Source organism: Acinetobacter sp. ME22, assembly GCF_022012315.1.
Lineage (GTDB): Bacteria > Pseudomonadota > Gammaproteobacteria > Pseudomonadales > Moraxellaceae > Acinetobacter > Acinetobacter brisouii_A.
The window spans coordinates 173,015-227,653 of the sequence record NZ_JAKLTL010000006.1; the positions used below are offsets into that span (position 1 = coordinate 173,015).

The 54,639-nt window shown below is 42.3% G+C and carries 72 protein-coding genes and 1 pseudogene (2 of these 73 only partly in view); 54 read left to right on the forward strand and 19 right to left on the reverse strand.

What is annotated here, in order from left to right:
- The 4 genes from LVY74_RS10360 to LVY74_RS10375 form a co-directional block, all read left to right on the forward strand.
- Positions 1–578, forward strand: the 3' portion of a protein-coding gene (locus LVY74_RS10360) for an HAD family hydrolase (RefSeq protein WP_237815008.1). The gene continues 73 nt to the left of window position 1, outside the view; the window shows 578 of its 651 coding nt (coding positions 74–651); the start codon falls outside the window, past its left edge; it ends in the stop codon at positions 576–578.
- A gap of 162 nt (positions 579–740) precedes the next feature.
- On the forward strand, positions 741–2,174 hold the full coding sequence (locus tag LVY74_RS10365) for a DUF2252 domain-containing protein (protein ID WP_237815009.1): 1,434 nt from the start codon (positions 741–743) through the stop codon (positions 2,172–2,174).
- A gap of 29 nt (positions 2,175–2,203) precedes the next feature.
- Complete coding sequence (locus LVY74_RS10370; RefSeq protein WP_237815010.1) at positions 2,204–2,950, forward strand: sporulation protein; 747 nt, start codon at positions 2,204–2,206, stop codon at positions 2,948–2,950.
- Positions 2,951–3,046: 96 nt separating this feature from the next.
- Positions 3,047–3,751, forward strand: a complete 705-nt coding sequence (locus LVY74_RS10375) for a hypothetical protein (protein WP_237815011.1) — start codon at positions 3,047–3,049, stop codon at positions 3,749–3,751.
- Here LVY74_RS10375 and LVY74_RS10380 read toward each other — a convergent pair.
- Positions 3,748–4,614, reverse strand: coding sequence for a LysR family transcriptional regulator (locus tag LVY74_RS10380; protein WP_237815012.1), 867 nt, complete (start codon positions 4,612–4,614; stop codon positions 3,748–3,750). The two genes, LVY74_RS10375 and LVY74_RS10380, sit on opposite strands and share 4 nt — an antisense overlap.
- A gap of 205 nt (positions 4,615–4,819) precedes the next feature.
- Positions 4,820–5,059: a DUF2061 domain-containing protein gene (locus LVY74_RS10385; protein ID WP_237815013.1), complete on the reverse strand. Its 240-nt coding sequence runs from the start codon at positions 5,057–5,059 to the stop codon at positions 4,820–4,822.
- 244 nt (positions 5,060–5,303) lie between these two features.
- On the opposite strand from LVY74_RS10385, the gene leuC reads away from it, so the two are divergent.
- The 5 genes from leuC (at position 5,304) to LVY74_RS10410 (ending at position 9,671) form a co-directional block, all read left to right on the forward strand.
- A complete protein-coding gene (leuC, locus tag LVY74_RS10390; RefSeq protein WP_237815014.1) occupies positions 5,304–6,722 on the forward strand; it encodes a 3-isopropylmalate dehydratase large subunit in 1,419 nt (472 codons plus the stop codon).
- An 11-nt stretch (positions 6,723–6,733) separates the two neighbouring features.
- Positions 6,734–7,384, forward strand: coding sequence for a 3-isopropylmalate dehydratase small subunit (leuD, locus tag LVY74_RS10395; RefSeq protein WP_111895217.1), 651 nt, complete (start codon positions 6,734–6,736; stop codon positions 7,382–7,384).
- Positions 7,385–7,487: 103 nt separating this feature from the next.
- Positions 7,488–8,060, forward strand: coding sequence for a hypothetical protein (locus tag LVY74_RS10400; protein WP_151708637.1), 573 nt, complete (start codon positions 7,488–7,490; stop codon positions 8,058–8,060).
- A 44-nt stretch (positions 8,061–8,104) separates the two neighbouring features.
- A complete protein-coding gene (gene leuB / locus LVY74_RS10405; protein WP_151776780.1) occupies positions 8,105–9,184 on the forward strand; it encodes a 3-isopropylmalate dehydrogenase in 1,080 nt (359 codons plus the stop codon).
- A 109-nt stretch (positions 9,185–9,293) separates the two neighbouring features.
- A complete protein-coding gene (locus LVY74_RS10410) occupies positions 9,294–9,671 on the forward strand; it encodes a lysozyme inhibitor LprI family protein (protein ID WP_442862794.1) in 378 nt (125 codons plus the stop codon).
- A 48-nt stretch (positions 9,672–9,719) separates the two neighbouring features.
- Here the strand turns inward: LVY74_RS10410 and infA are convergent, their stop codons facing one another.
- Entirely contained in the window at positions 9,720–9,941 is a 222-nt protein-coding gene (gene infA / locus LVY74_RS10415) for a translation initiation factor IF-1 (protein WP_004754324.1), read from the reverse strand.
- Positions 9,942–10,153: 212 nt separating this feature from the next.
- Between infA and LVY74_RS10420 the strand changes: the two genes are divergently transcribed.
- Positions 10,154–11,164, forward strand: coding sequence for an AraC family transcriptional regulator (locus LVY74_RS10420; protein WP_237815016.1), 1,011 nt, complete (start codon positions 10,154–10,156; stop codon positions 11,162–11,164).
- Between the two features lie 6 nt (positions 11,165–11,170).
- Here LVY74_RS10420 and truA read toward each other — a convergent pair whose 3' ends face one another.
- The 5 genes from truA to asd form a co-directional block, all read right to left on the reverse strand.
- Positions 11,171–11,974: a tRNA pseudouridine(38-40) synthase TruA gene (truA, locus tag LVY74_RS10425; protein ID WP_237815064.1), complete on the reverse strand. Its 804-nt coding sequence runs from the start codon at positions 11,972–11,974 to the stop codon at positions 11,171–11,173.
- 7 nt (positions 11,975–11,981) lie between these two features.
- Positions 11,982–12,944: an asparaginase domain-containing protein gene (locus tag LVY74_RS10430; RefSeq protein ID WP_237815017.1), complete on the reverse strand. Its 963-nt coding sequence runs from the start codon at positions 12,942–12,944 to the stop codon at positions 11,982–11,984.
- Positions 12,945–12,997: 53 nt separating this feature from the next.
- Positions 12,998–14,428 carry a hypothetical protein gene (locus LVY74_RS10435; RefSeq protein WP_237815018.1) on the reverse strand — a complete coding sequence of 477 codons (1,431 nt, stop codon included), beginning with the start codon at positions 14,426–14,428 and terminating at the stop codon, positions 12,998–13,000.
- Between the two features lie 49 nt (positions 14,429–14,477).
- Positions 14,478–15,788, reverse strand: coding sequence for a type IV pilus assembly protein FimV (locus LVY74_RS10440; protein WP_237815019.1), 1,311 nt, complete (start codon positions 15,786–15,788; stop codon positions 14,478–14,480).
- Between the two features lie 127 nt (positions 15,789–15,915).
- A complete protein-coding gene (gene asd / locus LVY74_RS10445; protein ID WP_237815020.1) occupies positions 15,916–17,034 on the reverse strand; it encodes an aspartate-semialdehyde dehydrogenase in 1,119 nt (372 codons plus the stop codon).
- A 189-nt stretch (positions 17,035–17,223) separates the two neighbouring features.
- Between asd and LVY74_RS10450 the strand changes: the two genes are divergently transcribed.
- Positions 17,224–18,303 (forward strand): endonuclease/exonuclease/phosphatase family protein, encoded by a 1,080-nt coding sequence (locus LVY74_RS10450; protein ID WP_237815021.1) that lies wholly within the window; start codon positions 17,224–17,226, stop codon positions 18,301–18,303.
- A gap of 328 nt (positions 18,304–18,631) precedes the next feature.
- Here LVY74_RS10450 and LVY74_RS10455 read toward each other — a convergent pair whose 3' ends face one another.
- Complete coding sequence (locus LVY74_RS10455; protein WP_237815022.1) at positions 18,632–19,732, reverse strand: glycosyltransferase family 4 protein; 1,101 nt, start codon at positions 19,730–19,732, stop codon at positions 18,632–18,634.
- Positions 19,733–19,747: 15 nt separating this feature from the next.
- Complete coding sequence (gene lpxL, locus LVY74_RS10460) at positions 19,748–20,683, reverse strand: LpxL/LpxP family Kdo(2)-lipid IV(A) lauroyl/palmitoleoyl acyltransferase (RefSeq protein ID WP_237815023.1); 936 nt, start codon at positions 20,681–20,683, stop codon at positions 19,748–19,750.
- A gap of 184 nt (positions 20,684–20,867) precedes the next feature.
- On the opposite strand from lpxL, the gene LVY74_RS10465 reads away from it, so the two are divergent.
- The 3 genes from LVY74_RS10465 to LVY74_RS10475 are packed head-to-tail and all read left to right on the forward strand — an operon-like array spanning position 20,868 to position 22,107.
- The gene (locus LVY74_RS10465) at positions 20,868–21,419 is read left to right on the forward strand and encodes an O-acetyl-ADP-ribose deacetylase (RefSeq protein WP_237815024.1); all 552 of its coding nucleotides are present in this window, start codon (positions 20,868–20,870) and stop codon (positions 21,417–21,419) included.
- 17 nt (positions 21,420–21,436) lie between these two features.
- Complete coding sequence (locus tag LVY74_RS10470) at positions 21,437–21,676, forward strand: DUF1272 domain-containing protein (RefSeq protein ID WP_237815025.1); 240 nt, start codon at positions 21,437–21,439, stop codon at positions 21,674–21,676.
- Positions 21,677–21,714: 38 nt separating this feature from the next.
- Positions 21,715–22,107 carry a cytochrome b562 gene (locus LVY74_RS10475; protein ID WP_237815026.1) on the forward strand — a complete coding sequence of 131 codons (393 nt, stop codon included), beginning with the start codon at positions 21,715–21,717 and terminating at the stop codon, positions 22,105–22,107.
- Between the two features lie 75 nt (positions 22,108–22,182).
- Here LVY74_RS10475 and LVY74_RS10480 read toward each other — a convergent pair whose 3' ends face one another.
- Positions 22,183–24,096, reverse strand: coding sequence for an ATP-binding cassette domain-containing protein (locus LVY74_RS10480; protein WP_151708652.1), 1,914 nt, complete (start codon positions 24,094–24,096; stop codon positions 22,183–22,185).
- A 35-nt stretch (positions 24,097–24,131) separates the two neighbouring features.
- Here LVY74_RS10480 and LVY74_RS10485 point away from each other — a divergent pair, with 35 nt between their 5' ends.
- The 10 genes from LVY74_RS10485 to LVY74_RS10530 all read left to right on the forward strand — a co-directional run bounded on the left by LVY74_RS10485 (position 24,132) and on the right by LVY74_RS10530 (position 31,415).
- Positions 24,132–24,374, forward strand: a complete 243-nt coding sequence (locus LVY74_RS10485) for a SlyX family protein (protein ID WP_111895234.1) — start codon at positions 24,132–24,134, stop codon at positions 24,372–24,374.
- Positions 24,375–24,439: 65 nt separating this feature from the next.
- The gene (locus tag LVY74_RS10490) at positions 24,440–24,790 is read left to right on the forward strand and encodes a PIN domain-containing protein (protein WP_237815027.1); all 351 of its coding nucleotides are present in this window, start codon (positions 24,440–24,442) and stop codon (positions 24,788–24,790) included.
- Positions 24,791–24,803: 13 nt separating this feature from the next.
- The gene (locus tag LVY74_RS10495; protein ID WP_237815028.1) at positions 24,804–25,487 is read left to right on the forward strand and encodes a PIN domain-containing protein; all 684 of its coding nucleotides are present in this window, start codon (positions 24,804–24,806) and stop codon (positions 25,485–25,487) included.
- 84 nt (positions 25,488–25,571) lie between these two features.
- Entirely contained in the window at positions 25,572–26,012 is a 441-nt protein-coding gene (locus LVY74_RS10500; RefSeq protein WP_151708655.1) for an ammonium transporter, read from the forward strand.
- A 29-nt stretch (positions 26,013–26,041) separates the two neighbouring features.
- Positions 26,042–28,687 (forward strand): type I DNA topoisomerase, encoded by a 2,646-nt coding sequence (gene topA / locus LVY74_RS10505; RefSeq protein ID WP_237815029.1) that lies wholly within the window; start codon positions 26,042–26,044, stop codon positions 28,685–28,687.
- 81 nt (positions 28,688–28,768) lie between these two features.
- A complete protein-coding gene (locus tag LVY74_RS10510) occupies positions 28,769–29,527 on the forward strand; it encodes a hypothetical protein (RefSeq protein ID WP_237815030.1) in 759 nt (252 codons plus the stop codon).
- 18 nt (positions 29,528–29,545) lie between these two features.
- On the forward strand, positions 29,546–30,115 hold the full coding sequence (locus tag LVY74_RS10515) for an HdeD family acid-resistance protein (RefSeq protein WP_237815031.1): 570 nt from the start codon (positions 29,546–29,548) through the stop codon (positions 30,113–30,115).
- A gap of 70 nt (positions 30,116–30,185) precedes the next feature.
- Positions 30,186–30,431, forward strand: a complete 246-nt coding sequence (locus LVY74_RS10520; protein WP_237815032.1) for an RNA recognition motif domain-containing protein — start codon at positions 30,186–30,188, stop codon at positions 30,429–30,431.
- A 127-nt stretch (positions 30,432–30,558) separates the two neighbouring features.
- Positions 30,559–31,062, forward strand: a complete 504-nt coding sequence (locus LVY74_RS10525) for a DUF6586 family protein (RefSeq protein WP_237815033.1) — start codon at positions 30,559–30,561, stop codon at positions 31,060–31,062.
- Between the two features lie 74 nt (positions 31,063–31,136).
- Complete coding sequence (locus tag LVY74_RS10530) at positions 31,137–31,415, forward strand: hypothetical protein (protein ID WP_151708661.1); 279 nt, start codon at positions 31,137–31,139, stop codon at positions 31,413–31,415.
- Between the two features lie 45 nt (positions 31,416–31,460).
- On the opposite strand, the gene LVY74_RS10535 is transcribed toward LVY74_RS10530, so the two are convergent.
- From LVY74_RS10535 to LVY74_RS10550, 4 genes are all read right to left on the reverse strand, one after another.
- Positions 31,461–33,170, reverse strand: a complete 1,710-nt coding sequence (locus tag LVY74_RS10535; protein ID WP_237815034.1) for a cation:proton antiporter — start codon at positions 33,168–33,170, stop codon at positions 31,461–31,463.
- A 135-nt stretch (positions 33,171–33,305) separates the two neighbouring features.
- Positions 33,306–33,461 (reverse strand): 50S ribosomal protein L33, encoded by a 156-nt coding sequence (gene rpmG / locus LVY74_RS10540; RefSeq protein WP_001205031.1) that lies wholly within the window; start codon positions 33,459–33,461, stop codon positions 33,306–33,308.
- Positions 33,462–33,473: 12 nt separating this feature from the next.
- Positions 33,474–33,710: a 50S ribosomal protein L28 gene (rpmB, locus tag LVY74_RS10545; RefSeq protein ID WP_004754274.1), complete on the reverse strand. Its 237-nt coding sequence runs from the start codon at positions 33,708–33,710 to the stop codon at positions 33,474–33,476.
- 167 nt (positions 33,711–33,877) lie between these two features.
- Entirely contained in the window at positions 33,878–35,314 is a 1,437-nt protein-coding gene (locus LVY74_RS10550; protein WP_237815035.1) for a coniferyl aldehyde dehydrogenase, read from the reverse strand.
- A gap of 120 nt (positions 35,315–35,434) precedes the next feature.
- Here LVY74_RS10550 and LVY74_RS10555 point away from each other — a divergent pair, with 120 nt between their 5' ends.
- Entirely contained in the window at positions 35,435–36,127 is a 693-nt protein-coding gene (locus tag LVY74_RS10555; RefSeq protein ID WP_237815036.1) for a TetR/AcrR family transcriptional regulator, read from the forward strand.
- Positions 36,128–36,205: 78 nt separating this feature from the next.
- Positions 36,206–37,072, forward strand: a complete 867-nt coding sequence (gene purU / locus LVY74_RS10560) for a formyltetrahydrofolate deformylase (RefSeq protein WP_151708665.1) — start codon at positions 36,206–36,208, stop codon at positions 37,070–37,072.
- Between the two features lie 44 nt (positions 37,073–37,116).
- On the opposite strand, the gene yihA is transcribed toward purU, so the two are convergent.
- The 4 genes from yihA to LVY74_RS10580 form a co-directional block, all read right to left on the reverse strand.
- The gene (yihA, locus tag LVY74_RS10565) at positions 37,117–37,938 is read right to left on the reverse strand and encodes a ribosome biogenesis GTP-binding protein YihA/YsxC (protein ID WP_237815037.1); all 822 of its coding nucleotides are present in this window, start codon (positions 37,936–37,938) and stop codon (positions 37,117–37,119) included.
- Positions 37,939–38,014: 76 nt separating this feature from the next.
- A complete protein-coding gene (locus tag LVY74_RS10570) occupies positions 38,015–38,458 on the reverse strand; it encodes an RrF2 family transcriptional regulator (protein ID WP_151776802.1) in 444 nt (147 codons plus the stop codon).
- 93 nt (positions 38,459–38,551) lie between these two features.
- Complete coding sequence (locus LVY74_RS10575; protein WP_237815038.1) at positions 38,552–39,316, reverse strand: globin domain-containing protein; 765 nt, start codon at positions 39,314–39,316, stop codon at positions 38,552–38,554.
- A 212-nt stretch (positions 39,317–39,528) separates the two neighbouring features.
- A complete protein-coding gene (locus LVY74_RS10580; protein ID WP_237815039.1) occupies positions 39,529–40,713 on the reverse strand; it encodes a PLP-dependent transferase in 1,185 nt (394 codons plus the stop codon).
- Between the two features lie 157 nt (positions 40,714–40,870).
- Between LVY74_RS10580 and LVY74_RS10585 the strand changes: the two genes are divergently transcribed.
- From LVY74_RS10585 to LVY74_RS10720, 28 genes and pseudogenes are all read left to right on the forward strand, one after another.
- The gene (locus LVY74_RS10585) at positions 40,871–41,602 is read left to right on the forward strand and encodes a type 1 glutamine amidotransferase (RefSeq protein WP_237815040.1); all 732 of its coding nucleotides are present in this window, start codon (positions 40,871–40,873) and stop codon (positions 41,600–41,602) included.
- A 364-nt stretch (positions 41,603–41,966) separates the two neighbouring features.
- Positions 41,967–42,278: a 30S ribosomal protein S10 gene (gene rpsJ, locus LVY74_RS10590; protein WP_000070912.1), complete on the forward strand. Its 312-nt coding sequence runs from the start codon at positions 41,967–41,969 to the stop codon at positions 42,276–42,278.
- 60 nt (positions 42,279–42,338) lie between these two features.
- Complete coding sequence (gene rplC, locus LVY74_RS10595; protein WP_100241842.1) at positions 42,339–42,977, forward strand: 50S ribosomal protein L3; 639 nt, start codon at positions 42,339–42,341, stop codon at positions 42,975–42,977.
- Positions 42,978–42,988: 11 nt separating this feature from the next.
- Positions 42,989–43,591, forward strand: coding sequence for a 50S ribosomal protein L4 (gene rplD, locus LVY74_RS10600; RefSeq protein ID WP_151708671.1), 603 nt, complete (start codon positions 42,989–42,991; stop codon positions 43,589–43,591).
- Entirely contained in the window at positions 43,588–43,908 is a 321-nt protein-coding gene (rplW, locus tag LVY74_RS10605; RefSeq protein WP_111895254.1) for a 50S ribosomal protein L23, read from the forward strand. Before rplD ends, rplW begins: the two co-directional genes overlap by 4 nt.
- Before the next feature lie 11 nt (positions 43,909–43,919).
- Positions 43,920–44,744, forward strand: coding sequence for a 50S ribosomal protein L2 (rplB, locus tag LVY74_RS10610; protein WP_111895255.1), 825 nt, complete (start codon positions 43,920–43,922; stop codon positions 44,742–44,744).
- A gap of 13 nt (positions 44,745–44,757) precedes the next feature.
- Positions 44,758–45,033, forward strand: coding sequence for a 30S ribosomal protein S19 (rpsS, locus tag LVY74_RS10615; RefSeq protein ID WP_004641066.1), 276 nt, complete (start codon positions 44,758–44,760; stop codon positions 45,031–45,033).
- A gap of 11 nt (positions 45,034–45,044) precedes the next feature.
- Positions 45,045–45,374: a 50S ribosomal protein L22 gene (gene rplV / locus LVY74_RS10620; RefSeq protein WP_004754247.1), complete on the forward strand. Its 330-nt coding sequence runs from the start codon at positions 45,045–45,047 to the stop codon at positions 45,372–45,374.
- A 1-nt stretch (position 45,375) separates the two neighbouring features.
- Positions 45,376–46,189, forward strand: a pseudogene (rpsC, locus tag LVY74_RS10625) (30S ribosomal protein S3); the annotation flags it as partial.
- On the forward strand, positions 46,132–46,545 hold the full coding sequence (rplP, locus tag LVY74_RS10630; RefSeq protein WP_151708673.1) for a 50S ribosomal protein L16: 414 nt from the start codon (positions 46,132–46,134) through the stop codon (positions 46,543–46,545). The pseudogene rpsC and the gene rplP, both read left to right, overlap by 58 nt.
- Entirely contained in the window at positions 46,545–46,742 is a 198-nt protein-coding gene (gene rpmC, locus LVY74_RS10635) for a 50S ribosomal protein L29 (RefSeq protein ID WP_004754241.1), read from the forward strand. Before rplP ends, rpmC begins: the two co-directional genes overlap by 1 nt.
- The gene (gene rpsQ, locus LVY74_RS10640) at positions 46,739–46,996 is read left to right on the forward strand and encodes a 30S ribosomal protein S17 (protein ID WP_111895258.1); all 258 of its coding nucleotides are present in this window, start codon (positions 46,739–46,741) and stop codon (positions 46,994–46,996) included. Before rpmC ends, rpsQ begins: the two co-directional genes overlap by 4 nt.
- 92 nt (positions 46,997–47,088) lie before the next feature.
- Positions 47,089–47,457, forward strand: a complete 369-nt coding sequence (gene rplN, locus LVY74_RS10645) for a 50S ribosomal protein L14 (RefSeq protein WP_004725701.1) — start codon at positions 47,089–47,091, stop codon at positions 47,455–47,457.
- A 9-nt stretch (positions 47,458–47,466) separates the two neighbouring features.
- Positions 47,467–47,784 (forward strand): 50S ribosomal protein L24, encoded by a 318-nt coding sequence (gene rplX / locus LVY74_RS10650; protein ID WP_111895259.1) that lies wholly within the window; start codon positions 47,467–47,469, stop codon positions 47,782–47,784.
- Positions 47,785–47,799: 15 nt separating this feature from the next.
- Positions 47,800–48,336: a 50S ribosomal protein L5 gene (gene rplE / locus LVY74_RS10655; protein ID WP_151708674.1), complete on the forward strand. Its 537-nt coding sequence runs from the start codon at positions 47,800–47,802 to the stop codon at positions 48,334–48,336.
- Between the two features lie 9 nt (positions 48,337–48,345).
- Entirely contained in the window at positions 48,346–48,651 is a 306-nt protein-coding gene (rpsN, locus tag LVY74_RS10660; protein ID WP_151708675.1) for a 30S ribosomal protein S14, read from the forward strand.
- An 11-nt stretch (positions 48,652–48,662) separates the two neighbouring features.
- The gene (gene rpsH / locus LVY74_RS10665; protein WP_111895261.1) at positions 48,663–49,058 is read left to right on the forward strand and encodes a 30S ribosomal protein S8; all 396 of its coding nucleotides are present in this window, start codon (positions 48,663–48,665) and stop codon (positions 49,056–49,058) included.
- A 13-nt stretch (positions 49,059–49,071) separates the two neighbouring features.
- Positions 49,072–49,605 carry a 50S ribosomal protein L6 gene (rplF, locus tag LVY74_RS10670; RefSeq protein ID WP_111895262.1) on the forward strand — a complete coding sequence of 178 codons (534 nt, stop codon included), beginning with the start codon at positions 49,072–49,074 and terminating at the stop codon, positions 49,603–49,605.
- Between the two features lie 14 nt (positions 49,606–49,619).
- Positions 49,620–49,970, forward strand: a complete 351-nt coding sequence (rplR, locus tag LVY74_RS10675; protein ID WP_151708676.1) for a 50S ribosomal protein L18 — start codon at positions 49,620–49,622, stop codon at positions 49,968–49,970.
- 2 nt (positions 49,971–49,972) lie between these two features.
- Positions 49,973–50,470 (forward strand): 30S ribosomal protein S5, encoded by a 498-nt coding sequence (rpsE, locus tag LVY74_RS10680; protein WP_151708677.1) that lies wholly within the window; start codon positions 49,973–49,975, stop codon positions 50,468–50,470.
- Positions 50,471–50,476: 6 nt separating this feature from the next.
- Positions 50,477–50,653, forward strand: a complete 177-nt coding sequence (gene rpmD, locus LVY74_RS10685) for a 50S ribosomal protein L30 (protein ID WP_004985357.1) — start codon at positions 50,477–50,479, stop codon at positions 50,651–50,653.
- A 3-nt stretch (positions 50,654–50,656) separates the two neighbouring features.
- Positions 50,657–51,097, forward strand: coding sequence for a 50S ribosomal protein L15 (gene rplO / locus LVY74_RS10690; protein WP_151708678.1), 441 nt, complete (start codon positions 50,657–50,659; stop codon positions 51,095–51,097).
- Between the two features lie 45 nt (positions 51,098–51,142).
- Complete coding sequence (secY, locus tag LVY74_RS10695) at positions 51,143–52,456, forward strand: preprotein translocase subunit SecY (RefSeq protein ID WP_171492547.1); 1,314 nt, start codon at positions 51,143–51,145, stop codon at positions 52,454–52,456.
- A gap of 20 nt (positions 52,457–52,476) precedes the next feature.
- Positions 52,477–52,593 carry a 50S ribosomal protein L36 gene (rpmJ, locus tag LVY74_RS10700; protein ID WP_000867907.1) on the forward strand — a complete coding sequence of 39 codons (117 nt, stop codon included), beginning with the start codon at positions 52,477–52,479 and terminating at the stop codon, positions 52,591–52,593.
- Between the two features lie 110 nt (positions 52,594–52,703).
- Positions 52,704–53,060 carry a 30S ribosomal protein S13 gene (gene rpsM, locus LVY74_RS10705; protein ID WP_045792481.1) on the forward strand — a complete coding sequence of 119 codons (357 nt, stop codon included), beginning with the start codon at positions 52,704–52,706 and terminating at the stop codon, positions 53,058–53,060.
- A 19-nt stretch (positions 53,061–53,079) separates the two neighbouring features.
- Entirely contained in the window at positions 53,080–53,466 is a 387-nt protein-coding gene (rpsK, locus tag LVY74_RS10710) for a 30S ribosomal protein S11 (protein WP_001040166.1), read from the forward strand.
- Between the two features lie 12 nt (positions 53,467–53,478).
- On the forward strand, positions 53,479–54,102 hold the full coding sequence (gene rpsD / locus LVY74_RS10715; RefSeq protein WP_111895265.1) for a 30S ribosomal protein S4: 624 nt from the start codon (positions 53,479–53,481) through the stop codon (positions 54,100–54,102).
- A gap of 18 nt (positions 54,103–54,120) precedes the next feature.
- Positions 54,121–54,639: the 5' portion of a DNA-directed RNA polymerase subunit alpha gene (locus LVY74_RS10720; protein WP_004754213.1), read on the forward strand. Its footprint extends 489 nt past the window's final position; only the first 519 of its 1,008 coding nucleotides appear in the window; the start codon lies at positions 54,121–54,123; its stop codon lies off the right edge, out of view.

The window sequence follows — 54,639 nt, forward strand, 5'->3', positions numbered from 1 at the left end:
TAGTGAATGAAGGCTTGGTTGATCCCGTGCATCATCGCCAAATGAATGATAAGTTCTATGAAGACTATAAGGCAGGAATGCTTGATCCGATTGCCTATAATGAGTTTGTATTTGAGTTTTTAACTCAACATTCAAATCAATATTTAACTGATTTACATCAATTATTTATGCAAAAAATCATTCGTCCGCAAATGCGCCAAAAAGGTTTCCATGCCATTCAAAAGCATAAAGACTTAGGACATGCGATTGTTGGGATTACTGCGACCAGTGACTTTATTACTGCGCCTATTTTTCGCGAGTTTGGAATTACTGAAATTATCGCCACCAATGCAGAAGTTAAAGATGGTTATTACACAGGTAAAGTGGCGGGTACACCTTGTTATCAGCAAGGTAAGCTGGTGCGTTTAGAACAGTGGTTGGCAGGTCGTGAAGTTGATGAGTCTTGGGCATATTCAGATTCTATCAATGATCGTTTTTTGCTTGAATATGCAACCCATGCAATTGCGGTGAATCCTGATGACCGTTTAGAACAACTTGCCAAAGAGCAGGGGTGGAAAATCCAAGACTGGTCGATTTAATGACTTCATGCTGATTTATTTTCTGCTGTATTGAACGAGATTTCAATATGCTCAGCGAGACATATCAAGCACGTGCAGATTATGTCGATTTATTTTTAAAAATCTTCACGCAGCCTCTAAATTTATTGCTATAACAACTCAGCAATAAATTTAGAGGCTGCTATGAAACAACAAAAAATTGCATTGCCAAATCAACTTTGGACGTCAGACAGTATTGATCTTACCTCGCACCGTTATCAGGGTAAATTATTGAAAAAAGCCGATGGTTTGGCTTTGGGGAAAGCACAGCGTAAAACCCATCCACGGCAAAACCTTGCGGATTTATCTCAGCGTCCCAAAAATACCAATGCATTGACGATTTATGATTGGAGTAATCAAGGGCGACTCGAACACCTCAAGCCAATTCGGGCAAAACGTATGAGTGTTTCGGCATTTACTTTTTATCGGGGAATGCCTGCATTGATGCTGTTTGATCAGGCTTGGGAGCCGCAGCATTCAGGTTTGTTTCAGCAAATTTGTGGTGACTGTCATTTGAGTAATTTTGGCGGTTTTGCCAGTCCTGAACGTAATTTACTATTTGGGATTAATGATTTTGATGAAACATTGGTTGCACCGTTTGAATGGGATCTTAAGCGGTTAGCGACCAGTTTTGTGATTGCAGCTCAAGATATTGGACTCAGTGAGCGAGCAGGTTTAAAAGCCGTAAAAATTATGCTCAACAGCTACCGTACACATCTCACTGAGCATACGAAATTGTCACCTTTACAGGTGTGGTATGAAAAAGTGGATGCGAGCACCCTGCTGAAAAGTACCGAATGTCAAAAATTACGTAAAAAACGTGCTAAACATTTGGATCGTGCAGAAAAACGCACGACACACTCCTTATTGCCTAAGTTAACTGAACAAGACCCTGAAACAGGATTTCGTCATTTTATTGATGAACCACCTTTGTTGTGGCACCCCCAAGCGGATGAACCCTTTGCCAAAGATGCGGATGAATTCTTTAAATATTATCGAGATTCATTGAAATATGATCGCCGTATTTTATTTGACCGTTATCAATTAACCGATGTTGCCATGAAAGTGGTTGGCGTTGGAAGTGTGGGAACGCGCTCAGCTATTGCGCTTTTTGAGGATGCAGACCGTGAACCTCTAATTTTACAAATGAAAGAAGCCTGTCCCTCTATTTTAAGCCCACTCTTTCTTGAGCGAGTCGCACATGAAGGTGAACGTGTTGTGCATGGGCAACAGTTAATGCAAGCCGCAAGCGATATTTTCTTGGGATTTTCTCGAATTGAACAGCAGTTTCATGTGCGTCAGTTACGCGATATGAAGATTTCAGTCGATTTACAGGATATGGATGAAGCCTATTTTCATGAATATGCAGAAAGTTGTGGTTTTGCTTTGGCTCATGCCCATGCCAAAGCAGGCAATGCTGATGTAGTGATGGGATATTTGGGTGAAGGTGATGGCATAGTTGAGACTTTACAGCGTTATGCGATGGCATCTTCTGAACGTAATTTTGAAGATTATCAACTGTTTATGAATGAAATTTCGGATGGAAAAATCGCTGTCGCGGGCGATGATGTGTTGTAAGTTTTTATTTTAAAAATTAGAGAGAAATGATGTTTAAGAAAATTTTGTCAGGACTGGGGATGCAAGGCGTGAGTGTGGAAACACGTTTGCATAACCCAAAACTTTATGCAGGTGAAACCTTGCATGGAGAAATTCGCTTTCAAGGTGGATCTTCCGATAAGGAAATTAATCGTCTGAATTTACAGTTGATGACGCTGGCTGAAGTCGAGTCAGGTGATCATGAAAGCAATCAGGCTTTGATTTTACAAGACTGGTTGGTCAATTCTCGTTTTATTTTACCTGCCAATCAAAGTCATTGTATTCCTTTTAGTCTGGCTTTGCCCCTCGAAACCCCGATTACCGAAGTTGCTTGTCGTCAGAACGCCACGCGTGTCTGGATACAGACGTATATGGATGTAGATTGGGGATTGGATGCAACAGATCGCGACTACTTAAATATTTTACCAACACCCACCATGCAGGTATTTTTACAGGCAATGCAGTATTGTGGTTTTGTGTTGGCAACTGTAGATGTGGAAAAAGGGCAAATCACAGCGCCTGCTTTTCGCTCAACGTTGGGCTGTTATCAGGAATTGGAGTTTGTTTCTGTACATCATTTTAGCGGGTTCAATGAAGTTGAAGTGTCTTTTGTCACACAAGCCGCCTGTACCCATATCATGCTTGAAATTGATCGAAAATTTCGCTCAGATCAGTTATTGACGCTGACCTTACCAAATCAGGGTCTAGTTGTTGAACAAGTGGCTCAACAGATTCGGCAAATTTTAGGCTTAGGGTAGAGGAATTGTCATCTATTTGACATCTTGCTCTTTTAAATTTGAAGCATGAGTAAAATAAAAATAAATCAGGAAGAATACGCTTCCACCATGTTTCAAATGTTTCTTAGTCTTCACCGTTATGCTGCAAAGCGGTGGCCTCGTTGGTTATTCTTTACCGCCTTTATCTTCATTAGTTGGGGATGGTGGAAAACTCCATTCTTTGTGATTTGGTGGCTACCTGTGGTTGTAGTCACAGTTGTGGTGTTTTATGGTGATTGGGCAGACCGTAAACGCAATCAACAATTACAGCAGTTGAATGAACTCAAGATTGATCGGGTAGTTTGGCAACAGTTTGAGCAGTGTTACCCTCAAGTGAGTTTTAAGCAGCACCGTCTGATTGAGCAGGGATTTAAGGATTATTGGGCACTGCATATTCTGCGTAAACAGGCATATGCCATGCCATCACATGCAGTGGATGCGTTATGGCATATCTTCTTGGAATATCCTGAATTGTATCGCCAGTTTTGTCTGCAAAGTTTGGGGCGTGTTGTCCAACATCAGCCTTACACTGCCCATACCTCACCTCAAGAGCAGCAGCAACAGTTATATGCTGCATGGCAATATAGCTGTCGTTTGCATGGGCTAAATCCTCAACATGCCACTCATCTACCGCGTTTATTTGCGATAGATCAGTTGCTGCAATGGCCACAGGGGCAGACCTTTGTTTTAGAGCAAATTCAACAGGATTATGCCCAGTATCTCAAGTCACAATCCTCATCCTCAAGCTGTAGCAGTGGTTGTAGTAGTTGTGGTGGTGATTAATGTTGTGTCTGCATCATTTGAATTAAGCTTTGCATAGCACGCGACTGGGTGCGGGCAGGATGCCAGACCAAACCCAGTTGGCGCTGCATTTTAATTTCGAGTGGTAGTCTTTTCAGGTCTTGATTAACGAGTGTTAAGGGTAGCACTGACCAGCCCAAACCAATCGAAACCAACATGCGAATCGATTCTAGAGGGTTGTTACTCATACTGACTTTGGGTTTTAAGCCTTGTTTTTCAAACTCTGCCAGCGTGATTTGACTGGTATAAGTTTTCGCAGCAGGCAACAAACTTGGATAGCTCATCAGATCTTCTAAGCTAAGCTGAGTTTTGGCAGCAAGCGGATGAAATGGTGCAGCCACAAACACCAAAGGGTCATTCCAGATCGATTGATACTTTAAGCGTTCATCCAGTTGCGGTGGTAAGGTTAAAAAAGCCAATTCCAAATCACCCGCCAAAACCTGTTCATGGGCTTGCTCTGAATCAACAAAATGTACATCTAAAGTGACATCGGGATAATGCTGAACATATTGTTTGAGATGATGCGGCAAGTGGTGCAAACCAATATGATGACTGGTACCAATTTTTAAACGACCTTGTACACTCGTATGTTGATGGCTGAGGGTGTGATGCATTTCACCTAGTTCATTTAGCCATGTTTTGACTTTGGGCAGAAGTTCATGAGCGATATGTGTGGGTTGAATCCCGCGACCTGCTGACTCAAACAGGGTAACGCCAAAATATTCTTCTAAACAGTGGATACGTTTTGTGACCGCAGGTTGGGTAATAAACAGTTGATCGGCGGCAAGCGAAATCGAGCCTGTTTCCATGACTTTAATAAAAGCTTCAAAAGCGGCTAAATTCATGTTTATTATCCATAAACTATTTTTATAGTTTTCTATTATTTAAGAATCATGTGGATTAAGCAAAATAAAATAAACCTTTTTACATATGCGTCTTGAATTTTCTGCCTAATCCCAGAATCTTTGGTTATTGCGCAGATGAATAAGCTTCAAGCTCTCTAAAAAAGCCACTGAAAAGTGGCTTTATCAGCAAGAGAAATGGGGTGAGTTATGAGGACATGATTTTTTCTTTTTGATTGAGATTATGCTTTTCCCAAAAGCGTTCGTGAATAAAGTAAGCAAATGCTTGAACAGTCGGTTCAAGTAAACTCAGGGTCATCGCTATCCAAAAGTTACCTGTTACAAAATATCCCACCAACATGGCAACCGTAATATGCATGACATAGTAGCTTAGGGTTTTTTTGAACATTCGCTGATGGGTAATCACAAAGTGTTGAATGTGTGCCATATCGAGATTCCTCTGCTCGATGCTGATCTTGAATAGAGATTAACGCTGACTTTTAAATTTGTAAAAACGAATATTTTTGTTATTTTGATTGGTAAAGTAGATGCCTATGGAGGGATGAATTTCATAATTTAATTCATTCCAAAAAGTTTATTGATTTATAAAAATGATAAATTAGATTTATGCGAAACACCGCTTATAATGAAAATAGAAGATTTAATTACCCAGTCCAATGGAGCGCGTCGACATGGCAGGCAAGACATTATATGACAAGTTGTGGGATGACCATTTGGTGAAGCAACGTGATGATGGTTCGAGTTTAATTTACATCGACCGTCACCTGTTGCATGAAGTGACTTCACCGCAAGCATTTGAAGGTTTACAACTTGCAGGTCGTCAGCCGTGGCGTTTAAGTGCCAACATTGCAACGCCTGACCATAACGTTCCAACATCGAAAAAAGAACGTGAGCAGGGCGTTGCTGGAATTGAAGATGATACGTCACGTATTCAAGTCCAAACTTTAGATGACAACTGTAAAACCTTTAACATTGTTGAGTTTGATATCAATGATGTACGTCAAGGTATTGCACATGTGGTTGGGCCAGAGCAAGGTTTAACTTTGCCAGGCATGACTGTGGTGTGTGGTGATTCACATACAGCGACGCATGGTGCATTTGGCTGTTTGGCACACGGTATCGGCACTTCAGAAGTTGAACATGTATTGGCAACCCAATGCTTGGTTCAAAAGAAAATGAAGAACATGTTGGTTCGTGTCGATGGTACATTGGGCAAAGGCGTGACCTCTAAAGACGTGGTTTTGGCGATTATCGGTAAAATCGGGACAGCCGGTGGTACAGGCCACGCGATTGAGTTCGGTGGTCAAGTCTTCCGTGACATGTCGATGGAAGGTCGTATGACGGTGTGTAACATGGCAATCGAAGCAGGCGCACGCGTTGGCTTGGTGGCTGTGGATGACAAAACTATTGAGTATGTGAAAGACCGTCCATATGCACCAAAAGGTGAAGATTGGGACAAAGCGGTTGCTTACTGGAATACTTTACATTCTGATGATGCTGCTGAATTTGACACGGTTGTAGTGTTAAACGGCGAAGAGATTGAACCACAAGTCTCTTGGGGGACATCTCCAGAAATGGTGATTGCAGTATCACAAGCGGTTCCAACGTTGGAACAGGCAAAAGATGACGTACAGCGTAAAGACTGGACTCGTGCTTACCAGTACATGGGTTTAACGGCAGGTCAGGCTTTGGCAGACATTCAGTTGGATCGCGTATTTATCGGTTCATGTACCAACTCACGTATTGAAGATATTCGTGCTGCGGCTGAAGTGGTGAAAGGTCATAAAGTAGCAACAAGCATTAAACAAGCCATGATTGTTCCGGGTTCTGGTTTGGTGAAACAGCAAGCTGAAGCAGAAGGTTTGGACAAAATTTTCATTGAAGCTGGGTTTGAATGGCGCGAGCCGGGTTGTTCAATGTGCTTGGCGATGAATGCTGACAAGTTACAACCAGGTGAGCACTGTGCATCAACCTCAAACCGTAACTTTGAAGGCCGTCAGGGCAATGGTGGGCGTACCCATTTGGTCAGCCCAGCAATGGCAGCAGCAGCGGCAATTGCAGGTCATTTCGTTGATGTTCGTACATTCTAAGGGAGTCGCAGATGAAAGCGTATACAGTTGAACAGGGTATCGTTGCACCTTTAGACCGTGCCAATGTCGATACCGACTTGATTATTCCAAAACAGTTTTTGAAATCGATTAAACGCACAGGCTTTGGCGACAACTTGTTTGATGAGCTTCGTTATTTGGATGAAGGTTATTTGGGACAAGACATTAGCAAACGTCCGAAAAACCCTGACTTCATGTTAAACCAAGCGCGTTATCAGGGTGCTTCGGTGCTGATTGCACGTAGCAACTTTGGTTGTGGTTCAAGCCGTGAACATGCACCTTGGGCGCTTGAAGAGTATGGTTTCCGTACCGTGATTGCCCCAAGTTTCGCAGACATTTTCTTCAATAACAGTTTTAAAAATGGCATGTTACCTGTCATTTTATCAGAAGAAATTGTTGATCAACTTTTCAAGGAATGTGCAGCGACTGAAGGCTATCAGTTAACGATTGATTTGGCTGCGCAAGAAGTGCGTACACCATCGGGTCAAGCATTTGCATTTGAAGTTGATCCATTCCGTAAACACTGCTTGTTAAATGGTTTGGATGATATTGGTTTGACTTTACAAGATGCGGATTTAATCCGTGAATATGAAGCCAAAACCAAACAAGCACGCCCTTGGGTTTTCCAAGAATTACAGGGCTAAGTTGTTGCACTATAAACATGGCGCGAAAGCCCAACTATTGCTAACATGTCGAATTATTTTATGTAATTCAATCTGCTGATCGGCAAAAGGTTGGGCTATTCACATGTTAAAAAACATCGGTCGCGGTGCTTTCTTGGGGTTATCTGCGGTATTGCTGAGTGCGTGTCAACATACGCAACGTGCGGTTGATACCATGGCGATCAAGTTTATTGCACCTGAACAACGACCTGCAAATGTCAAACTGTACTGTACAGGGACTGCCAATTGCGAATTTGAACGCTTTGATAATATTCAAATTGTGGATGACACAACACATTTGGTGAATTATGAAGCCATTCGAAAAGGCTATGTGCGTTTAAATAGTAAAACCACAAGCTATAACAATTCTTTATATTTGACCGTACCTGACCAGCAGCATGAAGTGGTGATTCGCTTCTATCCGATCTCGATGGATCGTGCTGAAAAAATCAGTGTGATTCACAATTTTAAGGCGAATAAAAGTTATAGCTTCAAAATGTATCGCAATCGAAGTAAACAATCAGGCAGTTTGTTGAACGTATCAGCACCAGATCCACTGTGTGTGGTGCTATTGCAAGATCAACACCCAATTCGCCGTTTTTGTAAGCCCTATAATGTGCTGACAGGATTGGGCGAATTTGTGGAACAAAAACTTTAACTGGGCAATTTGCGCCTGAGTTGTTGTGATAAATGGAACCCTTTATGTCTAAACATATTTTAATTTTAGCGGGCGATGGTATTGGCCCTGAGATTGTTGCTGCTGCGGAAACTGTTTTAAACACAGTCAATGACAAGTTTAATTTAGGTTTAACGTGGGAACATGGTTTACTCGGTGGTTCAGCGATTGATGCACATGGCGAACCCTACCCAGCAGTGACTAGCGCACAGGCACAAAAAGCCGATGCAATTTTATTGGGTGCGGTTGGCGGGCCAAAATGGGACAGTATTGAGCGCTCAATCCGTCCAGAACGTGGTTTACTTAAAATCCGTAGCGAACTTAACTTATTCGCGAACTTGCGTCCAGCGATCTTGTATCCGCAATTGGCAGATGCTTCAAGCTTGAAGCCTGAAATTGTAGCGGGTTTAGACATTCTTATCGTTCGTGAATTGACAGGCGGAATCTACTTCGGTCAGCCACGCGGGATTCGTGAACTCGAAAACGGTGAAAAACAGGGTTATAACACTGACGTTTATGCAGAGTCTGAAATTAAACGTATTGCCAAAGTTGCTTTTGAAATGGCGAACCTACGTGGTGGCAAAGTCTGTTCAGTAGACAAAGCCAACGTACTTGAAGTGACTGAACTTTGGAAGCAAACCGTAACTGCGCTTAAAGAAGAACAATATCCTGAGATTAATTTGTCACACATGTATGTGGACAATGCTGCGATGCAATTGGTGCGTGCGCCAAAACAGTTTGATGTGATTGTGACGGGCAACCTGTTTGGCGACATCTTGTCTGATGAAGCTGCGATGTTGACAGGTTCGATTGGTATGTTGCCATCGGCATCACTTGATGAAAATGGCAAAGGCATGTATGAGCCATGTCACGGTTCAGCACCAGATATCGCGGGTAAAGACTTGGCTAACCCATTAGCGACGATTCTTTCAGTGGCAATGATGCTACGTTACACTTTCCGTGAAGAAGCAGCAGCTAAAGCGATTGAAGATGCTGTGGGTCAAGTTTTAGATCAAGGTTTACGTACCGCAGATATTATGTCTGAAGGCATGGACAAAGTTGGCACTAAGGCAATGGGTGCCGCAGTGGTTGCAGCTTTAGTTTAAGTTGAACAGATTTAAAAAGCGTGATCTTTGAAGATCGCGCTTTTTTCTATTTATAAAATTTAAAATAATTCGATTTTTTATAACAAGCAACATAGAGAAAATGATGAAAATGAAACGTAAATTAGGATTAGCAGGATTACTGCTAGGTTTATCATTGAGTGCCTATGCAGATAATTGTGATCATGCCAGAAATACCTATGATGCAGTGCACTGTGATAATAAAGTCTATGTCAATGCAGACAATGAGCTGAATAAGACCTATCAGGAACTACGTAGCAAATTGAACCCTCAGCAAAAGACCATTCTCAAGCGTTCACAACTTACTTGGATTCGAGACCGTGATCAAAGCTGTTCAGGTGAATCTGATGTGGGTACGGTAATTTCTACAGGATGCCAGTTACGCAAGACTCAGGAGCGTAACTCTTGGTTACACGAGCGCTTACGTGAGTGTACAACCATTGGCTGTAAAACATCAGCATTACGCTAAGCCTAAAAAAAGCCACAATAATGTGGCTTTTTTTGCTTCTACTAATACTTAACGCGCACGGTAAGTGATGCGACCTTTGGTCAAGTCATATGGAGTCATTTCAACTTTAACATGGTCACCCGTTAAAATACGGATGTAATGCTTACGCATTTTACCTGAAATATGAGCAATCACTTCATGACCGTTTTCTAAACGAACACGGAACATGGTATTAGGAAGCGTTTCGGTGACAACGCCTTCGAACTCAATCAGTTCCTCTTTATTGGCCATAGCCTACCTAAAAGAATAAATAACAAGGCGCAAATTATAGACAAAATTCAGCAATAAAACAATATAAAGCCAAATAAAGCACGATGAAAAGCAGCAAAAGTGAACCGTGCGTCTAAACTTTTTTCGCCCAAACCCAATGCATCAGGTTGTCAGTTTGGTCAATCCTCAGTACTCTGAAAAATGGCAATGCAGGGATGAAAATAGGTGGAAATATGGGGCAGTTAACGGATGCTTCAGTCATATTGCGACTTGGCTATCAGGCACTACGTCGGGCAGGATTGTCAACAGAGCAAATTTTGACAAAGGCAGGTGTGGCAATCAGCCAACTTGAAACCAATCAACGTACCCCTGTAAGTGCTCAAAATGCTTTTTGGCTAGCTGCTGAACAGGTCAGTCATGATCCTGATATTGGTCTTCACTTAGGGGAACATTTACCTCTATATCGTGGTCAGGTCATTGAACATCTGTTTATGAGTAGTGAAAATTTTGGCGAAGGTTTACATCGGGCATTGGCTTATCAACGTTTGATTAGTGATGCTTTTCAGGCTCAACTGGTTTGTAAAGATGGGCAATGTTATTTGACCAATGGTACACAACCACATCCTAATCGATTATTGAACCGCCATTTTTCAGAATGTGCGATTTCTGGTGTGTTACGTTTTTTTAAATTTTTAACGGAAGGACAATTTCAGCCGCTGTTTATTGATTTTGATTTTCAGGAAGGTGCGGCACCTGAAGAATATTTTCGGGTTTATGAATGCCCTGTCAGTTTAGGGCAAAAAGAAACACGCTTGTATTTTGATTCAGCCATTTTAAAACATCCGCTTTGGCAGGCCGACCCTGATCTTTTGCAATTGCATGAACAGCTTGCTCATGAAAAACTACAGGAATTAGCTCGTTATGATTTAGTTAGCGAAGTTCGTCGGGCAATTGGTGCAACATTAGAACAAGGCGAAACCACGCTAGAAAGTGTCGCAGCGCAGTTACAGATTACACCGCGTCGTCTGCGTACCTTATTGAGCGATGCAGAAACCAGTTTTCAACAAATTCTCTCGGCATATCGTTGTCGATTGGCGAAAAAATTACTGGCGAATACCCATGAAAGTATTGAGAAGATTGTGTACCTGACAGGTTTTGCCGAGCCAAGTACCTTCTATCGCGCATTTAAACGCTGGACGAATGAAACACCGATTGAGTACCGCAAACGAAAACAGAGTGACTAAATCAAGTCACTCTGGCCAGTTCAGCCATTGCGGCCCCAAAGCAACTTTGGGTAAATCAAATTGCTCTGGATAATAGGCTTGAATAAAATACAAACCATCCGCAGGGGCAGTCACGCCTGCTGCTTTGCGGTCTTCTGCAGCAAACATCACATCAATATGTTCAATCGGATATTGTTCCTGACCAATTTCCAGTAAACAGCCCATGATGTTGCGCACCATGTGATGCAAGAAACCATCTGCCTGAATATCTAAAATCAGAAATGCCCCATGTTGGATAAGGCGGCAATGCTTCACATGGCGAACAGGTTGATTGGATTGGCAAGCTGCTGCACGAAAAGTTTCGAAGTTATGTGTGCCTTCAAATTTTTGTGCGGCTTCCATCATTTTTGCGACATTGAGTGTCTGATGAATATGCGTGACTTGTTTGTGTAGCAAAGCAGGGCGATGAGCTGCGTTATAGACCACATAGCGATAGCGTCGTGCAGTGGCTTTAAAGCGTGCATGGAAGTCTGTATCCATTCGCTTGATCCACTGAATCGAGATGTCTTTCGGAAGTTGACTATTGGTTCCCATAATCCAACCACGTTCAGAACGATCTGCTGGGCTGTCAAAATGTGCCACCATGTTGGTTGCATGCACACCAGCATCTGTCCGCCCTGCGCCATGTAAAATAACAGCATGGTTGGCAACTTTGCTAAGCACTCGTTCTAGGGTTTCCTGAACGCTCGCAACACCTGCTTGCTGAGTTTGCCAACCACGATAGGCTGTACCACAAAACTCAATCCCAATCGCATAACGCTGCGCTGTCATTTCTATTTCACTCATGCCAGTGTTTCAACCAGTCATTTGCTTGATCGTACTGTAAATAGAGTGCTAACAACTTGGCATACAAATCGGCATGACCTAAACAGTCAGACACTGCGATATTGGCTTCTTTGACCCATGCACTCACCGCATAGCGCTGATCAATGCCACCCGCAGTCACTTGCGTATTCAATACAGGTAAACAGTTCTTTTGTTTAAGCTGCTGGAAAATCTCAATAATTTCAGGATTGGTGACCAGATTACCTGTACCAAAACCTTGTAAAACCAAGAAGTCAGGTGCATTTTCAAGGACATGAGCCAAGTTCTTTTCAAGCTGCTCTAGGGCAATCGGCTGCATCATCCAGTTTAAAATATTCAGGTTCTGGGCACGTTCAAGCATGGTTTCAGTCACGGTCATTGCTTGAGAATGTTGTGCAATGGCTTGTGTGGAGGCAACGCCTCTAAATGCATCTAATTCAGTTGTATGGGCTTTAAGTGCGGTACGACCATGAAATAACTGATGATGGAAGGCTAAATACACACCTGCATCTACCTTGAAAATATGCTCAAGAGCAAACCATAAATTATCTCGCGCATCAGTCTCTTCACGAATGGTTGTACCATCAACAGTGAGTAATGGGAACTGACTGCCTGTAATGATCAAGTGGCATGATGCTGCCAAAATTCGTGCAAGGACTGCACTGGCATAGCTCAGGGTATCTGTGCCATGAATCACCACAAAATGCTGAAAACTTTGGCTTTGTAATTGTTGAATAAATTGTGCCAGTTTGAGCCAGTCGACTGCGGTATAGGCACTACTGTCTTTAATCACAGGTGCAGCAAAACATTCGATGCTCAAGTGATCTGGCAAATAACGATGTAGACGAGGTAAAAACTCATGTTCTGGCATTGGACTGAGAGGTTCACCTACACAGCCAAATGTCCCACCCATATAAATTAAAGCAATTTTAGACATGATAAAAATAAAAAAGCAGCCGAATTCGACTGCTTATGGTAGAACGAACTGCTTTAAGATGCTATTTGATTTAATAAATATTTAGCACGATCTAATTCATCTGAATTATATTGGATCTGCGGATCTTCCAATAATGCACGTGCTGAGCTAAATGCACCTAAACGAATATATTGCTCTGCAAGCGATAAATTAAGTTCAGTATCATTAAGTTCTGCTAACTCTGGGAACTGTTGTACAACATAATCTACAGAAGATTTTGGTGCTTCAGCAATCGCTTCTTCAACAACAGGCTCAGGAACGATTTCAGTCTGAGTTTCTTCAATGAGATCAAAACTTACAACAGACAGTGAAACTGGCTCAACTTCTACAGGTTGAGTTACTGTTTCAGTTTTAGCCTGAGCTTCTTCTAATTTATCAAAAGTAAAGGAAACTTCAGGTTGAGCAGTAGGTGGGCTAACAGGTTCAGGCTGTTTCTCAGGGACTGCAGGTTCTGTAAAGTCAAACTTGAACTCAACTACAGGTGCTTCTTCCGGCTGAGCAGCAGCAGGCTCTACTTTCTTTTCTAGGCTTTCAAGATGAAGCTGCGCAGTGGCATCATGATGTTCAGTTTTTGCAACTTCAGGAATTTGATCAGTTTCTTGACCAAAATCAATTTTTGCAGTGAATGTTTCAGGACCTTTGGTTTCGGTCGTGTGTGGTTCAATATTTAAATGGATTGGCTCAGCAATAGGCGTTGGTTCAGATTTTACTTCTGGTTTGCTGAAGCCTTCTAAATTGAACTCAAGTGGTTTGTGTTCTTCTGTTTTTTCAACAGGCGCTGCTGTTGCTGTCTGTAGCTCTGCTTGAAGCTGATCGAAAGATAATGCACTTGGCTGCTCTTGAGCTTGAGGCTTCTCAAGATCTAATCCACTTTTAAGCTGATCAAAATCAACCGCTTTCGCTTGAGGGATAGGCTTTTCAGGCTCAACTGCTTTCGCGACTTCGGGAGTCTCTTCATCAGACAATTGAACAGGGGTAAACTGAATTGAATCAGGCTTAGCTTGTTCTTTACGTTCAGCCAGACGCTGTTCAGCTTCACGAACCACATCATACAGATTGAGTGAGCGTAAATGTGACAATAATTGGTTTGTCGAAAATTGATCATTTTGATCAATGTGAATCTGTAAGAGCAGGAGATATAAGTCATGCTGACTATTATCAGCATTGAGTGCCTGATTAATTAATGCTTCCGCTGTATTGAAATTTTTCTCTTGAATCAGGTTTTCAATTTGACGACGCAATGCAGGATCAAGCTCTTTTGGTTGACTTTCAACCGTAAGAACTTCTTGAGTTTCTGTTACATCGGTACTGGTCGTGCTTGGACGTTTCGTCGCTTTCTTTTTGGGCTCGACTTTTCTTTTTGATTCTTGTTGCCCCGCACTTCGTTTTTTAACCACAATGGCTATAACGAGTAATAGAACAAATGGAATGATGTATAGCAACATTTTTTTATCCTTGCATTAGCAGCAATGTATTCAGGCTAAAAACGATTTCTCAGTGATGACTTGGCTTTTTGGCTTTTTGTTGCTGTTGCAACTGCTGCTGTAATTGCGCAAGTCGTGCATTTAATAACTGAATTTGATGGTCTTTTTGTTGCAAAGCCAAATCCAATTGAGCTACATTTTTTTGTAATGTAACGGTTTTTTGTCGAATTGTCATAACTTTTAATGATAATTCAGACGAAGTTTTTTCAGCAGTTCGACTACTGCCCCCCATTTTAGCAGAAGCCGCATCTGTATTTTCAGCAACTAAAGTCATTTCAGCTTGATCTAAACGATATTTAGTTGAATATTTGTCTGAAGATGTATTGGTTGAACGCGCAGCAGGTTTCGCTGATGTTGAGTTTGCGTGGGGTGGTGTTGCACCTAAATTAAGATTTGTTCCTGTTCTTAAGCGGTTAACATTTCCCCCCACAAAAGCATGTTCATTGAGCGCTTTAATATGATTCATGACTTCCCCAATCGGTTGATGGGTCTGTCCTGAAATCCGTGCAGCAATACTCCATAAGGAATCTTGGCGCTGTACTACATAATTGCCGTTTTGCGTATTTTTAGCTGTCGTGACAGGCTTTGATTCGACTGCTTTCTTTGGCGCAGTCGCTGGCGTTTTGTTGGCACTTGTTGTTTGAGTGGGCTGTGGTGTCGTTGCTTGTGGCTGTGGCGTCACTTGAGCTGTTTGCCCTGTTGGTGTTGGAGGGATGCTCTTGACTACGGGTACAGGTGCAACACTGATGGCTAAGGCACTCGCTGGTGTCACAGCATTGATTGGTGCTGTTGAATTTTGAGTGTAAAGCGTACTCTCGGGTAAGTTGAGCGCAATATCTTTTTCACTGACTACTTGTTTGGGAATTAATACACGCTCTTGTGTCGAAGCATTCAGGTTAGCGATTGGCGTCGTTTTATTGAGTGTTGCCGTATTGCTTGGCGTACCGTCTAAATTACGTTGAATCTGCTGTAGATGTGCGCCATCAGCATCTTGAACTTTTAAAATCAAGTTAATATTTTTATTGCTAATAGGTTGTGATGAGGTGATCACAATGACACCGCTATTATTACCTGTGCGGCGAACAAAAAAGTTTAAGCCACTCAAGTCTTGTTGGCTTGCACCCATCCGCACTAGATCGTCTGGATTGGCAAGACTAGCTTGAATGCTCGAGTTATCACTGGCATTGGCGTAAGGAATTTCTACATATAACAATTGCCCTTGAGTTGATTCAACTTGGGCAGCGTTAAAAGTTAATGCATAGCCACTTTGTGCAGCAAAACATAAAATCAGTGCTGAAGCGAGTTTGTTGTATGCAGTCATTTTCATCCACAACATGGAATTGTTGATTGTTTTGCCTATAATGTAGCGGTATGTAAATAAATTGTAAATTTGTACAATGTTAAAAAGCCGATCTTTTCAGATCGGCTTTCCACTTTGACCTTAAAAATTACGAATTTTTGTAGTCAATCAGGATACGAAGCATACGACGTAAAGGCTCTGCTGCACCCCAAAGTAGTTGGTCACCGACAGTAAATGCACCAAGGTACTCTTTACCCATGTTCAGTTTACGTAAACGACCCACAGGAACAGTCAGTGTACCTGTTACTGCAACTGGAGTTAAGTCTGTCATAGACGCTTCACGCGTATTTGGAACAACTTTTGCCCACTGGTTTGACTGACGAATCATATCTTCGATTTCATCAAGTGGAACATCTTTTTTCAATTTCAATGTCAATGCTTGAGAATGGCAGCGCATAGCACCAATACGAACACAGTGACCATCAATTGGAACGATTTGTGAATTGCCCAAGATTTTGTTGGTTTCAGCTTGACCTTTCCACTCTTCTTTTGATTGACCATTTTCGAGTTGTTTATCGATATATGGAATCAGCGAGCCTGCTAATGGCACACCAAAGTTTGCAGAAGGAAAGCCTTCGCCACGTTGCAAGTCAGCAATTTTAGAATCAATGTCCAAAATGGCAGATTTAGGATCATCCAACAAATCTTTAGTATTGTTGTATAAATAACCCATACCTGTGATCAGTTCACGCATATTTTGCGCGCCTGCGCCTGATGCTGCTTGATAAGTCATTGCAGTCATCCATTCCACAAGATTTTTTTGGAATAGAGAACCTAAGCCCATCAGCATCAATGAAACGGTACAGTTACCACCAACGAAAGTTTTGGTGCCTTTCACTAAACCATCTTTAATGACATTGAGGTTGACTGGATCAAGGACAATGATCGCTTCATCGTCCATACGCAGAGTCGATGCCGCATCGATCCAGTAACCATTCCAACCTTCAGCTTTGAGTTTTGGAAATACTGCTGAAGTGTAGTCACCACCTTGGCAGGTAATAATGACATCCATTTGCTTCAGACTCTTAATGTCTGATGCATCCATAAGTGCTGGGGCAGTCTTACCACCAAAAGCAGGCGCTTCACCACCTGCATTACTGGTAGAAAAATAGAATGGCTCAAAGTGAGCAAAGTCATTCTCTTCAACCATACGTTGCATAAGGACAGAACCAACCATCCCACGCCAACCGACCAGACCTACTTTCATGTCATTGTGCCTCGGTAGTGTAATAAAAAAAATAAAAGGGTTTTGAGTGTACCAAAAGTGTCCTCAACTGCAAGACCTACATAAGTCAAACACTTAAATAATTGAGTGAAATATCTGCTTTGTGTTACATAAAAAATTGATAAAGATGAAAAAAATCTGAAGAAAAATCATCTTAAAAGAGTAACTTCAATGATTTATCTACAACTGCTCAGTATTTTAGTGATTTGGCTAAGTTTTTGGTCGCTGATCCCCCGAGATGAGTGGTGGTTTCGGGGCGCAGATTTTCCTCGTCTTCAGATCCTTGCTTTGGGGATAGTGAGCTGGCTGGGGATGCTGTTATGGACACAGGCTTGGACGGTCGTACAAGTGCTACTGTTTATGCTTTTGAGTGCTGCAATTGCCTATCAATTGAAAATGGTTTTACCGTATACCCCGCTTTGGAAGAAACAAGTACAACACGTTAAAGAGCATCAGCTTGATCCTCAAAAACAATTGTCCATTATTGTTTCAAATGTGCTTACGCCCAATCAAGATTACCATCTGCTCTTAGCGCATATTCACAAATTACAGCCCGATTTATTACTGACGCTTGAAACCGATCAACGTTGGCAGACTGCCTTAGCACCGCTCGAAACGGATTATCCTTATCGGGTGGCAATTCCTCTGGATAATTTGTATGGCATGCATCTTTATAGCCGTTTACCACTCAAGGACACTCAGGTTAAATTTATTTTAAGTGATGAAATTCCGTCTATTCACACCTGTGTTCAGTTGCGCGGTGGTCAAGATGTACAGTTGTATTGCTTACACCCTAAACCCCCAAGCCCAACAGAAGCCAAAGACTCGACATTGAGAGATGCTGAACTGTTGATTGTTGGAGATCAAATTAAAGATCTGAATCAAAGCTGTATTGTGATGGGGGATTTAAATGATGTGGCATGGTCACGAACTACACGTTTATTTCAGCGGATTAGTGGTTTGCTAGATCCGCGTGTGGGACGCAATTTTATCAACACTTTTCATGCAAATTATCCATTATTACGTTGGTCTCTGGATCATGTATTCCACAGCACCGATTTTGGTTTGGTACACATGCGGCGTTTATCACATATTGGTTCGGACCATTTTCCAATCTATGTGATTTTACAAACAGAGCAGATTTTTGAGCAAATCCATGAGGAGTTGCCAGAAACAGCAGATGATGCCAAGGAAGCTCAGCTCGCGATTCAAGAAGGTATTCATAAAGCTGAAAAAGAACGCTCAACATGATGGATATACTGCCAACTCGCTTGAAATAAACAGCGTTGAATCCATCAAAGCATAACAACTGCTAGCGCTGTGTAAGCTTATACGTACAGTACAGAAAGCCGATGACGGCTATACGCTTTTGAGAATTCCTTTTAATCTAAACCTATCGGCACAAGGAAGAATGGGAATGGAGCATCCCGTATGGAAGAGGTGCTGATTGGATAACATCAATGGCATGATGGCAACAAGGATAGGCAACAACTAAAACAATAACAATAAAATCTGGAAACACAACCTCAATTGACCCGAGTAAGGTAGGATGCCTGACTCGGGTTTTAATTTTGAATAGCTATTTCAAGATTTCGGCATAGAGTGCCAAAGTATTCTGACACATGTCATGCAAACTAAATTGAGTGACAGGTGCAACACTAACAGGTTGTTCAATATGTTGTTGTACACAATGCAGTAAGCTGGTGGTGTCATCCACTTCAATCAGACCTTGAGGGTAAACCTCAGACAAAATTTCAGCGACACCGCCACGTTTCCAGCCAATCACAGGTGTTCCGACAGATAATGCTTCTAATGCCGTACGCCCGAAAGTTTCTGCCTGATTGGAAAGAGACAGCACCACATCGCTTAAAGCGAGCCATTCACGAATATCTGAGCGATGACCAACGAATGTGATGTCCTCGGTTAATCCTTGCAGTTCTACGCTCTTTTGTAATTCATCCAGATAAGCCTGTTTCTTGGCATCCGCACCACCAACGACTAAAGCATGAACTTGTGGGTATTGCTGCTTGAGCTGAACCATCAATTGAATCAGGGTTTCATGTCCTTTCAGACGCGTAATTCGCCCAGGAAGACAAAGCAAAAACTTATTTTCAAGCTGTGGGTAATCCAAATAGACCTGATTGAGCCATTTCGCAGTGGGCTGATAGCCATGTGGAAACGCTTTGGGGTCAATACCACGGTAAATTCGTACAATATCTTGTGCTGGGCATTCTGGGTAATTTTGATGAATGTAATCCACGACGCTATCAGAGACTGCAATGACTTTTTCAGCATGGGTCATGATGGCGCTGTAGCGGTTCACCGAATAAAAACCATGTACCGTACTGATGAGATGAGGACGGCGTGCCGTGGGAATCCCCTTGAGTGCAAAATGTGTCAGCCAAGCAGGCACGCGTGAGCGGACATGTACAATATCGGGTTGATACTGTTCAATGACTTTTCGAAGTGGACGAATTTGCCACAGACTCGACAAGGCTTTTTTATGAATCGGCAGTTGAATATGCGCTGAACCTTCAGCTTCTAGTTCAGGTACCAAGCGCCCACCATTGGACACCACCAATGATTCATGACCTTGTTGCACCAAAGCACGTGCAATTTCAAGGGTTCCACGTTCCACACCGCCACTGTTCAGTTCTGGAAGAAGTTGCATCACTTTCATGCTGAATTCCTGATTTTAATAAATTTTGTCGTAGCCTTCAGGGCGGGTTTTAAAACGGCGGTGAAACCACATGTATTGCGTTGGTGCGATTCGTAGCTGATTTTCAATAATTTTATTCACACGAGTTGCATCATCAACTTCATCATCAGATGGCAGGTTTTCAACAGGCGGTTCAATCAAAATATGATAACGCGGATCGGCTTCATCTCCATAACGATAAAAATACAACGGAATTGCTGCTGCCTTGCTAATTTTGAGCAAACGACGATGCGCAGTCACAGTTGCCGCAGGTATCCCAAAAAATGGTGCCATCACGCCTTGTTTTAAACCAAAGTCCTGATCGGGGCTATACCAGATCGCACGACCATTTTTAAGATGACGAATCAGACCACGCATATCATCATGGTCAATTTGATTTTTATAAATCGTGGCACGGCAGCGATAAATCAGCATATCCAGTAAAGGATTATTTTGCGGGCGATACACCACATCAGGTTCAAAGTACTGTGCGCAGACATAGCCGCCTGCATCGAGCAAAGTGCTGTGCGTACCCAGTAACAGCACACCCTGACCTTTTTGCTGAGCATGGGTGATGTGTTCCAGACCTTCGATGGTTACACGATCTTTAAACCATTTGGGTTTATACCACGCATTCAGTGTTTCAAATGTACCGAGCATCATGTCGGCAAAGACTTGCTTGGCTTGTTGTTCCACTTTCGCCTGTGACCATTCGGGAAAACACACTTGCAGGTTGCGAATGGTGGTTTTACGACGAGACTTGAGATATTTCCATGCCAAGTTTGCTAAAAGGTGTGCTAGACGGCGTTGAATGCCCCACGGCAAGATGGCAAGCAGCATCAGAAACACAATCGCAAACCATACCCCCCAATATTTAGGCAGTAGAAAAGACCATTGAAATTGACCAGAAATATACGCTTGCTGTTTACTCATATGGCGATAAAAACTGAATAAAAAACTGCACGCAGTGTAGCATGAACTGATTTTTAAAATTCAAAGACTTCTGTGAATGGCGTGATCTTCTCATTTGGAAAGAAAAATAAAGTGAACGGATCAATATTTCAAATTGCGCTAAAGTCAGTCCTAGCACATACAAATTGAAAACAGGTAGAGAACAATGAAAACCATTCAAATCCTGCAAGGAGATATTACTGAACTGGCTGTGGATGCGATTGTCAATGCAGCCAACACCTCATTACTGGGCGGTGGTGGCGTTGATGGAGCAATTCATCGAAAAGGCGGCGCTGAAATTTTAAAAGAATGTCAGCAGATACGCGTACAACAAGGCGGCTGTGCGGTAGGCGAGGCTGTGATCACCCATGCGGGCTTATTGCCTGCAAAATACGTGATTCATACGGTTGGCCCGATCTGGCGAAATGGTATGTATGAAGAAGATCAGTTTTTGGCAAATGCCTACCTGAATAGTCTAAAGCTCGCAGAAGCCCACCAGTTGCACCGAATCGCATTTCCGAATATTTCAACAGGTGTGTATGGCTTTCCCAAAGTGCGTGCGGTCAATATTGCCTTAACCACCGTAATTGATTTTCTCAAAACCTCAACACAGGTTGAAGAAGTCATTTTTGTGTGCTTTGATCAGGAAAATTATCAGCTTTATCAGCAAGAAAGTTTAAGTCATGCCAAGCAGCAGAGCGATTTACGCTTACTTTAAATTTAAAGGAAAATACCATGCTGGAACTTCGCCCTAACTGTGAGTGTTGTAATACCGATTTAGCCGTAGATTCGCAAGATGTGTTGATCTGTTCGTTTGAATGCACCTTTTGCTTGGCATGTAGCGAGCAAATTTTAAATTTTATTTGCCCCAATTGTGGCGGTGAACTGGTGAAGCGACCGATTCGTCCAAGCAATAAACTTGAAAAATATCCTGCATCAACTCAACGGGTTTTTAATCCAAAGTTAAAGAATTAATAAGCTGACGTTGTCAAAATTTAAATCAGGAAAAGCGTATGAAAAAGATAGGGCGATTGATAGGTACTGTTGTTTTAGCCTGCATCATGCAATCGAGTTTTGCTGACGATCTTGGGCAAGATATGGAGATGATTGCAAAGAATTATGACATATTTCAGAACACACAAAGCCCATCACAGGCGGTAGATGCCCTGAGTGCGATGCAGCAGGCAGTTTTAGATGCCAAGAAATCCATTCCCATGACATTGATCGGTGAGCCTGATCATAGCCCTAAAGTACAACAATACCAAAAAGGATTGGATGATCTGAATGCTGAACTGACTCAAACGGTGGCTATGGTGAAAGCGGGACATTTGCAGCAGGCGCGTGAACAGGCAATTCCTGTGATTGATCAGATGAAAAAGACCAATCACCAGAAATTTCGCAACTAATCCACACTATAAAAATGAATGAACCCAAATGAAAAAACCACGCCTTAGCGTGGTTTTTTTAGATATAACAGAAGATTAATTGCCGTTGGACATATTCTCTAATTCATCCCAACGCTCTAATTTTTCAAGCAAAACTTCTTCAATTTCTGCTAAGCGTTGGCTGGCTTGAGTGGCTGCATCGGCATCTTTAACGAACCATGAACCATCTGCCAGTTTTTCCGACAGCTCGCTTTGCTCAGCTTCAAGATTCTCAATTTCAGCAGGCAGTTGTTCAAGCTCACGCTGATCTTTATAGCTGAGTTTCACTTTTTTGGTCGTTGCTGCTTGGGCAGCGAGTTTCTCAGCTTCTGCTTTCGCTTGGGCTTTTTTCACATCGGCTTTTTGATCAACGACTTTTTCATCAGGGCGTTGTAGCAAATAGTCCTGATAACCACCGATATATTCAGCAATACCGCCTTTACCATCAAACACCCAAGTTGAAGTGACCACGTTGTCCATAAAGGCACGGTCATGGCTGATCAACAGTAATGTGCCTTTGTATTCAGCCAGCATTTCTTCAAGCAGCTCGAGTGTCACCATATCCAAGTCGTTGGTCGGTTCGTCCATGACAATTAGGTTAGATGGCTTAAGTAAGAGTTTTGCCAGTAAGACGCGGTTACGTTCACCACCTGATAAGGCTTTCACAGGCGTGCGGGCACGTTCAGGCGAGAACAGGAAATCTTGTAAATAGCTGTAGATATGACGGCGTTGACCATTCACATCGACAAAGTCGGAACCTTCAGACACGTTGGCAGCCACAGACTTTTCAAGTTCAAGCTGATTACGCAACTGATCAAAGTAAGCCACTTCAAGCTGTGTACCTGTTTTCACTGTACCTGTGTGTTCGACATCGCCCAAAATGGCTTTAATCAGTGTGGTTTTACCAACACCGTTATCACCGACAAGGCCGATACGGTCACCACGCATCACCAGTGCAGAGAAGTCATGAATGAGCGGTTTGTCACCATACTGAACACTCAAATGCTCAATATCAAAGACCAGTTTGCCTGAGCGCTGTGCTTCCTGAACACCCATGTTGACTTTGCCTTGCTGGAAGCGACGGGCTTTAGATTCTTCACGTAAAGCTTTTAGTGCGCGTACACGACCTTCATTACGGGTACGACGTGCTTTAATGCCTTGGCGAATCCACGCTTCTTCTTCAGCCAGTTTTTTGTCAAACAAGGCATTTTGCTTTTCTTCAGCTTCAAGCTGTTGGGCTTTTAGTTCAAGATAGCGCGAATAGTTACCTTCAAAACTACGTAATGTGCCACGATCTAGCTCGACAATCCGTGTGGCTAAACTGTCGACAAATGCACGGTCATGCGAAATAAATAACAGGGTTAAATTATTTTGATCGAGTAAGAATTTTTCTAACCATTCGATACTTTCGACATCCAAATGGTTGGTTGGTTCGTCGAGTAAAAGTACATCAGGTTGAGTTAAAAGTGCGCGAGCCAATAGTACACGACGTTTACGACCACCCGATAAATCCGCCAAATCGGCATTTGGGTCTAAGCCCATTTTGCCCAAAATGGTGTTGACCTTATTTTCAAGTGACCAGCCATCAAGCTGATCGAGTTTGTGCTGTAAGTCGCCCATGCGTTCGCAGGCAGCCATATCACCAAGTACGCAAGCATCGCTGGCAGTATGATATTGTTTTAAAACTTCAGCCGCTTCACCTGCGCCATCGGCGACGATGTCAGCAACTTTACCCGAATCCATCGGTACATCTTGGGCAAGCATGGAAATGGTTAAGCCATTTTGCACTAAAACTTCACCATGATCGGGCAATAAGCTTCCCTCAATCAGTTTAAGTAAAGTAGACTTACCCTCGCCGTTGCGCCCAATCAAACACACTCGTTCGCCACGTTCCAAATTAAAGTTCGCGCCGTCGAGAAGGGCAGGTCCACCAAATGCAAGTTGGACATCCCTTAAAGTAATATAGGCCATAGAGTTTCCTAAAATCTCAAATTGAGGAGTGTTAAATGACTAAACCACCATACGATGATCAAGCGTCATTTTCCGCACCCATTGAAGATTTGCAAGTCCGAATTGCATTTTTAGATGATTTAGTTGAACAATTAAATGAGCAACTGGCTCGTCAAAGTCAGGAAATTGCGGATTTACAAAAACAAATGCAGTTATTGTATCAGCGCGTTGAAGCTGCCGATTTGTCAGAAGGTGTTGCACCGTTTGACCCAATGACCAATAAACCACCGCATTACTAAACATCTGTTTTCAGTGTTTTTGGACTGGGTTATAGTAGAATGAAAATCTCATATTTTATTCTTCAATGAAAAAAATATTATTATTGGACATCGAGAATTGTCCCCAGACATCACAAAATATCAAAAAGTTATTAATTCAATATGACTTGATTTTTGTTGTCTATTCAACCTCGAATGTCAATTTTTCATTGGATGCCATTTACTCCCTGATTCCTTATATCAAAGCGGATAAATTTAACCTGATTAAAATTCCGATTGCAGGACGCAGTTCTGCTGATTTTGGTTTGACGTATATTGCTGGGCAACTCAGCCAAAAATATCAGGCAGATGAATATACGTTTGATGTAATGTCCAATGATCACACCACCGAATATGTTGTAGAATTACTACGTTTAAATAGATTCAATAAAAATTAAGTTTAGAACAATCATGTCAGCCAAAAAAATTCTATTGCTCGATATCGAAAATATTCACCATAATGATCAACAAATTTTGACAACCTTGCAGCATTATCATCGGGTTTATTTGGTCTATGCCAAATCATCCTTAAAAATAGGGTTAGATCATTTACCTGAATTAGCCGCTTTAGTGAATCAAGATCGTTTACGTCTTTTAAAAATGCCACATGGCGGTGCAAATGCCTCTGACTTTGGCTTATCTTTTATTGCAGGTCAATTGGCTGCAACGGCTAAAAAGCGAACTGAGTTTTATATCTGTTCTCATGATCAGGCAATTGGGCACATTGTAGATTTGTTGAAAATGGCAGGTTTTTTTGCCAAACAAATTGGAGAAAGTTCTCCACCTCAGCCAGAAACCCAAATTCAGGTGATAGAGCAGCAATTGACAGTGATTGCGCCGCCAGAAGTTACGGCTATATCAACACAACACAAGGCGTTACTTCAATACTGTCGTATTGTCAGTAAAATGAAAAATCATCCTGTTCGTCTTGAGAGCTTAAAAAATAGCGTGAAATCTTATTTAAAACTGAATGATGAACCAACAGAACAGTTTATTTTACTTTTACAAAAAGAAAAAATCGTGCAAGTGAACCAAAATAAAGTCAGTTTTAATCAGTCAAAGATGAACATATGGCTGCAAACTCATACAAGCTGATCTGCACTTGATCAGTAAAACTTGCCTTTTCTATTCAGCTTATGTAACTCTAATATAAAGATGAATAGATGAAGAACGTCAGGTATGGGTCTTTGGATTACCATTATTATTGTGGTGTTTGTGCTTGGGTCAATTTTGGGATTGAGGGTCAATCCGCGTGAAAAAGCACTGGGAATCATGCGTGACAAAGCGCGCAAGATGGGATTGCATCCACGTTTGATTGTTGCACCAGAATGGACAAATATTCCCAAAGCGACCGAAAGTCGTGCCAGTATGGTGGCCTATTACAGTGTGCTATTACCCGATGCAAAACTACCTTTAATGCGTGCTCGAGTGAAAGATCAACAACTTGAGCTAGTGTATGGGGATGAGAAATTTAAAGATTATCCCATTGCATTAAAGGGGATTTATGCTATTGATATGCAGGCGAACTGTGTTGGTGCATATTGGGATGAACATGCAGACTTGCATGCGACCCAATTAGAAGCAATGAAAGCATACTTAACAGCTTTGGCTGAACGTTAAAATTTTAGAAATAGGAAACGAATACCATTATGGCGAATGCTCCTCGGTCTAGCGCTAAAACGACTACAGAACAATCCGCGAGTGCGACCAAAAAGCGTGCACTGGTGATTGTGGAGTCGCCAGCCAAAGCGAAAACCATTAACAAGTATTTGGGGAATGAATATATCGTCAAGTCTTCGGTGGGTCATGTTCGTGACTTGCCGACAGGCGGTTCAGCCAATAAAACGGGTGAGAAAAAACCAGCGACCCGTACCAAATTAACCGATGCCGAGAAACAGCAAAAATCACAGCTTGCGCTGATCAATCGTATGGGGGTCGACCCTGAACATGATTGGGCAGCACATTATGAAGTTTTGCCGGGCAAAGAACATGTGGTTGCTGAGTTAAAAAAACTGGCTTCACAAGTCGATGAAATCTATCTCGCAACGGATTTGGACCGTGAAGGGGAAGCGATTGCTTGGCATTTACGTGAAGTGATCGGTGGCGATGAATCGCGTTATCAGCGTGTGGTGTTTAACGAAATTACCAAAAATGCCATTCAGGAAGCGTTTAAGCATCCGACTCGTTTAGATATTCACCGTGTTAATGCACAACAAGCTCGTCGTTTCTTAGACCGAGTGGTTGGCTTTATGATTTCACCACTGTTGTGGGAGAAAATTGCGCGTGGTTTATCGGCAGGACGTGTTCAATCAGTTGCGGTTAAACTGGTGGTAGAGCGTGAGCGTGAAATTCGTGCTTTTATCCCAGAAGAATATTGGCAAGTCTTTGCTGATACTAAATCTTTGAACGATGACATTCGTCTAGAAGCAGTCAAGCAAGCAGGCAAAACCCTCAAATTACGCAATAAAGCGGAAACAGATGCTTTATTGAATATTTTAAAAGGTGCTGAATATAAAGTTGCCAACCGCGAGGATAAACCGACCAAGGTCAATCCAAGTGCGCCGTATATCACCTCGACGTTACAGCAAGCAGCCAGTACGCGTTTAGGTTTCTCGGTGAAGAAAACCATGATGTTGGCGCAGCGTTTGTACGAAGCAGGTTTTATTACCTACATGCGTACCGACTCAACGTTCTTGAGTGATGATGCGGTGAATATGGTGCGTCACCATATTGAAACGGAATTTGGTGCTAAATATCTGCCAGCAAAACCAAATCGTTATGGCAACAAAGCGGGTGCACAAGAAGCCCATGAAGCCATTCGTCCATCGAATGTAGCCCTTTCAGGTGATCAACTGGTGGGTGTAGAGCGTGATGCCCAGCGTTTGTATGATTTAATCTGGCGCCAATTTGTGGCATGTCAGATGACACCAGCAGAATATCTGTCGTCAACCATTTTGGTTGATGCCAATGGTGTTGAGTTGAAAGCCAAAGGTCGTACCTTGGTATTTGATGGCTTTACCAAAGTCCGTGGTCAAAACAAGTCTGATGATGATGTGTTGTTGCCTGCTGTGAAAGTTGGTGAAGTTCTTAATCTGGAAAAACTTGATCCATCACAACATTTTACCAAGCCACCAGCACGCTTTACAGAAGCGTCTTTGGTCAAAGAATTGGAAAAACGTGGGATTGGTCGACCATCGACCTATGCAGCGATTATTTCGACGATTCAAGAACGTGGTTACGTCAAACTGGAAAATCGTCGTCTCTTTGCGGAAAAAATGGGTGAGATTGTCACTGACCGCTTGGATGAAAGTTTTAACAACCTGATGAACTATGCGTTTACAGCGGATCTTGAAGGTCAGCTCGATAGAGTTGCAACAGGTGAGCGTAACTGGAAAGAGTTACTCGACACGTTCTATGGTGACTTTAAAAACCGTTTAACAGTCGCACAAGGCGATCATGGTATGCGCCGTAATCAGCCTGTAGAAGTGGCTGATGTTCACTGTCCAGAATGTAGCCGTCCGATGCAGGTTCGTACGGGAACAACAGGGGTGTTCCTTGGTTGTTCGGGCTATAACTTGCCACCGAAAGAACGTTGTAAAGGGACGCTCAACCTGACGCCAGTTGAGTCTTTGGCTGTGCTCTCTGATGATGATGGTGCTGAAACTGCTGATCTAATGTCTAAACGCCGTTGTCCAAAATGTGGTACGGCAATGGACAGCTATGTGATTGATGGTGGTCGTAAACTGCATATTTGCGGGAATAACCCAGACTGCGAAGGTTATGAACTCGAAGAAGGTGAGTTCAAAATCAAAGGTTACGATGGCCCGACCATTCCATGTGATAAATGTGATGGCGAAATGCAGTTGAAAACTGGACGTTTTGGCCCTTACTTTGCCTGCACCAGTTGTGACAATACCCGTAAAGTTCTGAAAAATGGTCAGCCTGCACCGCCACGTGTTGATCCAATTAAAATGGAACATCTCCGTTCAGCAAAACATGATGATTTCTTCGTGTTGCGAGATGGCGCAGCAGGTCTGTTTTTGGCAGCAAGTAAGTTTCCAAAAATTCGTGAAACGCGCGCACCCAAAGTAGCAGAGCTACGTACGGTGGCTGAACAGCTTGATCCAAAATATCAGTATTTGTTGCAAGCACCCGATGCTGACCCAGAAGGCAACGTGACGATTGTCAAATTCAGTCGTAAAAATCAGGCACAGTATATTGGTTCTGAAAATGCCGAAGGCAAGCCGACCAAATGGAGTCTTGTTTATCAGGACAGTAAGTGGGTTGAAGGTTAAGACCTTCGTTTGAAATTGATTTAAAAATGCTGGCAAATTTGCTGGCATTTTTTATAGAACAACAATAATGAGGTTGGGGATATGTGGAAAAAAATTCGAATATTAATTTTATTGTCAGTGTTGCTGGTGGTTGCGGTTAATGCATGGCGAGACCAAAACCAAAATTGGGATCGACCAGTTCTGGTGCTATTACATCCAGTCAATGCCGATGGGCAAACCACCACTGAGCAATATATTCGGCAGCTAAGTATAGAGAATTTTAAAGATTCACAGAATTTTTTAGCTGAGACCAGTGCGGCTTATCGTGGGAAAAAAGTTGATTTTATTTATCAGCTTGGGCGTGAGTTACCACAAATCCCTCCAAAAGTTCCAGAAAATGCCAGTGTACTGCAAGCGATTGTGTGGAGTTTGAAATTCCGTTATTACGCTTGGAAGCAGCACCAGTCCAGCGATGGTCGTCCTACGGTAACCTTGTATTTAAATTATTATGATCCTCAGCAAACCTCAGCGTTAAAACATTCCACAGCCTTAGAAAAAGGCAAAATTGGTTCAGTGAACCTATTTGCATCTACTGCACAGGCAGCGCAAAATGAAGTTGTGGTCACCCATGAGCTATTGCATACCTTTGGCGCAACAGATAAATATGATTTGGCTACAGGTCAGCCTATTTATCCACTGGGCTATACCCAACCAGAGCAACAACCACTTTATCCTCAAAGACAAGCCGAGATTATGGGTGGTTATATTGCACTTTCTGCAACGCAAAATAAAATGCCTGACAGTCTTGCACAGGTTGGATTAAATAAAGCTACAGCGATTGAAGTGGGCTGGTTAAAATAAGTCATTAGAGAAAATCTCATGCTAACCGTTGGAAATGATTTGGTGCGTCATCAATTACACCAGCAACGCAACAAGTATTTGATGATTGGTGGATTGCTTATCGCTTTTGCAATACTGCTTTTAGGAAGTCTGCCATTTGCCACTTTCAGTATGGTTGTGTTCTTTGGTTTGTTGCTAATGCTTGCCGCATTTTTACATATGATCGCCGCATTTTTATTTTTTGAAGGTGGAATACGCGTGCTATGGCTTATTTTTGCCATCGCTTATTTTGTCGCAGGGAGTATTGTCTTTCAACATCCGTGGAGTACAGCACAGTTCTTAACTCAATTATTGGGGGGAATTTTTGTGATTGCTGGCGGATTACGCATGATCAAAGCATGGCTCTTTCGAGTGTTTCAAGGATGGTGCTGGATTTTAATATCAGGATTCTTAACCACATTGACAGGTGTCCTGATTTTAGTCACACCACATGCGGCTGTATGGTTATTGGGGCTATGTTTTGCGATTGATCTGCTTGTTCAGGGATTAAATTATCTCAATTTAGCTGCGGTAATTCATCAGATTCCACCCAGCTCGGCTGATAGTTAAGCAAACAAGATGATCAACTTTTGCTACACTTGACACAAAGATAGATTGCACTGATGCAAAAAGGTTAAACATGAAAATTTTAGTTCGTAACTTAGAGCGCTCAATTACTGAAGCCGAATTATTGGAGTTGTTTCAGACGTATGGGCAAGTTGATTCATGTGTAGTTGTCCTTGATCAAACAACAGGTAAATCAAAAGGTTTTGGTTTTGTTGAAATGCCTCATGCTCGTGAAGCGATTAAAGCCATTAAAGGTTTAAATACACTGAAAATAAGAGGCTTTGGAATTCGCGTCAAAGCCGCCGATGCTTCCGAATAGCAGGGTAAAAGAGGAGTCATTTTGTACTCCTTTTTTTATATAAAAACATCAAAAAACTATATTCAAAGCAGAGCACTAGCGCTAATCTATGAACAGGTTATCTGAAATTATTTGAAAGGGAATCATTATGTCACGTGTTGCTCGCTATCATGCCGATCGTACTAATCAAAAATTATATTTTGCACGTTTAGCATGTTTGCAAGCAGAGCAGACCGATCATGTACAGCAAATTCAAGCGTATCGTGAAGCTGCTGTATTTCATTTGCATGGTGCGATTTTGGCATTTTTGCAAGAGTTGGTGCGTTATTATCGGTTGAATGATGCACAGCCAACATTGAAGTCGATTGAAGAACATATGGCAGAAAAAGGGCAGGTTTCACCTGAAGTGACTGTCATGCAACAACTTGCCCGAGATGGATTTATTGCTGAATTAAAACGTGCTTACCGTATGTGCCAATATTCACCTGAGCCAACAGCGCCAGCCCCAGAGCAAGAAACCTCATCGAATTTAATTATTAAGGTGACTCAGGGACCACAATCATGGTTGCCAGATATTGAGATTTTGCGTGAATGGCATCGTGAGTTAAGCCGCTTAATTGATGGCTTTCGTAATGAAATGGTCGAATTTTAACAACTTGAACTTTGCATTTCTGCACCCATATAAGTTAGTCTAAATGTTCCGCTCATGGTGCGTATGGAGGTCGTATGTCTATACAGCAATTAAAAGAGTTATTTGGTAATCAAGATGCCATTCTTGAGCTTGTGCAACTTGAAAATGGCGAGTTAGCACTTCGTAATGCGGGCTCTGAACAAGCACCTTTGGTCACAATCCAATTTAATGAAGAAGTTCGTGCATTGCTGGGTGAAAACACAGCCATCGTTGCACAGCACATGATTCAGGCCGCACTTTTGGGATTGCTTGAAAAGCAGGCCAATCAATGGCAGGCTGAAGTGGTTGATGAACCACCCACAGTCTTTAGTTAATTTGTAATAAAAAACGTACAGTTTCGGCTGTACGTTTTTTTATGATTAATGCTGATGTGCCAATTCGATCTGATGCAGAATATGTCTGCTCATATTAATCGCCATTTCTTCTTTGGCATAAAATACTTCACCAATCTGATCCGCACGAATCACTTCAGCTTGTTCTTTATTTTCAGCACAGACTAAAACCTGAATCTCAGGGTTGAGCTGCTTGGCAATATCAACAATCCGATGAATATCTAAAATATCCATAGGTGAGATAATCAACATTCGAGCATGCATAATATGCGCTTGAATCAGGACGCTAGGTTCGGTTGCAATACCACTGACCGCGGCAATCCCTTTTTCCCGAAGTTTTTCAACAATTTCACGGTTTTCTTCAGCAATCACCACTTTAATATTTTGTTCCATCAGTGTCTTGGTGATACGTCTGCCAACTTCACCATGTCCAACAATCACGACCTGATCGCGTAAATACGCCTGATCCATTTCATCGGGGAGCATTGCAAGTGGGTCACCACTACGTTCAAGTAAGCGAGCCAGATGTGAACGTTCACGAATCCAGCGTTGAGCAGGTTCAATGGCAGAAAAGACAAATGAATTGAGTGTAATAGAAAATAATGCCCCTGCCAGAATCAGATTTTGAGCCGTGGTGGTGAGTAAACCCAGTGAAATACCAAGTGTGGCAAGAATAAAAGAGAATTCTCCAATTTGTGCCAAGCTTGCTCCAACTGTCAGCGCTGTATTGATTGGATAGCGGAAAAATAGAACCAACCCCATCGCTGCTATGGTTTTACCCAACATAATAATTGCAACAACCGCAAGGATATGTAAGGGTTGTTCGACAATAATACGTGGGTCAAACAGCATTCCGACTGATACAAAGAATAAAATTGAAAAAATTTCACGTAGAGGTAAGGTTTCCTCTTCAGCACGGTGACTAAAATCAGATTCTTTTACCACCATCCCCGCGAAAAATGCGCCAAGTGCCATGGATACACCAAAAATGGCATATGAGCCATAGGCAATCGAAACAGCGCAGGCAACGACTGTTAAAGTAAATAATTCACGCGAACCTAAACGCGCGACAAACTGCATAATGAGAGGAACAAGGCGCTTGCCAATAACCAGCATAAATGCAATAAAGCCTGCCACTTTTAGTAAGGTCAGCCCAAGGGTGAGCCAGATACTGCTCGATGCGGCATGTCCATGATCTAAGGCTTTACCGCCAAGTAAGACAGCAGTTGCAGGTAAAATGACTAAGACCAGCACCATCACCAAGTCTTCAACCAAGAGCCAGCCGACCGCAATTTTGCCATTAACAGATTCGAGTAAACCACGATCTCCCAAAGCTTTCAGTAAAACCACTGTGCTTGCACAAGATAGGCTTAAACCAAAGACCAAGGCAGAACCGAACGACCAGCCCCAGAACATCGCAACGAGCCCACCCAAAACTGTTGCAACAGCAATTTGTAGGATTGCGCCTGGTAATGCAATTCGTCTAACTTGTAATAAATCATTGAGAGAAAAATGCATACCAACACCAAACATGAGAAACATAACACCAAGTTCGGCAAGTTGGTTGGCAAGCCCGATATCGGCTTCGATACCTGGTGTATTGGGACTAATTAAAATCCCTGCAATTAAGTAACCAATCAGTGGGGGGAGGCGTAGCCGTGCAGTAATATAGCCACACAATAATGCTAGACCAAAACCCACGGCGAGTAGAACAATCAGGTCAACATTATGTGGCACTACTGACTCCTCAAAACGTGAGAAAAAGCAAAGAAAAAATATAAAAATTGAAGATTTTATAGATAGTAGCAATAACCTTAAAAAAAAGGCAAAAAAAACGACCCCAAAAGGAGTCGTTTTTTTCGGAAACTAAAATTATTTGATTTTAGCTTCTTTGAAAATTACGTGTTGACGGATTTTTGGATCAAATTTTTTGATTTCCATTTTTTCCGGCATAGTACGTTTGTTCTTAGTAGTGGTATAGAAATAACCTGTACCCGCAGAAGAAACTAGGCGAATTTTATCACGCATTTCTATGACTCCTTAGATCTTTTGACCTTGAGCACGAAGATCAGCTACAACCTTTTCAATGCCCAATTTGTCGATGATACGCATACCTTTAGTAGATAAACGAATACGCACAAAACGTTTTTCGCTTTCTAACCAAAAACGGTGGTGGTGCAGGTTCGGCTCGAACCGGCGCTTGGTTTTGTTGTTTGCGTGTGAGACGTTGTTACCAACGACTGGACGCTTGCCGGTAACTTGGCAAACCTTAGACATGGTGGAACTCCATTGATGATTTAGCCAACAGCAATCCTGTGGCCAGTCATAAAACAAACAGATTGAATTGATTCAAGGGGCGTTTTATACCAAAAATGCGATTAAAAGACAAGCAATTTTACATAAAACGACTCTTGAATGTAATCAATAGCTCATGCCTTGATCATTTAGCGCAGGAGTGCTTTAGAAATCAATTTGTGAATTGGCTTATTAAACGGTGGTAGTACGAATTTTAAACTATACAGTTTAGGGTTCGACATCATCGAGCGTTCATGTGACAAATTGAAAAAGCCTTCTGGTCCATGGTATTTTCCCATACCTGATGCACCAACACCGCCAAAAGGCAAATCGTCTTGTGCAACATGGCTGAGAACCATATTTTGACCAAAATGTCCTGAGTGGGTTCGTTCAGCGACATAATCGGCACGAGCTTGATCAAAGTCGAAGTAGTATAACGCAAGTGGACGCGGTCTGCGATTAATAAACTCGATGACTTGTTCAATATTTTCATATTCCATGATTGGAAGAATCGGGCCAAAGATTTCATGTTGCATAAGTTGCATCTCTGTTGTGACGCCCGTCACCAGTGTCGGTGCAATTTTACGTTGTGTACTCAATAATTCATGCTTAGGATTAATTTCAATAATTTTAGCACCAGAGCGTTGTGCATCTTCTAAATAGCGGTGTAAACGCAAATACTGTTTATCATTAATAATTGCCGTATAGTCTTGGTTGTTTGCCAAGTGTGGGTACATTTGTTGTACCACAACTTTAAAGTGCTCAATAAATTCGGCGGTTTTGCCTTTTGGTAGAAAGATATAGTCAGGCGCAACACAGGTTTGACCTGCATTCCATAATTTTCCAACAGCCACGCGCAGCGCAACATCTTTCATTTGCATCGAAGAATGCACCAGTACAGGGGATTTTCCACCAAGTTCTAAAATCACGGGCACTAGATTTTGGGCAGCCGCTTGCATGACGGTTTTGCCAACATTGGTTGAGCCAGTAAAAATCATTTTGTCAAAAGCGAGGTGGCTAAAAGCATCGGAAATGACCCCGCCTCCGTTGACCACTGTGACCAATTCACATGGAAATGCTTCAGATAACGCAGTATCGAGAACTTTGCCAAAATAGGCCGAAGCACTCGAAATTTTGATCATGGCATGATTGCCTGCGGCAAGTGCGCAAATCAGCGGACCAATCGAGAGTAAAAGTGGATAATTCCATGGTGCAATGATGCCAATCACTCCTAGTGGCTGAAATTGTACCCAGCCTTTGGCAGGTTGGTGCAGCCAGCTAATGTGACGCTTTTCAGGCTTCATCCATGCGGTCAGGTTTTTGCGATAATAGCGAATTTGTTCAAGACAAGTCAGTATCTCACCAATTCGGGTTTCACCCAAAGCTCGATTGCCAAAATCTTGACTAATCGCTTCTGCAAATTGATCTTGGTATTTCACCAAAACTGCTTTTAGTCGATCCAAACGTTCGATACGATCTTTGGCTGATGGCATTGGGTAGCGCTGATAAGCTTGTTTTTGTTGTTTTAAAATATGCGTCAGTTGTTGCTCAATACGCTCAGGAGTTGTAGAAGTCATGGTTTGCATAATAGATGCCTCCTTGCATATTATCGGTATTGAACACTTTTAGAGTAAAAACTCTAAACAGTCAAGCATAGAATTGTGCTAGGCTGTTACAGTTTTTTGACCCCCCATTGGTTGTCGTACATGTCACAAACAAAAACAGTAAAGACCAAACAGCGCATTTTGAATCTGAGCCTGCAATTGTTTAATGAACGTGGTGAACGTGCAGTCACCACCAATCATATTGCAGCTGAGCTCGAAATGAGCCCTGGTAATTTGTATTATCATTTCCGAAATAAACAAGAAATTATTAAAGCGCTGACGGATCAGTATCAACGTGAAACGTTAGAGATGCTTGCTTTGCCAAAAACTCGATCTGTAAACGCTGATGATAAAATTCGCTATTTTCAGGTACTCAGTGAACAGCTCTGGCGTTATCGGTTTTTACACCGAGATGTTTATCATTTGGCTGAAAATGATCTGAATTTTAAACAGCAGTATGCACAATTTGCGCGTCAAGTCATGCAGCAAGGTCAATGTATTTATCAGGCATTTGTCGATGCAGGTCTCATGAAAATGACACCTGTAGAAATTGAAGCATTGATTGTGAATATCTGGATTGTGTTGACGAATTGGACAAATTTCCTGTTTATGACAGGGCATTTAGATGATCAAAATCAACTTGAAGATAAATGGGTTTGGCAAGCACTCCGCCAGATGTTGTTTTTGGAAGGACCGTATTTGCAGGGTGAAAGCCGAGCAACATATGAGGCGTTATTAAATAGCTTGGGTTCATCTGATTGGTTTAATGTTTTGGCTTTACAATCACAGACATAAAAATCAGTAGGTGATATTTTAAAAAAAGAGTAGAATACTCGGCTATCTTTTTTAAATGAATTATTGATATAGAGCAACATGAATATGACCACTGCCAATACCGCACGTTTGCTGATTACTTGTGAAGATAAGCCAGGCATCGTGCAAGCTGTATCGAGTTTTTTGTATCATCAAGGTGCGAACATTACTGCACTCGACCAGTATGCTACGGAAGCTCAGGGCGGGCGTTACTTCATGCGTGTTGAGTTTGAACTCGATCATTTACAAAGCCGAAAAGATACTTTATTGCAAACCTTTGACACCAATGTTGCAGAGCGTTATGAAATGCAATGGCGTTTAGCATTTGTTGGTGATGTGAAAAAAGTCGGTATTTTGGTGTCTAAAGTTGACCATGCGTTACTTGAGTTGTTATGGCGTCATTCACGTGGTTCTTTACCATGTGAAATCACTCAAGTCATTTCTAACCATGAAGATCTTCGTGAAGCGGTTGAGAATTTTGGTATTCCATTTACGGTTGTTAAAATCACCAAAGACAACAAAACCGAAGCTTATGCACAAATTGATGAATTGATGCAGGGCAATGATTTGTTGGTGCTTGCACGTTATATGCAAATCTTGAATGAAGATTTCGTGACCAAATGGCCAATGAAAATTATCAATATTCATCACTCATTCCTACCAGCCTTTGTCGGTGCAAATCCGTACAAACAAGCCTATGAAAAAGGGGTGAAATTGATTGGTGCTACAGCACACTATGTGACTGCGGAACTCGATCAAGGTCCAATTATCGAACAGGATGTTGAGCGTGTCAGCCACCAATATAGTGTTGAACAGTTGCGTGAACTCGGTGAAGATGTTGAACGTAATGTGCTTGCACGTGCGGTGAAATGGCATTTAGAAGACCGTGTGATTGTACATGGCAACAAAACGGTCGTGTTCCAGTAAGCACGATGGCAATAAAAAAGGCATGTTGAACATGCCTTTTTTATTTATGGGGTTTCAGTTTCGATTTCATCTTCACTGTCATCAAGATCATCTTCGGCATCGTCATCAGAAGCCTCAGGAATTATATTGATGTCGATGACTTGTTGATTATCATCGAGAATATAATGCAGACGACCTGCCATGACCGCAGCCAACTCTTCCAAACCTTGTTTATTGAGTGAAGAAAACAGTTGAATTGAAAACTGCATTTTCATTTTCTTCAAGGCTTGTTTCACTTCAAGCAAAGCTTTGTTGGCAGGGCCACGATTCAGTTTATCTGCTTTCGTCAGTAGAATGTGAACAAACAATTTACGTGAATGTGCCCATTCCAGCATCATCAAGTCAAAGTGTTGTAGTGGATGACGAATATCCATGAGAAGCACCAAGCCTTGCAGGCTTTCGCGGTGAATCAAATAATTTTCCAGTTCTTTTTGCCAAACGCGCTTCATTTCTTCAGGTACAGCAGCATAACCATAACCTGGTAAGTCAACCAAGCGCTGATTCGGATTGCCCAGACTAAAGAAGTTAATCATCTGGGTACGACCTGGTTTTTTCGAGGCGCGTGCCAATTGCTTTTGATTGGTGAGGGCGTTAATTGCACTGGATTTCCCAGCGTTAGACCGACCTGCAAATGCAATTTCATAACCTGTATCTTCTACACAAAGCGCAAGTTTAGGAGCGCTCATCAAGAATTCGGCTTGGCGTAACCAGTTCAGGGACTGCACCGCATAACCCGTAATGGCAGGGTCAGGCTGTTTTTCATAGCTAATCTTTTGCTTAGGTGCAAGTCTCGCCTTGGTGTCTTTAGATTTTGCATAACGATGCATAGATAGATTTCACGCGAGATAAACAATGTCTTCTATAGTATAAAGCAAGCGGCTCTATGGTGCGAATTTTCAATTTTTATAAATTTAATAAAGCTATTGGAGAATGCTCAGCAACAGCATTTGGAGTTGATGTATCGAGGACTTGACCAAGTGTGTAAGCATTTAAACTGGCATAGAATTGATCAACAGCATGATCGAGAATACCTTTTAGACCACATTGCGGACGCAATATACAAGGAGGATTATTGCATTCCACAATATTGACTTCGCCTTGGAGGATTTTGACTAAATCTCCGAGTCGAGCACTCAAAGCTTCAGGATTGAGACGAATACCGCCACCTTTACCACGAGTGGTAATAATCCACTGCTGTTTAGCCATGAAGTGAACAATTTTAACTAAATGATTGGCAGGCACTTGTAAGCACTCTGCAAGCTCAGCGATGGTATAGGGCGCTTGGCGAGTTTGGGCGACTGTAATTAAGATGCGTAATGCATAATCGGTAAACTTATTAAGCTGCATAAGTAAGACATAATCATATATATGTACAGATATTAATACTAAAGCCCGTAAAAATGAAACTTTTGTCAATATCTGTACATGATGAGGATTTGATTAGTCGGCAAGTGGTGCTGAAACTTGGACTTGATCGCCTACGTTATAGTTTGCAAGCAAGATGTTGGCAACATCATATTCACTATGATTTTCTTCTGGGCGAACTTCAATGTGATATTCAGTATTGTCTTGCTGTGCCGAGAATTTAAATTGCTGTGGCTGTTCAATTTCGTGATTTGGCACTTTGATTTTTACAGAAATATAAGCGCCGACTTGTCCTTCGCTAATTGCATGACCATCAGCAGGTTTAAGTGTAAAACGTTTACCCGACTCTAGTGCTTCAATCGCTGTAATTTTAAAACCACGCCAACCTGCCCAGCCGCCATTTTGAGCAGCAAGTTGTTCATATTTTTGTTTTTCAGCATTAATTAAGATATCTGCCAATTGTAGATAAGCCTGTTTCCATGCTTCGATCAATTCTGATTCAAAAGGTACATTCAGCACTTCACTAATTGAATGAAGTAAGTTTTCTCCAACAATCGAGTACTGATCTGCCTGAATGTCGAGACTGACATGTTTGTTGGCAATATGATCAACTGCTTTGGCTAAAACACTTGGGTTTTCAATATGTTCAGCATAAGCCAAAACCGCAGCAGCCAAAGCGCGTGGCTGGCGACCTGTACTTTGGTGGTCAAGGTTGAAAACATTTTTAAGTTCAGGGTGATTGTTGAGCATGCGCTTATAGAAATATGAAGTTAGTGCAACCCCATTTTCACGAAGGACAGGAACTGTAGATTTAACAAGAGCAATATGTTCTGGAGTCATGGCTGAACCTTTTTGTAATGGCTGTGACTATTTAAGATGTATTTAAAATACATTTTATAAAAAAGAAAAACAAGAGGGTTGATCTATAAAACACATATTTTTTTTTATGGAAATATTTTGTTCAGAATATTTTTAATAAAAAATAATGACAAGTGTATGAATGAATAAAAGTCTGCTTAGCAATATAGAAAAGCTAAGCAGAAATGACAGTGTTATAGAACTTGAAGAGCCTGTTTGATGTCAGTAATTAAATCTTCACTCGATTCTAGACCAATACAAAAGCGAACTAGGAAGCCATTTGCAAGATGCGGGTGTTCTAGATTGCGCATCTCTTTTAGATCGTAAAGCATAACAAGGCTCACAGGGCCACCCCAGCTAAAGCCGAGTTTGAAGAGTTGTAAGGCATCGCAAAAGCGACGGATATCTTCAAGCGTATATTGTTCTTGGAAAATGACACTGACCAAACCTGCACTTTGTTGGTCTTGGCAAACTTCAAGCCAGAATTCATGTCCAGCTGAAAGAGAATCACTTGGATGTAGAACTTGTTGAATTTTATTTTGTTGTTTGAGCCACTGCAAAATTGTTTGAGCAGTCATGGATTGTTGTTGATAGCGTAATTGCATATGTGCAAGGCTGCGCTGAATTTGGGCACAATCATCTCCTGAAACAGAAATGCCTTGAGTGGCATGAAGATGGAGTAGCTTTAAGTGGAGTGTATGATCTTGCGTCACGACACTGCCCATTAAAATGTCACCACCACCACTTGGGTATTTGGTGAGCGCATGCACGCTAATATCAACAGATAAATGCTCATCTGAAAAATCAAAAGCATTAAATGCTAAGCCTGCACCCCAAGTATTATCAAGAACAGTAGTAATCTGGTGCTGTTTGGCTTTTTTAACCAGATTGACTAGATCTGGAAATTCTAAAGTGACTGATCCTGCAGCCTCTAGCCAAAGCAGCTTGGTTTGTTTGGAGGGTTGAAAGCTATCACAGTCGAGAGGGTTGTATATCCGAACAATGACCCCAAAATTTTTCTCCAAATAGCGTGCATGTGCCATGCTTGGGCCGTAGATATTATCAGGAACCCAAACTTCATCTCCTGATTTGAGTAAGGCAGAATTGACTAAATTAACTGCGGATAAACCACTAGGTGCTAATAAACAGTATTGACCATGTTCAAGCTGTGCGATTTTATCGGCAAGCGTGTAGGTGGTTGGAGTGCCGTGTGTGCCATAACTATAGTCATAACGATCACTCCAATGCCGATCAAACAACTTCTGTGTGTTCTCAAAAATAATAGTTGATGCGCGATAAAGGGGAGGTTGAATGGTTTCAATATATTGTGGAGCTAATCTTGGTGCATGAATGAGTTGGGTTTGAGGTGATTTTTTCAAAGGATTGCTCTATGAATCAAAAGATTGATATTAATTTAAGTGATTTGGATCAAAAAATAATAGAAATAAAAAATCAAAAAAGGGACTCTTTTTTCTAAAAGTTGGCGCTATTTTTGCTAATTAAAGTTTAATCATCGCAATTATGGGACAATGATGCATGAAGACGCATTTAAAAGTTCATTATTTTCAACACATCGCAGGGGAAGGGTTTGGTAGCTGCTATGAATTTTTAAAAGCTCATCAAGCCAAAATTACTGCGACAGAATTTTTTGCCTTGCCGAGCGATACATGGTTAGAAATCGAAGCGTTACCTCAAATTGAGGATGTGGATCTCTTAATTATTATGGGAGGGCCAATGAGTGTGAATGATGAGGCGAATTATCCTTGGTTAAAAATAGAAAAGCGCTGGATTCGCCGTTACTTGGCAACGGGAAAACCTGCGATAGGCTTATGCTTGGGTGGTCAGCTGATTGCGAATGCTTTGGGTGCGGCAGTGAGTCGCAATACACAAAAAGAGTTGGGGTGGAGTACGGTCTACCGTATTGATAATGTTCCTCAACATTGTTTTGAACTTCCAAAAGAATTTAGTGTTTTGCAGTGGCACAATGAATCTTTTGATATTCCAAAAGGCGCAATCCATTTGGCTGAAAATCCAGTTTGCCGTAATCAAATGTATCAAATTGGCAATAATGTTTTGGGCTTTCAGTTTCATCCAGAAATGACCCCTGATGTATTGCAAAACTTCTTGGATGATGATGACAAAATCGCTGTTTTGGATGGAGAGCAGATTCGTAGTATTGATCACTTAAAAAAAACACCACTCCAATATTTTTTACAAGGCAATGACTTGTTGAATCGTGCGATTGAATTTGTTTTAAAAAGTGCCTAAACCCCATTTTTTGAAAAGTCAGTGTAAAAATAAAAAAAGTTGTGATTTAAATAAAAATGAATGGCGATCGCCTAATCAAAGCGGTTTGATTGAAGGCTTTAATTTTTAAAAGCTAATCTTTTCAAAATAGGAACAGACTTGATCATCGGTAAAAATATATGCAAAAGATATTTGCGTAATCATTGAACAATGGTTATAATGAGCGACCTCTCAAAGAGAGTATGGTTATTGAAAAATATAACCTAATCGTAACAGTCATGGCATCGATCATGACCTTAGTGATTTTCACTGCCCTTGACACTTACCAATAGGTGAGATGCGTCATGGGTGATTCTTTATATATTTTGGCTTGGAGTTAACTGGTATGTCTAACCAGAGAATTCGTATCCGTTTGAAGTCTTTTGATCACCGTTTAATTGATCAATCAGCTCAAGAAATCGTAGAAACTGCAAAACGTACTGGCGCACAAGTGTGTGGTCCAATCCCGATGCCAACTCGCATCGAACGTTTTAACGTTTTAACATCACCACACGTAAATAAAGATGCTCGTGACCAATACGAAATTCGTACTTACAAACGTTTGATCGATATCGTTCAACCTACAGACAAAACTGTTGATGCGTTGATGAAATTGGATCTTGCAGCTGGTGTTGATGTTCAGATCGCATTGGGTTAAGGCTTTCGGTTAATTAACACTCTTAAGTTAATTAGGCCGCTTTTTTAGAGGTTTATGCACATGGCTATTGGTTTAGTCGGTCGCAAGTGCGGTATGACCCGTATCTTTACAGATGCTGGTGTTTCTGTGCCTGTAACAGTGATTGAGGTTGATCCAAACCGCATCACTCAAATCAAAACGCTTGAAACTGATGGTTATCAAGCGATTCAAATCACTACTGGTGAACGTCGCGAATCTCGCGTAACTAACGCTCAGAAAGGTCACTTTGCGAAAGCGGGTGTTGCTGCTGGTCGTCTAGTTCAAGAATTCCGCGCTACAGAAGCTGATCTTGAAGGTCGTGAAGTTGGTGGTGTTCTAACTGTTGATATGTTCACAGTTGGTCAAATCGTTGACGTTACTGGTACATCTAAAGGTAAAGGTTTCCAAGGTGGTGTTAAACGTTGGAACTTCCGTACACAAGATGCTACACATGGTAACTCGGTTTCTCACCGTGTTTTAGGTTCTACTGGTCAAAACCAGACTCCTGGTCGCGTATTCAAAGGCAAAAAAATGGCTGGCCATTTAGGTGCTGAACGCGTAACTACTCAGGGTCTTGAGATTGTTGCTATTGATGCTGAACGTTCAGTTCTAGTTGTTAAAGGTGCAGTCCCTGGTGCTACTGGTGGTGACGTTACCGTTCGTCCTACGATCAAGGCCTGAGGGGAAATAACGTGAATTTACAAACTGTTTCCGGCTCTGCTGTTGAATTGTCTGAAGTTGCTTTCGGTCGTGACTTTAACGAAGCACTTGTACACCAAGTTGTTACAGCTTACTTAGCTGGCGGTCGTCAAGGTTCGAAAGCTCAGAAATCACGTGCTGACGTATCTGGTGGTGGTAAAAAACCATTCCGTCAAAAAGGTACTGGTCGCGCTCGTGCTGGTTCTATTCGTAGCCCAATCTGGGTTGGCGGTGGTAAAACATTTGCTGCTCGTCCACAAGACTGGTCTCAAAAAGTTAACCGTAAAATGTACCGCGGTGCAATGCAATGTATCTTAGCTGAACTTGTTCGCCAAGATCGTCTTGTATTGGTTGAAGAGATTGCTGTTGCAGCTCCGAAAACTAAAGAATTGCTTGCAAAACTTAACGACTTGAATGCTCCTCGTGCATTGATCGTTACAGAAGCTGTTGAAGAGAATTTATATCTTGCAGCACGTAACCTTCCACACGTTGATGTGGTTGATGCAACTGCAATCGATCCTGTTAGCTTGATTGCGTTCGATAAAGTTGTTATGTCTGTGGCTGCTGCTAAGAAAATTGAGGTAGAACTCGGATGAACAACGAACGTATCTATCAAGTCCTTCAAGGACCAGTATTCTCAGAAAAAGCTCAAGTTTTAGGTGAAACTGCTGGTGTTCAAGTATTTAAAGTTGCACTTGATGCAAACAAACTTGAAATCAAAAAAGCAGTTGAACAACTATTTGGTGTTGAAGTTGTGAAAGTAAACACAACAATCACTAAAGGTAAGACTAAGCGCTTTGGTAAAACATTAGGACGTCGTTCTGATGTTAAAAAAGCATACGTCACCCTGAAAGCTGGCCAAGATGTCGAAATGGCTGACTTGGGCGATACCGCTGAAAGCGCAGCGGAATAAGGACGAAAATTATGCCGATTCAAAAATGTAAGCCAACGTCTCCAGGACGTCGCTTTGTAGAGAAAGTGGTTCATAGCCATCTTCACAAAGGCGCGCCTCATGCTCCGTTGGTTGAAGCTAAAAAACGTACTGGTGGTCGTAATAACAACGGTCACATTACAACTCGTCACGTAGGTGGTGGTCATAAACAACACTACCGTCTTGTTGACTTTAAACGTAATAAAGATGGCATTCCTGCTACTGTAGAGCGTATTGAATACGATCCTAACCGTACTGCACACATTGCATTAGTTTTGTATGCTGACGGTGAACGTCGTTATATCATTGCGCCTAAAGGCTTACGTGCTGGTGATAAAGTACAATCTGGTAACGATGCTCCAATTCGTCCAGGTAACTGCTTGCCACTTCGTAACATGCCAATCGGTTCTACTCTACACAATGTTGAACTTAAAATCGGTAAAGGTGCTCAATTAGCACGTTCTGCTGGTACTTCTGTTCAGTTGTTAGGTCGTGATGGTTCTTACGCAATTGTTCGTCTACGTTCAGGCGAAATGCGTAAAATTCATGTTGAATGTCGCGCTGTAATTGGTGAAGTTTCTAACCAAGAAAACAACCTTCGCTCATTGGGTAAAGCTGGTGCTGCGCGCTGGCGTGGTGTTCGTCCTACCGTACGTGGTATGGCAATGAACCCAGTTGATCACCCACATGGTGGTGGTGAAGGGCGTAACAAAGGTATTCAACCTGTGAGCCCATGGGGTCAAAAAGCTAAAGGGTACAAGACACGTACCAACAAGCGTACGACTAAGATGATTATTCGCGATCGTCGCGTCAAGTAAAGGAATCTGATTAATGCCTCGTTCATTGAAAAAAGGTCCATTCGTCGATGCGCACTTGTTCGCTAAAGTTGAAGCTGCTATTGCTGCTAACAACCGTAAGCCGATCAAGACATGGTCACGTCGTTCGATGATCCTCCCGGATTTTGTTGGTCTAACAATCTCTGTACACAATGGCCGTAACCACGTTCCAGTAATCGTTACTGAACACATGGTTGGTCACAAACTCGGTGAATTCGCGCCAACTCGTACCTATCGTGGTCACGGTGTTGACAAGAAGTCTAAACGTTAATAGGTGCTATGATGGAAGTAACTGCTAAATTACGCGGTGCCGCTATCTCGGCACAGAAAGCTCGTTTGGTTGCAGATCTTATCCGTGGCAAGTCAGTTGCTCACGCGCTTAACATCTTAAACTTCAGCAATAAAAAAGCTGCAGTTTTAGTTAAAAAAGCATTGGAATCTGCAATTGCGAATGCTGAACACAATAACAGTTTAGATGTAGACGACCTTAAAGTTTCTACGATTTACGTTGATGAGGGCATCAGCCTTAAACGTATTATGCCACGTGCTAAAGGCCGTGCAGATCGTATTACTAAGCGTACTTGTCACATCACCGTTAAGGTAGGGGTTTGATATGGGTCAGAAGGTTCATCCAATCGGTATCCGCCTAGGTGTTGTGAAACGTCATAACGCTAACTGGTATGCGAATCCGAAACAATACGCTGAATACTTGCTTAAAGATTTACAAGTTCGTGAGTTTTTGACTAAAAAACTTAAGAATGCGATGGTCAGCAATATTCTTATCGAACGTCCAACAGGCGCTGCTAAAGTAACAATTAGCACTGCTCGTCCTGGTATCGTTATCGGTAAAAAAGGCGAAGACATTGAAAAATTACAGCGCGAACTTACCACTATTATGGGTGTTCCAGCGCAAGTAAGCATCAACGAAATTGATCGCCCTGACTTGGACGCTCGTCTAGTTGCTGAAGCTATCGCTTCTCAATTGGAAAAACGTGTCATGTTCCGTCGTGCTATGAAGCGTGCGGTACAAAACACAATGCGTGCTGGTGCTAAAGGTATCAAAGTTGAAGTTTCTGGTCGTTTAGGTGGTGCAGAGATTGCTCGTACAGAATGGTATCGTGAGGGTCGTGTACCTTTACATACACTTCGTGCTGACATCGACTACGCAACTATGCGTGCAGAAACAACTTACGGTACGATTGGTGTTAAAGTTTGGATTTTCCGTGGTGAAATCTTGGGTGGCATGAAACAAGTCATGAACCCAGCTCCAGCCGAAGAACGTCCAGCTAAACGCGGTCGTGGTCGTGGTGAAGGTCAAGAGCGTCGTGGTCGTCGTTCAGACCGTGCTGCAGACAAGGGAGAATAATCCATGTTGCAACCAAAACGTACCAAATTCCGTAAAGTGCAAAAAGGCCGTAACACTGGTCTTGCACATCGTGGTAGTACAGTATCATTTGGTTCGATCGCAATTAAAGCAACTGAACGTGGTCGTATGACTGCTCGTCAGATTGAAGCTGCGCGTCGTACCATTAGCCGTCGTATCAAACGTGGTGGTAAAATCTTCATCCGCGTATTCCCTGACAAACCAATTACCGAAAAACCATTAGAAGTACGTATGGGTAACGGTAAAGGTAACGTGGAATACTGGGTTTGCGAGATCAAACCAGGTAAGATCCTGTACGAAATTGAAGGTGTGAACGAAGAGTTAGCGCGTGAAGCATTCACTTTAGCTGCTGCTAAACTTCCGTTTAAAACCACTATCGTGACTCGGACGGTAATGTAATGAAAACTAAAGATCTACGTGAAAAATCGGTAGAAGAGTTGAAAGCTTTGCTTGATGAGCAACAGCTTAACCAATTCCGTCTTCGTATGGCAAAGGCAACTGGTCAATTGGGTAAATCTCATGAAGTACAAGTTGCGCGCAAAGCGATTGCTCGTATTAAGACACTCCTTACCGAAAAACAGGGGAACGGACAATGAGTGAAAAAACAGTCCGCACGTTAACCGGCAAAGTTGTAAGCGACAAAATGGACAAGTCTATTGTTGTTCTTATTGAACGCCGCGTTCAACACCCGTTGTATGGCAAATCAATCCGCCGTTCAACAAAATTACACGCTCATGATGAGAACAATACTGCTAAAACTGGCGATATCGTAACCATCAAAGAAAGCCGCCCAATTTCTAAAACTAAAGCTTGGACTTTAGTGGAAGTAGTTGAAGCAGCTGCTGAGTAATTAGACGTTCTTGTTGCATCATCGGTTAATTTCGAGTACGCTATGCGTCTTTCGAAATTGCGACCGGTGATGCTCGGTTTTGGAGTAGGGCAATGATTCAAACCGAAAGTATGCTCGACGTAGCAGACAACAGTGGTGCTCGCCGCGTACAATGTATTAAAGTACTTGGTGGTTCACATCGTCGTTATGCTTCTGTTGGCGACATTATTAAAGTTACTGTAAAAGAAGCAATTCCACGTGGCCGTGTTAAAAAAGGTGACGTGATGAATGCGGTAGTTGTACGTACAAAATTCGGCATCCGTCGTCCAGATGGTTCAGTTATTCGTTTCGACGATAACGCAGCTGTTATTTTGAACAACAACAAAGCTCCGATTGCAACTCGTATCTTCGGACCAGTGACTCGTGAACTTCGTACTGAACAGTTCATGAAAATCATTTCATTGGCTCCTGAAGTTCTATAAGAGGCGATCATGGCTAAGATTAAAAAAGGCGATCAAGTAATTGTGATCGCAGGTAAAGAAAAAGGCAAACAGGGTACTGTTCTGTCTATTTCTGAAGACCGTGTTAAGGTTGAAGGCCTTAACTTAGTGAAGAAGCACCAAAAGCCAAACCGTGTAACTGGCGCTGAAGGCGGCATTGTTACTCAGGAAGCTTCGCTTCATATCTCAAACGTGGCAATTTTAAATGCTACAACCCAAAAGGCTGACCGTGTTGGTTACCAAGTGATTGAAGGCGTGAAAACTCGCGTTTACAAATCAAACGGTGAACCAGTGGCGGTAGCGAAGTAATAGGTTGAAACGGCGATGGCCAGACTTAAAACACGTTACAACGAAGAACTTAAAGCTAAGTTACAAGAAGAACTTGGCATTAAGAATGTGATGGAAATTCCTCGCATCACAAAAATCACTCTGAACATGGGTGTAGGCGCAGCAGCAGCTGATAAAAAATTATTAGATGGCGCGCTTTCTGATATGCAAGCAATCGCTGGTCAAAAACCAGTGCTTACACTTGCACGTAAATCTATCGCAGGTTTCAAAATCCGTGATGGTTGGCCGATCGGTTGTAAAGTTACTTTACGCGGCGAACGCATGTACGAATTCTTGGATCGTTTGATCGCGATTGCAATCCCTCGTATCCGTGACTTTCGTGGTTTCTCAGCGAAATCTTTCGACGGTCGTGGTAACTACTCGATGGGCTTGAAAGAACAAATCGTTTTCCCTGAAATCGATTTCGACAAGATTGATCGTATTCGTGGTATGGATATTACTATCACTACTACTGCTCGCACCGATGACGAAGGCCGTGCGCTTATGCGTGCATTCGGCTTCCCGTTCAAATAAGAGGTCGATATGGCTAAGAAAGGTATGATTAATCGCGAATTAAAACGCGAAAAAACTGTTGCTAAATTTGCTGCAAAACGTGCTGAATTAAAAGCTACGATTGCAAATGTAAATGCAAGCGACGAAGAGCGTTTTGAAGCGATGTTAAAATTACAAGCATTGCCACGTAATGCATCTCCTGTACGTCTTCGTAACCGTTGTGGTTTAACTGGTCGTCCTCATGGTTATTTCCGTAAGTTCGGTCTAAGCCGTAACAAACTACGTGATACTGTGATGCAAGGTGATGTACCAGGCGTTGTGAAGGCAAGCTGGTAAGGAGCGACTAAATGAGTATGCAAGATACCGTTGCCGACATGTTAACACGTGTTCGTAACGCACAAATGGCTAAGAAATCAACTGTTTCTATGCCAAGCTCTAAATTGAAGGTTGCTATTGCAAACGTATTAGAGCAAGAAGGTTATATTTCAAATGTAGAAGTTGCTGACAATGAAGGCAAAGCTACTTTGACTATTACTTTAAAATATTTTGAAGGCAAGCCAGTTATTGAAACTGTGAAACGCGTAAGCCGTCCAGGTCTTCGCCAATATCGCGGTAAAGATAAACTTCCTAGCGTTAAGCAAGGTTTGGGTATTGCAATTGTTTCTACAAGCAAAGGCATCATGACTGATCGCGCTGCACGTGCTGCGGGCGTTGGTGGTGAAGTTATTGCTTTTGTTTCTTAATAGGTGATTCCTCATGTCTCGTGTGGCTAAAGCCCCAGTAACTGTACCTAACGGTGTAACAGTTACTCAGAACGGCCGGCAGGTCGAAGTGAAAGGCAGCAAAGGTACTTTGTCTTTCAACCTGCATGCGCTGGTCGAGCTAAAACAGGAAGAAGGTAAACTTCAAATTGCTCCAGTTAAAGAGTCGAAAGACGCTTGGATGCAAGCTGGTACTGCTCGCGCTGTATTGAACAACCTTGTTAAAGGTGTTAACGAAGGTTTTGAACGTAAGTTACAACTTATTGGTGTCGGTTATAAAGCTGCGATCAAAGGAAACGTGGTTAATTTAAACCTCGGTTTCTCGCATCCAATCGATTACACATTGCCTGAAGGTGTAACTGCAGAAACTCCAACAGCGACTGAAATCGTATTGAAATCAGCTAACAAGCAATTGTTGGGTCAAGTGGCTGCAAATATCCGTTCTTACCGTTCACCAGAGCCATATAAAGGTAAAGGTGTTCGTTACTCGGATGAAGTTGTTCTTCGTAAAGAAGCTAAGAAGAAATAAGGCGCGAGGTTCTTATGAACGAAAAGAAACAAACCCGTTTGCGTCGTGCGAAAAGCACACGCTTGCACATTCGTGCATTGGGTGCGACTCGTTTGTGTGTAAACCGCACTCCGCGTCACATCTATGCTCAAGTTATTTCAGCAGATGGTGGCAAAGTTTTAGCGCAAGCTTCAACTTTAGATGCTACTTTACGTGCTGGTGCAACTGGTAATATTGAAGCAGCGACTAAAGTAGGTGCTTTAATCGCAGAGCGTGCGAAAGCAGCTGGTGTTACCAAAGTTGCATTTGACCGTTCTGGTTTTAAATATCATGGTCGTATCAAAGCCTTGGCTGATGCTGCTCGTGAAAACGGCTTGGAGTTCTAATCATGGCTAAAGTTGAACAAAACGAAGGTCTTGTTGAAAAGCTGGTTGCCGTTGATCGTGTAGCCAAAGTTGTTAAGGGTGGTCGTATCTTCTCTTTCACAGCGTTAACTGTGGTTGGTGATGGTAATGGTCGCGTAGGTTTTGGTCGTGGTAAAGCACGTGAAGTTCCAGCTGCTATTTCTAAAGCGCTTGAAGCTGCTCGTCGTAACATGATCACTGTAGACCTTGCTGGTAATACTTTACAACATCCTGTGAATGCTCGTCATGGCGCAAGCCGTGTATACATGCAACCTGCTTCAGAAGGTACTGGCGTAATTGCTGGTGGTGCTATGCGTGCCGTTCTTGAAGCTGCAGGTGTACATAACGTACTTGCTAAATGTTATGGTTCTACAAATGCTGCTAACGTAGTAAACGCAACTTTCAAAGGTTTGCGTGATATGACTTCTCCTGAGAAAGTCGCTGCGAAACGTGGTAAATCAGTAGAAGAAATTCAAGGGTAATCGATCATGAAAACGATTAAAGTTACCCAGACTAAATCTGCTTCGCATCGCTTGAAAAATCACAAGCTTTGCCTTCAAGGTTTAGGTCTGCGTCGCATCGGTCATACTGTAGAAGTGCAAGACACTCCTTCTAACCGTGGTATGATCAATAAAGTCTACTATATGGTTAGTGTAGAGGAATAAGCCATGACTCTGCGTTTAAATGAGATTGCACCTGCAGAAGGTGCTAAACGCGAACACCGTCGTCTTGGCCGTGGTATCGGTTCAGGTGTTGGTAAGACTGGTGGTCGTGGTGTTAAAGGTCAAAAATCACGTAAAAGCGGTGGCGTACGTCCAGGCTTTGAAGGTGGTCAAACAGCGATTTACCGTCGTTTACCTAAATTTGGTTTCACTAGCCAAATCGCTTTAAAAACTGCTGAAGTACGTTTATCAGAACTTGCTAAAGTAGAAGGTGATATCGTTAGTCTTGAAACTTTAAAAGCTGCAAACGTAGTACGTCGCGATCAACTTCGTGCTCGTGTTGTACTTTCTGGTGAAGTAACTCGTGCGTTCACTGTTAAAGGTGTTGCATTGACTAAAGGCGCACAAGCTGCAATTGAAGCTGCTGGCGGTAAAGTCGAGGAGTAATCACTAGTGTCTATGTCTCCTAGTTCCTCAGGTCATGTCAACATGATGAAAGGCCAACCATTTCATGTGAAATACCGTGAAATTATTCGTCGGATGATTTTTCTCATCTGTGCATTGTTGGTCTTTCGACTAGGATCGCATATTCCGGTACCAGGCATTAATAATGCTGCACTTGAACGACTTTTTAATGCAAACCAAGGGACTATCCTTGGTTTGTTTAACATGTTTTCAGGTGGGGCATTGCAACGAATGTCTATTCTTGCCTTAGGGATCATGCCATACATTTCTGCATCTATTATTGTGCAGTTAATGTCAACAGTAATCCCTTCGCTCGAAGCTTTGAAAAAAGAAGGTGAGCAAGGTAAGCGCAAAATTAACCAGTATACGCGTCAAGGCACATTACTACTTGCTGTTGTTCAGGCAACGGGAATGTGTGCAGGCTTAATTAGTCAAGGAATCACTTTGACGAATGGCTTGGCATTTTATGTACCTGCTGTAACTTCTTTAGTTGCGGGTACGATGTTCTTGATGTGGCTTGGAGAGCAAATTACCGAACGTGGTATTGGTAATGGAATCTCAATGATTATTTTTGCAGGAATTGTTGCAAACCTTCCAAATATGGTTTTGCAGTTTTTCTCAGCAGATAGTCAAGTAAGTCTAATCGGTTTGGTTGTTTTTGCTTTGATTGCACTTGCTGTATTGGTGGCAATCGTATTTATTGAAAAAGCGCAACGTCGTATTTCAGTAAACTATGCGCAAAAGCAGCAAGGTCGTCGTATTTTTACGGCTCAGCAAACTCATTTGCCATTAAAAATTAATATGGCAGGGGTGATTCCTGCAATTTTTGCAAGCTCATTGTTGTTGTTCCCAGCAAGTTTGGGGCAATGGGTAGGAAGTGCTGATCCAAATGCTGGTGTAGTGAAGCGTACACTGCAAGATTTGGCACTTGTTTTGTCGCCTGGACATACTTTGTATTTGGTGCTCTTTGGTGCGTTAATTATCTTTTTCTGTTATTTTTATACGGCGCTTGTATTTAGTCCAAAAGAAGTAGCAGAGAACTTAAAACGCAGCGGAGCTTATGTGCCTGGTATTCGCCCAGGTGAGCAAACTGCTCGTTATTTAGATCATATTCTCAATCGTTTGACCTTTATTGGGGCAATATATATTACAGTAATTTGTTTAATGCCAATGATTTTGCAAAGTGCTTTTAGCATGTCAGTGAATATTGGTGGAACATCATTGCTGATTGTTGTTGTTGTTGTGATGGATTTTATGGCGCAGTTACAAGCCCATTTGACTTCACACCAATATGATAATCAAACGCTTATGAGAAAAACGACTGCTCATCCGAAGGGATAAGCGCACTTAGAGGTTTCATCATGAAAGTACAGGCTTCTGTAAAGAAAATTTGTGGTAGCTGTAAAGTTATCCGTCGTAATGGGGTAATCCGCGTGATTTGTAGCGCTGAACCTCGTCATAAGCAGCGTCAAGGTTAATTTTATAATCAAGACCTGTTGATTTCAGTAGGCGAATTGGGTTACTATCCGCCCCTCAAGAATTTGATGGGGCGGTTGATTATCTCGACCTGCCTTTTTGGAGAAAGTGAATGGCTCGTATTGCCGGTGTAAACATTCCGGATAACAAGCATGCTGTTATCTCCCTCACTTACATTTTTGGTGTTGGTCGCCACACTGCTAAGAATATCTTAGCTGCTGTTGGTATTGCTCCAACAACTAAAGTACGTGAATTGGATGATGCTCAGCTTGATGCGATTCGTGCAGAAGTTGCTAAGGTTCCTACCGAAGGTGACTTGCGCCGCGAAATTTCCATGAACATTAAACGTTTAATGGATTTAGGCTGCTACCGTGGTCTTCGTCATCGTCGTAGCTTGCCTGTCCGCGGTCAACGCACCAAAACTAACGCACGTACCCGTAAAGGTCCGCGCAAACCGATTAAAAAGTAAGATTTCTGGAAGCTAAAAGATGGCTAAAGATACTCGCACACGCAAGAAGGTCACTCGTACCGTCTCTGAAGGTGTTGCACACATTCACGCGTCTTTTAATAACACCATTGTAACGATTACCGATCGTCAAGGTAATGCATTGGCTTGGGCTACCTCAGGTGGACAAGGCTTCCGTGGTTCACGTAAATCAACTCCGTTTGCTGCTCAGGTAGCTGCTGAAGTTGCTGGTAAAGCAGCTTTGGATTACGGTTTGAAAAATCTGGACGTCCTTGTAAAAGGTCCTGGTCCTGGTCGTGAGTCTGCGGTTCGTGCATTAGGCGCAGTGGGTTATAAGATTAACAGCATTACCGATGTGACACCAATCCCTCACAACGGTTGCCGTCCACCTAAAAAACGTCGCGTGTAAGGAGAAACATTCATGGCTCGTTATATTGGTCCAAAATGCAAACTCTCTCGCCGCGAAGGGACAGACCTGCAACTTAAATCTGGCGTTAAACCGTTTGACGTCAAAACTAAAAAGCATGCAAAAGCGCCTGGTCAACATGGCCAAGCTCGCGGAAAGCAATCTGAGTACTCACTACAATTACGTGAAAAACAAAAAGTACGTCGTATGTACGGTGTGTTAGAGCGTCAATTTAGTAATTACTATAAAGAAGCAGCTCGTGTTAAAGGTGCAACAGGTGAGAACTTGTTGAAATTGCTTGAAAGCCGCCTTGATAACGTAGTTTATCGCATGGGTTTTGGTTCTACACGTGCAGAAGCTCGTCAGTTAGTATCTCACCGTTCTATCACTTTGAATGGCCGTCGTGTAAACATCGCGTCTATCCAAGTTAAAGCTGGTGATGTTATTGCTGTTCATGAAGGTGCTAAACAACAATTGCGTATCAAAAATGCAATTGAATTAGCGACTCAACGTGGCATTCCTTCTTGGATTGAGATTGATCATTCTAAGTTTGAAGGTACGTTCAAAGCTGCACCAGATCGTTCAGATCTACCTGCTGAAATCAACGAAAGCTTGATTGTAGAATTGTATTCTAAATAATCCTTGAGGTAGCAATAAATGACGCGTACTGCAAACGAGTTTCTAACTCCGCAAGCGATCAAGGTCGAAGCGGCAAGCGGGACCTCGGCAAAAGTGATTCTGGAACCTTTAGAGCGTGGCTTTGGTCACACTTTGGGTAATGCTTTACGTCGCATTCTATTGTCTTCTTTACCTGGCGCTGCTGTGGTTGAAGTAGAGATAGAAGGTGTCGAGCACGAGTACAGTACTTTAGAAGGCTTGCAGCAGGACATCGTCGAGCTCTTGCTGAACCTTAAAGGATTGTCTATTAAGCTGTTCGATCAAAACGAAGCTTACCTAACATTAGAAAAACAAGGTCCAGGAGACGTAACAGCTGCTGACCTTCGTTTACCTCATAATGTTGAATTGGTGAATCCTGAGCATTTGATCGGCACATTAAGTGCTACAGGCGCATTGAAAATGCGTTTGAAAGTGTCTCAAGGTCGTGGTTATGAAACATCTGACTCACGTTTCCCTGAAGGTGAAACACGTCCAGTAGGTCGTTTGCAGTTAGATGCT

Coding starts and splice junctions, on each gene's coding strand:
- LVY74_RS10365 (WP_237815009.1), top strand. CDS start 741: ATGAAACAACAAAAAATTGCATTGCCAAATCAACTTTGGACGTCAGAC.
- LVY74_RS10370 (WP_237815010.1), top strand. CDS start 2,204: ATGTTTAAGAAAATTTTGTCAGGACTGGGGATGCAAGGCGTGAGTGTG.
- LVY74_RS10375 (WP_237815011.1), top strand. CDS start 3,047: ATGTTTCTTAGTCTTCACCGTTATGCTGCAAAGCGGTGGCCTCGTTGG.
- LVY74_RS10380 (WP_237815012.1), bottom strand. CDS start 4,614: ATGAATTTAGCCGCTTTTGAAGCTTTTATTAAAGTCATGGAAACAGGC.
- LVY74_RS10385 (WP_237815013.1), bottom strand. CDS start 5,059: ATGGCACACATTCAACACTTTGTGATTACCCATCAGCGAATGTTCAAA.
- leuC (WP_237815014.1), top strand. CDS start 5,304: ATGGCAGGCAAGACATTATATGACAAGTTGTGGGATGACCATTTGGTG.
- leuD (WP_111895217.1), top strand. CDS start 6,734: ATGAAAGCGTATACAGTTGAACAGGGTATCGTTGCACCTTTAGACCGT.
- LVY74_RS10400 (WP_151708637.1), top strand. CDS start 7,488: ATGTTAAAAAACATCGGTCGCGGTGCTTTCTTGGGGTTATCTGCGGTA.
- leuB (WP_151776780.1), top strand. CDS start 8,105: ATGTCTAAACATATTTTAATTTTAGCGGGCGATGGTATTGGCCCTGAG.
- LVY74_RS10410 (WP_442862794.1), top strand. CDS start 9,294: ATGAAACGTAAATTAGGATTAGCAGGATTACTGCTAGGTTTATCATTG.
- infA (WP_004754324.1), bottom strand. CDS start 9,941: ATGGCCAATAAAGAGGAACTGATTGAGTTCGAAGGCGTTGTCACCGAA.
- LVY74_RS10420 (WP_237815016.1), top strand. CDS start 10,154: ATGGGGCAGTTAACGGATGCTTCAGTCATATTGCGACTTGGCTATCAG.
- truA (WP_237815064.1), bottom strand. CDS start 11,974: ATGACAGCGCAGCGTTATGCGATTGGGATTGAGTTTTGTGGTACAGCC.
- LVY74_RS10430 (WP_237815017.1), bottom strand. CDS start 12,944: ATGTCTAAAATTGCTTTAATTTATATGGGTGGGACATTTGGCTGTGTA.
- LVY74_RS10435 (WP_237815018.1), bottom strand. CDS start 14,428: ATGTTGCTATACATCATTCCATTTGTTCTATTACTCGTTATAGCCATT.
- LVY74_RS10440 (WP_237815019.1), bottom strand. CDS start 15,788: ATGACTGCATACAACAAACTCGCTTCAGCACTGATTTTATGTTTTGCT.
- asd (WP_237815020.1), bottom strand. CDS start 17,034: ATGAAAGTAGGTCTGGTCGGTTGGCGTGGGATGGTTGGTTCTGTCCTT.
- LVY74_RS10450 (WP_237815021.1), top strand. CDS start 17,224: ATGATTTATCTACAACTGCTCAGTATTTTAGTGATTTGGCTAAGTTTT.
- LVY74_RS10455 (WP_237815022.1), bottom strand. CDS start 19,732: ATGAAAGTGATGCAACTTCTTCCAGAACTGAACAGTGGCGGTGTGGAA.
- lpxL (WP_237815023.1), bottom strand. CDS start 20,683: ATGAGTAAACAGCAAGCGTATATTTCTGGTCAATTTCAATGGTCTTTT.
- LVY74_RS10465 (WP_237815024.1), top strand. CDS start 20,868: ATGAAAACCATTCAAATCCTGCAAGGAGATATTACTGAACTGGCTGTG.
- LVY74_RS10470 (WP_237815025.1), top strand. CDS start 21,437: ATGCTGGAACTTCGCCCTAACTGTGAGTGTTGTAATACCGATTTAGCC.
- LVY74_RS10475 (WP_237815026.1), top strand. CDS start 21,715: ATGAAAAAGATAGGGCGATTGATAGGTACTGTTGTTTTAGCCTGCATC.
- LVY74_RS10480 (WP_151708652.1), bottom strand. CDS start 24,096: ATGGCCTATATTACTTTAAGGGATGTCCAACTTGCATTTGGTGGACCT.
- LVY74_RS10485 (WP_111895234.1), top strand. CDS start 24,132: ATGACTAAACCACCATACGATGATCAAGCGTCATTTTCCGCACCCATT.
- LVY74_RS10490 (WP_237815027.1), top strand. CDS start 24,440: ATGAAAAAAATATTATTATTGGACATCGAGAATTGTCCCCAGACATCA.
- LVY74_RS10495 (WP_237815028.1), top strand. CDS start 24,804: ATGTCAGCCAAAAAAATTCTATTGCTCGATATCGAAAATATTCACCAT.
- LVY74_RS10500 (WP_151708655.1), top strand. CDS start 25,572: ATGGGTCTTTGGATTACCATTATTATTGTGGTGTTTGTGCTTGGGTCA.
- topA (WP_237815029.1), top strand. CDS start 26,042: ATGGCGAATGCTCCTCGGTCTAGCGCTAAAACGACTACAGAACAATCC.
- LVY74_RS10510 (WP_237815030.1), top strand. CDS start 28,769: ATGTGGAAAAAAATTCGAATATTAATTTTATTGTCAGTGTTGCTGGTG.
- LVY74_RS10515 (WP_237815031.1), top strand. CDS start 29,546: ATGCTAACCGTTGGAAATGATTTGGTGCGTCATCAATTACACCAGCAA.
- LVY74_RS10520 (WP_237815032.1), top strand. CDS start 30,186: ATGAAAATTTTAGTTCGTAACTTAGAGCGCTCAATTACTGAAGCCGAA.
- LVY74_RS10525 (WP_237815033.1), top strand. CDS start 30,559: ATGTCACGTGTTGCTCGCTATCATGCCGATCGTACTAATCAAAAATTA.
- LVY74_RS10530 (WP_151708661.1), top strand. CDS start 31,137: ATGTCTATACAGCAATTAAAAGAGTTATTTGGTAATCAAGATGCCATT.
- rpmG (WP_001205031.1), bottom strand. CDS start 33,461: ATGCGTGATAAAATTCGCCTAGTTTCTTCTGCGGGTACAGGTTATTTC.
- rpmB (WP_004754274.1), bottom strand. CDS start 33,710: ATGTCTAAGGTTTGCCAAGTTACCGGCAAGCGTCCAGTCGTTGGTAAC.
- LVY74_RS10550 (WP_237815035.1), bottom strand. CDS start 35,314: ATGCAAACCATGACTTCTACAACTCCTGAGCGTATTGAGCAACAACTG.
- LVY74_RS10555 (WP_237815036.1), top strand. CDS start 35,435: ATGTCACAAACAAAAACAGTAAAGACCAAACAGCGCATTTTGAATCTG.
- purU (WP_151708665.1), top strand. CDS start 36,206: ATGAATATGACCACTGCCAATACCGCACGTTTGCTGATTACTTGTGAA.
- yihA (WP_237815037.1), bottom strand. CDS start 37,938: ATGCATCGTTATGCAAAATCTAAAGACACCAAGGCGAGACTTGCACCT.
- LVY74_RS10570 (WP_151776802.1), bottom strand. CDS start 38,458: ATGCAGCTTAATAAGTTTACCGATTATGCATTACGCATCTTAATTACA.
- LVY74_RS10575 (WP_237815038.1), bottom strand. CDS start 39,316: ATGACTCCAGAACATATTGCTCTTGTTAAATCTACAGTTCCTGTCCTT.
- LVY74_RS10585 (WP_237815040.1), top strand. CDS start 40,871: ATGAAGACGCATTTAAAAGTTCATTATTTTCAACACATCGCAGGGGAA.
- rpsJ (WP_000070912.1), top strand. CDS start 41,967: ATGTCTAACCAGAGAATTCGTATCCGTTTGAAGTCTTTTGATCACCGT.
- rplC (WP_100241842.1), top strand. CDS start 42,339: ATGGCTATTGGTTTAGTCGGTCGCAAGTGCGGTATGACCCGTATCTTT.
- rplW (WP_111895254.1), top strand. CDS start 43,588: ATGAACAACGAACGTATCTATCAAGTCCTTCAAGGACCAGTATTCTCA.
- rplB (WP_111895255.1), top strand. CDS start 43,920: ATGCCGATTCAAAAATGTAAGCCAACGTCTCCAGGACGTCGCTTTGTA.
- rpsS (WP_004641066.1), top strand. CDS start 44,758: ATGCCTCGTTCATTGAAAAAAGGTCCATTCGTCGATGCGCACTTGTTC.
- rplV (WP_004754247.1), top strand. CDS start 45,045: ATGGAAGTAACTGCTAAATTACGCGGTGCCGCTATCTCGGCACAGAAA.
- rplP (WP_151708673.1), top strand. CDS start 46,132: ATGTTGCAACCAAAACGTACCAAATTCCGTAAAGTGCAAAAAGGCCGT.
- rpmC (WP_004754241.1), top strand. CDS start 46,545: ATGAAAACTAAAGATCTACGTGAAAAATCGGTAGAAGAGTTGAAAGCT.
- rpsQ (WP_111895258.1), top strand. CDS start 46,739: ATGAGTGAAAAAACAGTCCGCACGTTAACCGGCAAAGTTGTAAGCGAC.
- rplN (WP_004725701.1), top strand. CDS start 47,089: ATGATTCAAACCGAAAGTATGCTCGACGTAGCAGACAACAGTGGTGCT.
- rplX (WP_111895259.1), top strand. CDS start 47,467: ATGGCTAAGATTAAAAAAGGCGATCAAGTAATTGTGATCGCAGGTAAA.
- rplE (WP_151708674.1), top strand. CDS start 47,800: ATGGCCAGACTTAAAACACGTTACAACGAAGAACTTAAAGCTAAGTTA.
- rpsN (WP_151708675.1), top strand. CDS start 48,346: ATGGCTAAGAAAGGTATGATTAATCGCGAATTAAAACGCGAAAAAACT.
- rpsH (WP_111895261.1), top strand. CDS start 48,663: ATGAGTATGCAAGATACCGTTGCCGACATGTTAACACGTGTTCGTAAC.
- rplF (WP_111895262.1), top strand. CDS start 49,072: ATGTCTCGTGTGGCTAAAGCCCCAGTAACTGTACCTAACGGTGTAACA.
- rplR (WP_151708676.1), top strand. CDS start 49,620: ATGAACGAAAAGAAACAAACCCGTTTGCGTCGTGCGAAAAGCACACGC.
- rpsE (WP_151708677.1), top strand. CDS start 49,973: ATGGCTAAAGTTGAACAAAACGAAGGTCTTGTTGAAAAGCTGGTTGCC.
- rpmD (WP_004985357.1), top strand. CDS start 50,477: ATGAAAACGATTAAAGTTACCCAGACTAAATCTGCTTCGCATCGCTTG.
- rplO (WP_151708678.1), top strand. CDS start 50,657: ATGACTCTGCGTTTAAATGAGATTGCACCTGCAGAAGGTGCTAAACGC.
- secY (WP_171492547.1), top strand. CDS start 51,143: ATGAAAGGCCAACCATTTCATGTGAAATACCGTGAAATTATTCGTCGG.
- rpmJ (WP_000867907.1), top strand. CDS start 52,477: ATGAAAGTACAGGCTTCTGTAAAGAAAATTTGTGGTAGCTGTAAAGTT.
- rpsM (WP_045792481.1), top strand. CDS start 52,704: ATGGCTCGTATTGCCGGTGTAAACATTCCGGATAACAAGCATGCTGTT.
- rpsK (WP_001040166.1), top strand. CDS start 53,080: ATGGCTAAAGATACTCGCACACGCAAGAAGGTCACTCGTACCGTCTCT.
- rpsD (WP_111895265.1), top strand. CDS start 53,479: ATGGCTCGTTATATTGGTCCAAAATGCAAACTCTCTCGCCGCGAAGGG.